This window comes from Antarctobacter sp. (assembly GCF_048262615.1).
Classification (GTDB): Bacteria; Pseudomonadota; Alphaproteobacteria; order Rhodobacterales; family Rhodobacteraceae; genus Antarctobacter.
In genome coordinates this window covers 219,778-275,807 of sequence record NZ_JBLXFB010000003.1, presented here as the reverse complement: position 1 = coordinate 275,807, position 56,030 = coordinate 219,778, and the positions used below count along the sequence as shown (strand labels likewise).

Annotated in this window: 54 protein-coding genes (2 of these 54 only partly in view); 33 read left to right on the top strand and 21 right to left on the bottom strand. The window is 63.7% G+C overall.

Going from position 1 to position 56,030, the window contains the following annotated elements; all coding sequences use genetic code 11:
• The 3 genes from ACN0S5_RS05095 to ACN0S5_RS05085 form a co-directional block, all read right to left on the bottom strand.
• Positions 1-721 carry the 5' portion of a pilus assembly protein TadG-related protein gene (locus ACN0S5_RS05095; RefSeq protein ID WP_417206566.1) on the bottom strand. The gene continues 1,193 nt to the left of window position 1, outside the view, so only the first 721 of its 1,914 coding nucleotides appear in the window; its start codon is at positions 719-721; its stop codon lies off the left edge, out of view.
• Between the two features lie 168 nt (positions 722-889).
• A complete protein-coding gene (locus ACN0S5_RS05090) occupies positions 890-2,797 on the bottom strand; it encodes a pilus assembly protein TadG-related protein (RefSeq protein ID WP_417206564.1) in 1,908 nt (635 codons plus the stop codon).
• A 205-nt stretch (positions 2,798-3,002) separates the two neighbouring features.
• Positions 3,003-4,457: a Glu/Leu/Phe/Val family dehydrogenase gene (locus ACN0S5_RS05085; protein ID WP_417206562.1), complete on the bottom strand. Its 1,455-nt coding sequence runs from the start codon at positions 4,455-4,457 to the stop codon at positions 3,003-3,005.
• Between the two features lie 467 nt (positions 4,458-4,924).
• On the opposite strand from ACN0S5_RS05085, the gene ACN0S5_RS05080 reads away from it, so the two are divergent.
• The 3 genes from ACN0S5_RS05080 to ACN0S5_RS05070 are packed head-to-tail and all read left to right on the top strand — an operon-like array spanning position 4,925 to position 7,566.
• Positions 4,925-6,472: a pilus assembly protein TadG-related protein gene (locus tag ACN0S5_RS05080; RefSeq protein ID WP_417206560.1), complete on the top strand. Its 1,548-nt coding sequence runs from the start codon at positions 4,925-4,927 to the stop codon at positions 6,470-6,472.
• Positions 6,469-7,002 (top strand): TadE/TadG family type IV pilus assembly protein, encoded by a 534-nt coding sequence (locus ACN0S5_RS05075; protein ID WP_417206558.1) that lies wholly within the window; start codon positions 6,469-6,471, stop codon positions 7,000-7,002. The genes ACN0S5_RS05080 and ACN0S5_RS05075 overlap by 4 nt, the downstream gene beginning before the upstream one ends.
• A gap of 12 nt (positions 7,003-7,014) precedes the next feature.
• Positions 7,015-7,566: a TadE/TadG family type IV pilus assembly protein gene (locus ACN0S5_RS05070; RefSeq protein ID WP_417206556.1), complete on the top strand. Its 552-nt coding sequence runs from the start codon at positions 7,015-7,017 to the stop codon at positions 7,564-7,566.
• 93 nt (positions 7,567-7,659) lie between these two features.
• Here ACN0S5_RS05070 and ACN0S5_RS05065 read toward each other — a convergent pair whose 3' ends face one another.
• The gene (locus tag ACN0S5_RS05065) at positions 7,660-8,139 is read right to left on the bottom strand and encodes a hypothetical protein (RefSeq protein ID WP_417206554.1); all 480 of its coding nucleotides are present in this window, start codon (positions 8,137-8,139) and stop codon (positions 7,660-7,662) included.
• A gap of 94 nt (positions 8,140-8,233) precedes the next feature.
• A complete protein-coding gene (locus ACN0S5_RS05060) occupies positions 8,234-9,187 on the bottom strand; it encodes an NAD(P)-dependent oxidoreductase (RefSeq protein WP_417206552.1) in 954 nt (317 codons plus the stop codon).
• Between the two features lie 105 nt (positions 9,188-9,292).
• Between ACN0S5_RS05060 and ACN0S5_RS05055 the strand changes: the two genes are divergently transcribed.
• Both ACN0S5_RS05055 and ACN0S5_RS05050 read left to right on the top strand, forming a co-directional pair.
• On the top strand, positions 9,293-10,459 hold the full coding sequence (locus tag ACN0S5_RS05055; protein WP_417206550.1) for a 4Fe-4S double cluster binding domain-containing protein: 1,167 nt from the start codon (positions 9,293-9,295) through the stop codon (positions 10,457-10,459).
• Positions 10,459-10,914 (top strand): methylated-DNA--[protein]-cysteine S-methyltransferase, encoded by a 456-nt coding sequence (locus ACN0S5_RS05050; RefSeq protein ID WP_417206549.1) that lies wholly within the window; start codon positions 10,459-10,461, stop codon positions 10,912-10,914. The genes ACN0S5_RS05055 and ACN0S5_RS05050 overlap by 1 nt, the downstream gene beginning before the upstream one ends.
• A 133-nt stretch (positions 10,915-11,047) precedes the next feature.
• Here ACN0S5_RS05050 and ACN0S5_RS05045 read toward each other — a convergent pair whose 3' ends face one another.
• Complete coding sequence (locus ACN0S5_RS05045; protein ID WP_417206547.1) at positions 11,048-11,881, bottom strand: prephenate dehydratase; 834 nt, start codon at positions 11,879-11,881, stop codon at positions 11,048-11,050.
• Positions 11,882-12,005: 124 nt separating this feature from the next.
• Here ACN0S5_RS05045 and ACN0S5_RS05040 point away from each other — a divergent pair, with 124 nt between their 5' ends.
• The 5 genes from ACN0S5_RS05040 to ACN0S5_RS05020 all read left to right on the top strand — a co-directional run bounded on the left by ACN0S5_RS05040 (position 12,006) and on the right by ACN0S5_RS05020 (position 18,552).
• Entirely contained in the window at positions 12,006-12,518 is a 513-nt protein-coding gene (locus ACN0S5_RS05040) for a c-type cytochrome (protein WP_417206546.1), read from the top strand.
• 223 nt (positions 12,519-12,741) lie between these two features.
• Positions 12,742-14,685 carry an extracellular solute-binding protein gene (locus ACN0S5_RS05035; protein WP_417206544.1) on the top strand — a complete coding sequence of 648 codons (1,944 nt, stop codon included), beginning with the start codon at positions 12,742-12,744 and terminating at the stop codon, positions 14,683-14,685.
• Between the two features lies 1 nt (position 14,686).
• On the top strand, positions 14,687-15,775 hold the full coding sequence (locus ACN0S5_RS05030) for a microcin C ABC transporter permease YejB (RefSeq protein WP_323770444.1): 1,089 nt from the start codon (positions 14,687-14,689) through the stop codon (positions 15,773-15,775).
• Positions 15,776-15,778: 3 nt separating this feature from the next.
• Entirely contained in the window at positions 15,779-16,966 is a 1,188-nt protein-coding gene (locus ACN0S5_RS05025) for an ABC transporter permease (protein ID WP_417206541.1), read from the top strand.
• On the top strand, positions 16,963-18,552 hold the full coding sequence (locus tag ACN0S5_RS05020) for an ABC transporter ATP-binding protein (RefSeq protein ID WP_417206540.1): 1,590 nt from the start codon (positions 16,963-16,965) through the stop codon (positions 18,550-18,552). Before ACN0S5_RS05025 ends, ACN0S5_RS05020 begins: the two co-directional genes overlap by 4 nt.
• A gap of 13 nt (positions 18,553-18,565) precedes the next feature.
• On the opposite strand, the gene hemN is transcribed toward ACN0S5_RS05020, so the two are convergent.
• Positions 18,566-19,921 (bottom strand): oxygen-independent coproporphyrinogen III oxidase, encoded by a 1,356-nt coding sequence (hemN, locus tag ACN0S5_RS05015; protein WP_417206538.1) that lies wholly within the window; start codon positions 19,919-19,921, stop codon positions 18,566-18,568.
• A gap of 63 nt (positions 19,922-19,984) precedes the next feature.
• Here hemN and fnrL point away from each other — a divergent pair, with 63 nt between their 5' ends.
• Positions 19,985-20,734 carry a transcriptional regulator FnrL gene (gene fnrL, locus ACN0S5_RS05010; RefSeq protein ID WP_417206536.1) on the top strand — a complete coding sequence of 250 codons (750 nt, stop codon included), beginning with the start codon at positions 19,985-19,987 and terminating at the stop codon, positions 20,732-20,734.
• Positions 20,718-21,641 carry a PhzF family phenazine biosynthesis protein gene (locus tag ACN0S5_RS05005; protein ID WP_417206534.1) on the top strand — a complete coding sequence of 308 codons (924 nt, stop codon included), beginning with the start codon at positions 20,718-20,720 and terminating at the stop codon, positions 21,639-21,641. The genes fnrL and ACN0S5_RS05005 overlap by 17 nt, the downstream gene beginning before the upstream one ends.
• 80 nt (positions 21,642-21,721) lie before the next feature.
• On the opposite strand, the gene ACN0S5_RS05000 is transcribed toward ACN0S5_RS05005, so the two are convergent.
• A complete protein-coding gene (locus ACN0S5_RS05000) occupies positions 21,722-22,561 on the bottom strand; it encodes a universal stress protein (RefSeq protein ID WP_417206532.1) in 840 nt (279 codons plus the stop codon).
• Between the two features lie 192 nt (positions 22,562-22,753).
• Here ACN0S5_RS05000 and ccoN point away from each other — a divergent pair, with 192 nt between their 5' ends.
• From ccoN to ccoP, 4 genes are read left to right on the top strand one after another with little or no spacing between them, the layout of a single operon-like run.
• A complete protein-coding gene (gene ccoN, locus ACN0S5_RS04995; protein ID WP_417206530.1) occupies positions 22,754-24,364 on the top strand; it encodes a cytochrome-c oxidase, cbb3-type subunit I in 1,611 nt (536 codons plus the stop codon).
• A 12-nt stretch (positions 24,365-24,376) separates the two neighbouring features.
• A complete protein-coding gene (ccoO, locus tag ACN0S5_RS04990; protein ID WP_417206529.1) occupies positions 24,377-25,105 on the top strand; it encodes a cytochrome-c oxidase, cbb3-type subunit II in 729 nt (242 codons plus the stop codon).
• An 11-nt stretch (positions 25,106-25,116) separates the two neighbouring features.
• Complete coding sequence (locus tag ACN0S5_RS04985; protein ID WP_417206527.1) at positions 25,117-25,419, top strand: cbb3-type cytochrome c oxidase subunit 3; 303 nt, start codon at positions 25,117-25,119, stop codon at positions 25,417-25,419.
• Positions 25,420-25,431: 12 nt separating this feature from the next.
• Complete coding sequence (ccoP, locus tag ACN0S5_RS04980; RefSeq protein ID WP_417206525.1) at positions 25,432-26,319, top strand: cytochrome-c oxidase, cbb3-type subunit III; 888 nt, start codon at positions 25,432-25,434, stop codon at positions 26,317-26,319.
• Positions 26,320-26,746: 427 nt separating this feature from the next.
• Here the strand turns inward: ccoP and ACN0S5_RS04975 are convergent, their stop codons facing one another.
• Positions 26,747-26,902, bottom strand: coding sequence for a hypothetical protein (locus tag ACN0S5_RS04975; protein WP_417206523.1), 156 nt, complete (start codon positions 26,900-26,902; stop codon positions 26,747-26,749).
• Between the two features lie 99 nt (positions 26,903-27,001).
• On the opposite strand from ACN0S5_RS04975, the gene ACN0S5_RS04970 reads away from it, so the two are divergent.
• The 5 genes from ACN0S5_RS04970 to ccoS all read left to right on the top strand — a co-directional run bounded on the left by ACN0S5_RS04970 (position 27,002) and on the right by ccoS (position 32,236).
• Positions 27,002-27,877, top strand: a complete 876-nt coding sequence (locus ACN0S5_RS04970; RefSeq protein ID WP_417206521.1) for a LysR substrate-binding domain-containing protein — start codon at positions 27,002-27,004, stop codon at positions 27,875-27,877.
• A gap of 93 nt (positions 27,878-27,970) precedes the next feature.
• Positions 27,971-29,404: a cytochrome c oxidase accessory protein CcoG gene (ccoG, locus tag ACN0S5_RS04965; protein WP_417206519.1), complete on the top strand. Its 1,434-nt coding sequence runs from the start codon at positions 27,971-27,973 to the stop codon at positions 29,402-29,404.
• Positions 29,404-29,868 carry a FixH family protein gene (locus tag ACN0S5_RS04960; RefSeq protein WP_417206517.1) on the top strand — a complete coding sequence of 155 codons (465 nt, stop codon included), beginning with the start codon at positions 29,404-29,406 and terminating at the stop codon, positions 29,866-29,868. Before ccoG ends, ACN0S5_RS04960 begins: the two co-directional genes overlap by 1 nt.
• Before the next feature lies 1 nt (position 29,869).
• Positions 29,870-32,059, top strand: a complete 2,190-nt coding sequence (locus ACN0S5_RS04955; protein WP_417206515.1) for a heavy metal translocating P-type ATPase — start codon at positions 29,870-29,872, stop codon at positions 32,057-32,059.
• A 15-nt stretch (positions 32,060-32,074) separates the two neighbouring features.
• Positions 32,075-32,236, top strand: a complete 162-nt coding sequence (gene ccoS / locus ACN0S5_RS04950; protein WP_417206513.1) for a cbb3-type cytochrome oxidase assembly protein CcoS — start codon at positions 32,075-32,077, stop codon at positions 32,234-32,236.
• Between the two features lie 108 nt (positions 32,237-32,344).
• Here ccoS and ACN0S5_RS04945 read toward each other — a convergent pair whose 3' ends face one another.
• The gene (locus ACN0S5_RS04945; protein ID WP_417206511.1) at positions 32,345-32,803 is read right to left on the bottom strand and encodes an Lrp/AsnC family transcriptional regulator; all 459 of its coding nucleotides are present in this window, start codon (positions 32,801-32,803) and stop codon (positions 32,345-32,347) included.
• Between the two features lie 136 nt (positions 32,804-32,939).
• Between ACN0S5_RS04945 and ald the strand changes: the two genes are divergently transcribed.
• On the top strand, positions 32,940-34,058 hold the full coding sequence (gene ald, locus ACN0S5_RS04940; protein WP_417206509.1) for an alanine dehydrogenase: 1,119 nt from the start codon (positions 32,940-32,942) through the stop codon (positions 34,056-34,058).
• 100 nt (positions 34,059-34,158) lie between these two features.
• On the opposite strand, the gene mscL is transcribed toward ald, so the two are convergent.
• Positions 34,159-34,587: a large conductance mechanosensitive channel protein MscL gene (gene mscL / locus ACN0S5_RS04935; RefSeq protein WP_417206507.1), complete on the bottom strand. Its 429-nt coding sequence runs from the start codon at positions 34,585-34,587 to the stop codon at positions 34,159-34,161.
• A 150-nt stretch (positions 34,588-34,737) separates the two neighbouring features.
• On the opposite strand from mscL, the gene ACN0S5_RS04930 reads away from it, so the two are divergent.
• Positions 34,738-35,439 carry a glutathione S-transferase family protein gene (locus ACN0S5_RS04930; RefSeq protein WP_417206505.1) on the top strand — a complete coding sequence of 234 codons (702 nt, stop codon included), beginning with the start codon at positions 34,738-34,740 and terminating at the stop codon, positions 35,437-35,439.
• Positions 35,440-35,515: 76 nt separating this feature from the next.
• On the opposite strand, the gene ACN0S5_RS04925 is transcribed toward ACN0S5_RS04930, so the two are convergent.
• The 3 genes from ACN0S5_RS04925 to ACN0S5_RS04915 all read right to left on the bottom strand — a co-directional run bounded on the left by ACN0S5_RS04925 (position 35,516) and on the right by ACN0S5_RS04915 (position 39,184).
• The gene (locus ACN0S5_RS04925; protein WP_417206503.1) at positions 35,516-35,965 is read right to left on the bottom strand and encodes a YtoQ family protein; all 450 of its coding nucleotides are present in this window, start codon (positions 35,963-35,965) and stop codon (positions 35,516-35,518) included.
• A 113-nt stretch (positions 35,966-36,078) separates the two neighbouring features.
• The gene (locus tag ACN0S5_RS04920; protein WP_417206501.1) at positions 36,079-38,580 is read right to left on the bottom strand and encodes a GcvT family protein; all 2,502 of its coding nucleotides are present in this window, start codon (positions 38,578-38,580) and stop codon (positions 36,079-36,081) included.
• 199 nt (positions 38,581-38,779) lie between these two features.
• Positions 38,780-39,184: a hypothetical protein gene (locus ACN0S5_RS04915; RefSeq protein ID WP_323770468.1), complete on the bottom strand. Its 405-nt coding sequence runs from the start codon at positions 39,182-39,184 to the stop codon at positions 38,780-38,782.
• A gap of 182 nt (positions 39,185-39,366) precedes the next feature.
• Here ACN0S5_RS04915 and ACN0S5_RS04910 point away from each other — a divergent pair, with 182 nt between their 5' ends.
• The 9 genes from ACN0S5_RS04910 to ACN0S5_RS04870 all read left to right on the top strand — a co-directional run bounded on the left by ACN0S5_RS04910 (position 39,367) and on the right by ACN0S5_RS04870 (position 48,487).
• On the top strand, positions 39,367-40,203 hold the full coding sequence (locus ACN0S5_RS04910; protein WP_417206499.1) for a hypothetical protein: 837 nt from the start codon (positions 39,367-39,369) through the stop codon (positions 40,201-40,203).
• Between the two features lie 147 nt (positions 40,204-40,350).
• Positions 40,351-41,397 (top strand): rod shape-determining protein, encoded by a 1,047-nt coding sequence (locus ACN0S5_RS04905; protein WP_089277421.1) that lies wholly within the window; start codon positions 40,351-40,353, stop codon positions 41,395-41,397.
• 113 nt (positions 41,398-41,510) lie between these two features.
• A complete protein-coding gene (gene mreC, locus ACN0S5_RS04900) occupies positions 41,511-42,443 on the top strand; it encodes a rod shape-determining protein MreC (protein WP_417206497.1) in 933 nt (310 codons plus the stop codon).
• Positions 42,436-42,975, top strand: a complete 540-nt coding sequence (locus ACN0S5_RS04895) for a rod shape-determining protein MreD (protein ID WP_417206495.1) — start codon at positions 42,436-42,438, stop codon at positions 42,973-42,975. The genes mreC and ACN0S5_RS04895 overlap by 8 nt, the downstream gene beginning before the upstream one ends.
• Entirely contained in the window at positions 42,972-44,915 is a 1,944-nt protein-coding gene (gene mrdA, locus ACN0S5_RS04890; protein WP_417206493.1) for a penicillin-binding protein 2, read from the top strand. The genes ACN0S5_RS04895 and mrdA overlap by 4 nt, the downstream gene beginning before the upstream one ends.
• On the top strand, positions 44,912-46,057 hold the full coding sequence (rodA, locus tag ACN0S5_RS04885; protein WP_417206492.1) for a rod shape-determining protein RodA: 1,146 nt from the start codon (positions 44,912-44,914) through the stop codon (positions 46,055-46,057). Before mrdA ends, rodA begins: the two co-directional genes overlap by 4 nt.
• Positions 46,058-46,120: 63 nt before the next feature.
• Positions 46,121-47,053, top strand: coding sequence for a 2-hydroxyacid dehydrogenase (locus tag ACN0S5_RS04880; protein ID WP_417206491.1), 933 nt, complete (start codon positions 46,121-46,123; stop codon positions 47,051-47,053).
• 103 nt (positions 47,054-47,156) lie between these two features.
• Positions 47,157-47,846 carry a ribulose-phosphate 3-epimerase gene (gene rpe / locus ACN0S5_RS04875; RefSeq protein WP_417206489.1) on the top strand — a complete coding sequence of 230 codons (690 nt, stop codon included), beginning with the start codon at positions 47,157-47,159 and terminating at the stop codon, positions 47,844-47,846.
• Positions 47,843-48,487, top strand: a complete 645-nt coding sequence (locus ACN0S5_RS04870; RefSeq protein ID WP_417206487.1) for an HAD-IA family hydrolase — start codon at positions 47,843-47,845, stop codon at positions 48,485-48,487. The genes rpe and ACN0S5_RS04870 overlap by 4 nt, the downstream gene beginning before the upstream one ends.
• 141 nt (positions 48,488-48,628) lie before the next feature.
• Here ACN0S5_RS04870 and ACN0S5_RS04865 read toward each other — a convergent pair whose 3' ends face one another.
• From ACN0S5_RS04865 to ACN0S5_RS04845, 5 genes are all read right to left on the bottom strand, one after another.
• On the bottom strand, positions 48,629-49,030 hold the full coding sequence (locus ACN0S5_RS04865; RefSeq protein WP_417206485.1) for a PaaI family thioesterase: 402 nt from the start codon (positions 49,028-49,030) through the stop codon (positions 48,629-48,631).
• Positions 49,023-50,045, bottom strand: coding sequence for a phosphotransferase family protein (locus ACN0S5_RS04860; protein WP_417206483.1), 1,023 nt, complete (start codon positions 50,043-50,045; stop codon positions 49,023-49,025). Before ACN0S5_RS04860 ends, ACN0S5_RS04865 begins: the two co-directional genes overlap by 8 nt.
• A 53-nt stretch (positions 50,046-50,098) precedes the next feature.
• A complete protein-coding gene (locus ACN0S5_RS04855; protein ID WP_417206481.1) occupies positions 50,099-51,334 on the bottom strand; it encodes an acyl-CoA dehydrogenase family protein in 1,236 nt (411 codons plus the stop codon).
• Positions 51,335-51,429: 95 nt separating this feature from the next.
• A complete protein-coding gene (locus tag ACN0S5_RS04850) occupies positions 51,430-51,867 on the bottom strand; it encodes a MaoC family dehydratase (protein WP_417206479.1) in 438 nt (145 codons plus the stop codon).
• On the bottom strand, positions 51,857-53,491 hold the full coding sequence (locus ACN0S5_RS04845; protein ID WP_417206477.1) for a long-chain fatty acid--CoA ligase: 1,635 nt from the start codon (positions 53,489-53,491) through the stop codon (positions 51,857-51,859). The genes ACN0S5_RS04850 and ACN0S5_RS04845 overlap by 11 nt, the downstream gene beginning before the upstream one ends.
• A gap of 98 nt (positions 53,492-53,589) precedes the next feature.
• Between ACN0S5_RS04845 and ACN0S5_RS04840 the strand changes: the two genes are divergently transcribed.
• On the top strand, positions 53,590-54,612 hold the full coding sequence (locus ACN0S5_RS04840; protein ID WP_417206475.1) for an NADP-dependent oxidoreductase: 1,023 nt from the start codon (positions 53,590-53,592) through the stop codon (positions 54,610-54,612).
• An 11-nt stretch (positions 54,613-54,623) separates the two neighbouring features.
• On the opposite strand, the gene ACN0S5_RS04835 is transcribed toward ACN0S5_RS04840, so the two are convergent.
• A complete protein-coding gene (locus tag ACN0S5_RS04835) occupies positions 54,624-55,442 on the bottom strand; it encodes an aspartate dehydrogenase (protein WP_417206473.1) in 819 nt (272 codons plus the stop codon).
• A gap of 32 nt (positions 55,443-55,474) precedes the next feature.
• Positions 55,475-56,030: the final stretch of an ATP-dependent DNA helicase gene (locus ACN0S5_RS04830; protein ID WP_417206471.1), read on the bottom strand. The gene runs 986 nt beyond the window's last position; the window shows 556 of its 1,542 coding nt (coding positions 987-1,542); its start codon lies beyond the right edge, outside the window — the gene reads right to left on this strand; its stop codon occupies positions 55,475-55,477.

Below are 56,030 nucleotides of genomic sequence, written 5' to 3'. Positions count from 1 at the left end.
CTGCCGTCCCCTCTTCGTAGTTTTCCGCATGGTTGTTGCACAGCGACCCGCCCGGCGCGTCCTGATCGCCGTTGCCCCAGCCGTTGTTCTGCTTTTGCTTCGGGCGTTCGCCACGGAAGTAGTCAAACAGAATGTCACCGGGGTTCACCTGCCCCGCGAAGGGGACAAGGTTCAGGGTGGTCACGCCTTCGGTCTGGTCGGTCATGACCTTGCTGACAAAGGCCTGCGCCGCCGGCTTCAGCTTTGTCATCCGGTCGTTGTACCGCATCGAGCCCGAAATATCGAGCACGAGGCTGATTTCAACGTTCGAGATCTTTTCCTCGGCGACGCTGATGGCCGGTGGACTCAATTCGTCGTAGCCGCTCATCTTCAGGAAAAAGGTCGGGATCGTCGTTTCGCCCCATGCCTTCACCGTCCTGTGGTTGAAACCATAGGTGACTTCGGACCCGGTCAGGACGTGATCCATCCCGGCCTTGTGCATGTAATCTGCGATCACCGCATCCGATGTCTGCACCTGATCAAGGTCCGCCGCCGCCAGAACGGCGCGGTCCATGTTGGTTTGTAGGACGGCCCGCGTGGCTTCAAACCGCATGATGTCCACCGCTGCCCCGGATATCACCAGGATCAATAGGGCCATCATGACCGAGAAGATGGTGATATTGCCGTCTTCTCTTGTCCGAAAGCGCACCAGCTTCGATCGTAGCATCTTGCGGCTGTTCATGTTCGCACTCCCATAGAAAAAGCCCATTCTGGCGGGAGTAAGGTATGGTTAAGAAATGAGCCGGATTTGCGGCGAATTCAGGCAAAACTCGGGACTTATTCAAGATTTGAGATGGATTAACATACTCAAAAGAGTAGTTAACGCAGGGTAAACCGAGGTTTTCGCGGATCATTGGATCAGCCTCAGATTATTGATCTGACGGGCGACACTGTCGAAGGCATCGACGATTTCCGCACCATGCACATGGAAGAAATGGCTGTCCGAAGAGGCGCAAAGCCGCATCTCCTCGGCCGCAAGCTCTGTTGTTTCAAAGGCGATGGTAAAGACGGTCACACCCTGCGCGCGGGCAAGTTCGCACTGCTGGTACAGATGTTCGAGGTTGGCAGCCCGCGCGGTGCGGACATTATAGTGGTCCGCGCCTTGGGACAGCAGTTCGACCTCACCGTTGATCGGCGCGTCGGGATCGTTGGGGCGGAACTGATCTGTCACCTGCCCGTCCGTCATCAGAACGATGTATTTCTCGGTCTCCGGGTCATGCCAGTCGATCGGACGCCCTTCGAACCGGCTTTCGATCAGGCCCGCGTCGATCAGGTGGCTGACCGCGTCGCGGGTCGTCGGGTCCAGCAGCGCCAGCGCGTATTTCATGCCGAATTGCGCGCCGGTGCCGTCATGCATCCGGATGTCGTCGATGTACTGCATCAGGCTTGGAGCGTCGGCAGAATAATACTGGATGGCCATTTGCTCACCCGGACACCAGCCCCAGTCCATGACTTGGGGATCAACTTCCCAGTGGTGGAAGATCGGTACATATTCATCTGACAGCGGCAGACTTGAATTGGCGAACTCGAAACTGTCGATCTCGATACAAGAGCCGGGCATATTGACGTTGACCTCTGGCCCGGTCGCTTCCGCTTCGGGACCGGCATAGGCCGCTTCCCACATGGCATAGTCGATCTGCGTGTAGGAATAGGTGTTGCCGGGGATCTTGCCCGTGTTCTTGGTCGGCCCAAGATCAGAGGTGGCCCCGTTCAGATTGCCCTTGACCTGAAAATAGCGGTTTTTTTCATTGCCGCCCTTGATCGAGATACCAAGGAACTGCGCCGGATCGGTCAGATCGCTGTCCTGCGCCATCATATAGGCCACGGCCCCCTTAAAGAAGTCATCCGCATCGCGCGGCGCGTCTTCGGGTAAATCCTCGATCTTGTGCGCGACATCATAGATGTCGTCGCCATTGGTGTCGAAGTAGACCACGATATTCGAAATCGCCTGCGGCCAGGGCGAAAAGAATCCGCCCGTCACCGGTCCGGCGGTGCCATCGGCGCAGGATGGATCGGCCAGCCCGGCTTCGTAGTTTTCGGCATTGTTGTTGCACAGCGACCCGCCCGGCGCGTCCTGATCGCCGTTGCCCCAGCCGTTGTTGCCCTTGATCTTGGGCCGCTTGCCAAGGAAATAGTCGAACATGATGTCGCCCGGATTCACCTGTCCCGCAAAGGGGATCAGGTTCAGGGTGGTCACGCTTTCGGTGCCGTCGGACATGACCTTTTCGACAAAGGCCTTGGCCGCCGGTTTGAGGTTGTCCATCCGTCCGTCGAACCGCATCGACCCCGAAATATCCAGCACAAGGCTAATTTCTACGTTGGCGATCCGTTCCTCGGCGGTGGCCAATGCGTTGGCGGGCAACATGTCTCGCCCCGACAACCGCAGAAAGATCGTCGACAGGCTAGAGGCGGCATCGGCGCTGACCGTGCGCTCATTCAGGCCCAGCGTGACGTCGACCCCGGTGACGTAGCTGTCCAGCCCGGCCTTGGCCACGTAGTCGCTGACCACCTCGTTCGGGGCCTGAAACTGATCCAGATCGGCCGCGGCCAGCACCGCGCGGTCCAGCGTGGTCTGCAACCGGGCGCGCGACGCCTCTTGCCGCATCAGATCGACCGACGCGCCCATGATGGTGAGCGTGAGAAGCACGATATAGACAGAGTAAATCGTGATGTTTCCAGAGTCCGCCCGGCAAAAACGCCCGATCGCGCTGGAGGCGCGCAGCAGGGCCGGCCGGGGGGAGAATGCAAATCGTGCCATCTTGGGTCTCCGTTGACGCCGCTGGGATCGGTGTGGCGGTACAGAACCCGTTTTCGGGTAAGATTCGGTCAAGCCTCTGGTCAGGAATGCGGCGCAATTGCGGCGAAAGCGGACGATTTTTTACAAACTTGTGGACCGTCAGCCCCGCGCAAATCAAAAAAGGGCGGCCCCCCGGACCGCCCTTTTCGACACAATGTCAGACCCGTCACAGCCCCTTGGCGCGATAGCTCGCCGCGACCCGTCCGATCGCCACGATAAAGGCGGCGGTGCGCAGGTCGGTCACGTCGGGCCGACTGTGCCAGACTTCACGCATCGACTGGTAGGCGATGCGCATGGTGTCATCCAGACCCGAGCGCACAAGCTCCAGTTCACCCGCGCCGCGCAGGTACTTGGTCTTGAAGTCCGGCGACATGGACCAGGCATCGCCCAGGTAACGGTCCAGCCGCTCCAGCTCGCGCACGATCAGCTCATGCCGGGATTCCTCCTGCCGGCGCTGCATCCGGCCGAACCGGATGTGGCTGAGGTTCTTGACCCATTCGAAATAGGACACCGTCACCCCGCCCGCGTTGGCATACATGTCCGGCACAATCACCGTGCCCTTCTCGCGCAGGATGTCGTCGGCCCCCGCCGTGATCGGCCCGTTGGCCGCCTCGATGATCATCGAGGCCTTGATCCGATGGGCGTTGCCAAGGTTGATCACGCCTTCCAAGGCGGCGGGAATGAGAATGTCGCACTCTTGCTCAAGCAGCGCCGCCCCTTCGGCGCTGTGGGTGGCGTCGGGATAACCGGTCACGCCGCCGTGCTTCAGGATCCATTGATGCACCGCCTCAACGTTCAGCCCCGCCGGATTGAACAGCCCGCCGTCGCGCTCAATGATACCGATGATCTGCGCGCCGTCTTCTTCCTGTAGGAACTTTGCCGCGTGATAGCCCACGTTGCCCAGACCCTGAACAATCACCCGCTTGCCGTCCAGCGTGCCGTCCAGACCCGCCTTGGCCATGTCCTCGGGATGGCGAAAGAACTCTTTCAGCGCGTATTGCACGCCGCGTCCCGTCGCCTCTGTCCGGCCCTGAATGCCGCCCGCATTGGTCGGCTTGCCGGTCACGCAGGCATTGCCGTTGATGTCGGTGGTGTTCATGCGCCGGTACTGGTCGGCGATCCACGCCATCTCGCGTTCGCTGGTGCCCATGTCGGGCGCGGGCACGTTCTGCGAGGGGTTGATCAGGTCGCGCTTGATCAGCTCATAGGCAAAGCGGCGGGTGATCTGCTCCATCTCGTGTTCGTCATACTGGCGCGGGTCAACGCACAGCCCGCCCTTCGAGCCACCGAACGGCGCCTCCACCAGCGCGCATTTATAGGTCATCAGCGCCGCCAGCGCCTCGACCTCATCCTGGTTCACCGAGGTGGCAAAGCGGATGCCGCCCTTGACCGGCTCCATATGTTCGGAATGGACAGAGCGATAGCCGGTAAAGGTCTGGATCTTGCCGCGCAGCCGGACACCGAAACGCACCGTATAGGTGGCGTTGCAGACGCGGATCTTTTCCTCAAGCCCCGGCGGCAGGTCCATCAGCGCCACGGCGCGGTTATACATGAGGTCAACGGACTGACGAAACGTCGGCTCGTTCGATGGAACGACGGGCCGGGATGTTGCGATGGACATGGGTTTCCTTCCTTTCCATTGCTCGCGCAGGACGCGCGCCCTGCGCGCGTGGTTCCTCTTGACGGGACCCCGCGGGGCGAGCCTAGCCCGGTGCCTGCCACATCCCAACCCTGCTTTTGCCCGAATCGACGCCTCGCCGACGCGCGCAACGGCGCAAAGGACCATTTTCGGTGACCGATCCCGACATTCGTTCCAAAGCCTGAAACAAAACCCGCGAAAATCGCAGGACTGTGCCGGGAACGGCTGCGGAACCATGGCAAAATCGGGCCCGGCTGCCCAAGTTTGGCCATTTTAAAATGGCATAAAATTGTCATCAAACTGAACCGGTCACGGCATGGGGGTGCCAGGCGAGCCGGTTGAAAGGTGCCAAAATGTTGAAATCGACAACAAGTCTGACGGGCTTCATTAAAAGCCGCAAAGCGATTGCATCGCGGGCGCGGTCCTTCGCCGAAGACACGTCCGGAACCATGTCCTATCTGGCGATTGTGGGATCGCTGGTCATGATGGTTTTCGGTGGCGTGGGCATCGACATGATGCATGCCGAACTCAAGCGCATCAAAGTCCAGAACACCCTCGACCGCGCGGTGCTTGCCGCCGCCAACATCGAAAACACGATGGCGCCGCAACTGGTGGTCGAGGAATACTTTGCCGCCATGGGTCTAGGCGACGCGCTGACCTCGATCGACGTCGAGCAGAGCATGACCGCCAAACGAGTGACGGCCAATGGGCAGTCCGCCATTTCCTCCGACTTCATGTCGCTGATCGGGGTGGACAAGCTGAATGCCTACGGTCTGGCCACCGCCGAACATGCCACCGCCAACATCGAGATTTCGATGGTGCTCGACGTGTCCGGTTCGATGGGCTGGAACAGCAAGATCATCAACATGCGCAACGCCGCGCGCAACTTTGTCGACATCATGATGCCAGCAGACGGTCAGGCGCTGACCACGATTTCGATCGTGCCCTACAATGCCACCGTGAACCTTGGCACCACAACAGCCAGCTATTTCACGCTGGACGATCTGCACGATTATTCGAACTGCGTGATCTTCGACCAGTCCGACTTTGATCAGGCGGCGGTCTCGCCCAGCGTGGAACTCACCCGGCTGGCGCATTTCGACCTGAATTCGTCCAATGTCAATTCGACGGCGATTTCGAATCCCTGGTGCCGCACCGGCAACACCAGCGCGGTCATGGCGCACAGCTCTGACCCCGCCACGCTCAAGTCCCACATCGACTCGCTGAACGCGGGTGGCAACACCGCCATCGACCTCGGGATGAAATGGGGCGCAGCCCTGCTTGACCCGGCCGCGCGGCCTGCAATCACCGCAATGTCCAACGACGGGCTGGTCGATCCCAATTTCGCGGCACGTCCGGCGTCCTATGCGGACCCGGAAACCTCGAAATACGTGGTCGTCATGACCGATGGCGAGAATACCACCCAGTACGATCTGAAACCGCACCACAAATTCGGGCTGTCAGAGGTCTGGATCGACGAACGCGGCAACACCGATCCCTCCGACGACCGCTTTTCGCTGCGGGTCCGCAACTATTCCGGCACCAGCAACGACCTGTATTACCTGCAACGCTACGACGGCTATTCGCAAAGCTATCGCTACCGCAATGCTCCGGACGGCGGCACCTCGGCCCGGCAGATGACCAATGCGGAACTCTTTGCCCGCTTCGGCACCCGCGCCGTCGCCAGCAAGATGTACCAGCGCCCCTATTACGACGGCTATGTGTCCTACAGTGATTACAACGACGTCTACTATGCCTATCAGGCCACCGTCGGCCCCGACCCGGCAGACAACCGGCTCGAAAGCATCTGTGACGCGGCCAAGGCGCAGGGTGTCGTTGTCTTCGCCATCGGCTTTGAGGCACCGCAACGGGGGCTGGACGCCATGCGCAACTGCGCCTCGTCACCGGCCCACTTCTTCGACGTCAACGGAGCCGACCTCGAAGAGACCTTTGCCTCTATCGCCAACACCATCACCCAACTGAGGTTGACCCAATGACCCGCGCCTTCCTTTCCCCCCTGCGCCGCTTCTGGGCCGAAGAGGCCGGCAACGCGGTGGTGCCCTACGCGCTCTGGTTGCCGCTGTTCATCGCCATGATCGTCTCGACGGTCGAGATCGGCACCATCACCGTCCGCCACACCCAGCTGGAACGCGCGCTGGACCAGACCGTGCGCGAGGTCAAGATCGGCGTGACCGCCCCCACCCATGACGCGCTCAAGGCGGCGATCTGCGAAAAGACCACCGTGCTGCAAAACTGCACCGGCACGCTGCACCTTGAGATGATCCCGCTGAACATGCGCAACTACACCGCGCCGCCCGTTACCGCCGATTGCGTGGACGTCAGCCAGGAGGCAACGCCGCAGCGCAATTTCAGCCACGGCGGCGGCGGCCAGCTGATGTTCCTGCGCGCCTGCTACAAGTTCCGCCCCGCCACCCCGGCGGCCACGCTGAACGCCAGCCTGCCCAAGGATGCCCTCGGCTACACCGCCATCGTGTCGACATCCGCCTTTGTCTACGAACCCAGCTGAGGAGATCCAGCCATGCGCCTTCCTTCGTTCCTCACGCGTTTCGCCTCTGACACCCGCGGTTTCGTCAACGTCGAGGCGGTCATCGTCTTCCCCGCGCTGCTGTTTCTCTTCGGTGTCGGCTGGACCTATTTCGACGCCTTCCGCCAGCAGGCGGTCAACCAAAAGGCCAACTACGTGATCGGCGACATGATCTCGCGCGAGACGACGGCCATCACGCCGGACTACCTCACCAATGCGCAGGGCCTGCTGCGGCACCTGACCAAGACCACCGGCACCGACAGCGACCTGCGGGTCACCGTGGTGCAGTACAGCACGCTCCATGGCGGCTGGAGCGTGGTCTGGTCCGACGAGCGCGGCGACCAGCCGGTGCTCACAACCGGCGATCTGGCGCTTTACGCGGACAAGCTGCCCTCGGGCACCAATGGCGACCAGCTGATTCTGGTCGAGACATGGGATGCCTACAACCCGGTGCTGAGCGTGGGACTGGATTCCTTTGAAATCCGCACCTACAGCTTCACCCGCCCGCGCTACGCGCCGCAAGTGGTCTATCAGCCCTCCGCCTGACCCGCCCCCACCACCAGACAAAAAAGGCTGCGGCATCGCCCGCAGCCTTTTGCCGTTTGCCCGGCCCCATGACGGGCCAAAGCCGCCTCTGGCCTAGTCGTTGTCCCGTTCATGCAGCAGATGGGTCATGATGTCGGCCACCGGGCGGGTCTGCGACCCTGCGGTCACGCCCCCCACGGCGACCCGCCGCCCCCATCGCCACCACAGACCCGGCCGCCATGCGCGCGGCCCCGGCTCCTTGAGGATCACCAGAAACCCGTTCGACGGCTTCATCGCGAACATGCCCCGGTCCACCTTGGCCACATCCTCCAGCCGCGCCACCACCGTGCCGTCGCTGTCGGTCAGCGCCTCTTCGGTCAGGATCAGCGCGTGACCGGTCGACTGCCACATCAACTGCGCCAGAACCAGCCCGACGATCCCCAGCACAACCAACACGGCCTTCCAGCCCAGCGCCATTTCGGGCGTGCTGAGCGCCACGTAGACCACCAGCGCCCCCAGCCCCATCATAGAGCCCACGCCAATCACCCGCCGCGAGGCGGACGCCGTGATCCGTGCCAGTTCTTCCTGTGCCATGTCTCTTCCCCGCTCTTGCGCCCACCTCTCCTACTGGGCGCATCGCACAGGGGAAAGCCCCGGAAAGCCCCGCTGCCCCGGTTTCTTCGCCGCGCTACCCCTCTGCGCGGCGCACAACCACCTCGGCCCCGCGCGCGGGCGGTTCAGTATCAACCAACTCCTGCGGGAACCCCGGCGCGCGCACGCTAAGGCCGGTGGCCTCTTCCAGCCGCTCGATCATCCGGTCGGACTGCGCCTGCGCGCCGAACCGCGCCTGCCCGTCGCGGATCATCGAAATCACCAGCGGCGACAGTTCCAGCGGCACGCCATGCGCCTCGGCCAGCGCCTGAAACAGACCCACATCCTTCATCACCAGATCCAGCGCAAAATCCACGTCGCGACTGCCCGACAGGATCAACTGGCTTTCGGTCTCATGCACAAACGACGTGCCAGAGGAAATCCGGATCGCCTCATAGGTCGTGGCCATGTCCAGCCCGGCGGCCTGCATGGTCGTCAGCGCCTCACACAGCGTCAGCAGGTTGGCGGTGGCCAGATAGTTGGTCATCACCTTCAGCTTGGACGCGGTGCCGACCTCTCCGGTATGCAGGACCTGCCGACCAAGGATCGTCAGCAGCGGCAAGACCGCCTCAAACGTCGCGCGCGGCGCGCCGCAAAAGACAGAAATATTGCCCGTCGCCGCCCGGTGACAGCCGCCCGACACCGGGGCCTCGACCGCAATCGCCCCCGTCGCCGCCACCCGCGCCGCCTGTTCCGCGATCACCGCCGGGTCGGTGGTCGACATCTCGACCCATGTCTTGCCCGGCCCCATCTGCGGCAACATCTGCGCCAGCACCGCCTCCGACGCCGCCGGGCTGGGCAGCGAGGTGATGACCACATCGCAAGAGGCCATCACATCCGCCGCCGAGGTGCCCGCCTCGGCCCCGTCCTCGATGAATCCCGCCATCTTGGCCGCATCCAGATCATAGACCCGCAGCGCCACCCCGTTGCGGTGCAGGTTGCCCGCCAGCTTGGCGCCGACCGCGCCCAATCCGATAAATCCCGTGGCCATACCGCCCTCCTGTTTGCGCCCACCCTTCGGCGCGCAGGCCCGCCGGTCCACCCCGTTTGCGACATGTTCCTTGTGCGCAGCGCCGCCCGCTCATAGCCTCGCCCAATGACATGGCCCGCCAACAGCGCAACACGGACCGACGACGCCGCCGCCGGGATCGAGGTGGACGAAACCTTTGAGCCGTTCACCCAACGCGACGACATCTTCAGCCGCGCCATGTGGGACGAGTCCGTCCGCTCCCCGCGCACCGACGCGTTTTTCGCCTCGTACAGGATCGAGGCCGCCCCCCGGCGCGGAGACGGCTTTACCCAACGCGATTTTGCCCTGCGCAACGCCGCTTGGCTGATTTCCGACATCATGACCGACCGCCACGCTGCCCAAGGTCGGCGTGAGGGGTTTCAGGCGGCGCTCAGCGCCGACACCCCCGTCTCCCCCGATCGCGTGCCCGTGGATGATCCGGCCCGCATGGCGGCAGAGGTCAAACGCACCGCGCGATTCTTTGGCGCGCAGCTTTGCGGCATCACCGATTTCGACCGTCGCTGGCTTTACTCCGCCCGCGTCGACACCCGCGACATGTCAGAGGCCCCGCATGACCTGCCCGAGGGGCTGACCAGCGTCATTGTACTGGGGCACGAAATGGACGCCGATCTGGTCGCCACTTACCCCTCGGCCTTGGCCGGGGCGGCGACCGGCAAAGCCTACAGCCATGAGGCGGCCGTGGCGCTGCAACTGGCCGCCTACATTCGTAACCTTGGCTATCAGGCGGTGGCCTCGATGAATGACACCGCGCTGGTCATTCCCTATGCGGTCAAGGCGGGTCTGGGCGAATACGCCCGCAATCAGTTGGTCATCACGCCGCAACTTGGCCCGCGCCTGCGGTTCTCCAAGATTTTCACCGACCTGCCTCTGACGCATGACACCCCGCGCCCGCTGGGGGTGGCCGCCTTTTGCGACATCTGCACCAAATGCGCCGATGCCTGCCCGGTGGCGGCCCTGCCCTTTGGGCCGCCCTCTGCCGACCGCCCCAACCGCTCGGCCATCAAAGGCGTGCGCAAGTGGACCTCGGATGCTGAAAAATGTTTCGGCTTCTGGGCCAAGCTCGCCTCGGACTGCGCCATCTGTCTGCGCGTCTGCCCGTTCAATCGCGACTACACCCGCTGGACGGCGCGGCTTTGGCGGCGGCTGGCCCTGTCGCGGTTTCGCCGTGTCGCGCTCTGGCTGGCGAGAGACCACGGCGCACGGGTCAAACCGCAAAACTGGTGGGCAGGCTGATGCCCCGGCTTTGCGTGGATACCCCCACCGGCCCGTTTGAGATCACCGAAACCGATGGCCAGATCACCCGCGCCACATGGACCCCCAGCGAGGCCGCCGACGACACGCCGCTGCTGCGCCGCGCCGCCGAACAGGTGACCGCCTATTTCAACGGCACGCTGACCGCCTTCGACCTGCCGCTGACGGTTGCGGCGAGTGAATTTCAACAACAGGTCTGCGCCCGGATCGCCGCCATCCCCTTTGGCGAAACCACCACCTACGGCGAGATCGCCAAAGCCCTCGGTGCCCCTGCTCAGGCCGTGGGGCGCGGCTGCGGCGGCAACCCCATCCCGCTGCTCATCCCCTGCCACCGGGTGCTGGGCTCTAACGGGCTGGGTGGTTTTTCCGGCGGCACAGGGGTGGAAACAAAGGTCTGGCTTTTGCGGCACGAAGGCGCGGGTGGGCTACTAATTTAGTGCGCGCAGCCTCGCCCCTGACGATTCTCGCAGCGACCCAACAGGTTAAGCGGACGTAAAATCACCTCTGTAACCCATTGATTTTTCTAGGCCGAAGATCTGTCCACGCGTGGACACCCTCATTTCCTGTCCATCAATCCCGACGCGGATCGCGCGGATAAACGCCCAGAATCTCCAGCATATCGGTGAAATAATCCAGCTCTTCCAGCGCCCGCCGGACGCCCGGATCTTCGGGGTGCCCCTCAATGTCCGCATAGAACTGAGTCGCCGTGAAAGACCCGCCCACCATGTAGCTTTCCAGTTTGGTCATGTTGACCCCATTGGTGGCAAAGCCCCCCATCGCCTTATACAAAGCCGCCGGAATGTTGCGGACCTGAAAGACAAAGGTCGTGATCATCCGCTCGCTGCCCCGCCGCGATGTGTCAGGCTCAGGCGACATCAACAGGAATCGCGTGGTGTTGTGGGCATGGTCCTCGATGTGGCGGGCCAGAATGTGCAGGCCATAGATCTCGGCCGCCAGATCCGATGCCAACACGCCTTCGTCACGCGCTTCGGTCCGCGCCAGTTCCGCCGCTGCCCCGGCGCTGTCCGGCGCGGCCACGCCCTGAATGTCGTATTTTGTCAGGAAACTCTGCGCCTGCGGCAGCAAAACAGGATGCGCCCGCACCCGCGCCAGCTCCTCGACCGGCACGCCGGGCAGCGCCATGAGGCTGATATGAACGCGCACAAACGCCTCGCCCACGATCCGCAAGCCACTTTCGGGCAGCAGACGGTGAATGTCGGCCACCCGGCCATAGGTCGAGTTTTCGACCGGCAGCATCGCCAGATCGGCCCGCCCGCCGCGCACCGCCGCGATCACGTCCTCAAACGACCGGCAGGGCAGCACCTCGGCCCCCGGTCGCGCCTCTGTGCAGGCCTGATGAGAATAGGCGCCCAGCTCTCCCTGGAAGGCAATCCGCTGTGACATTTCCGGCCCCTCGTCGCAAGACCCGCACAAACGGGCGATTGGTCGCGCCTTCTACCGCTTGCCCAGAGGGATGGAAAGCAATAGATACGCGCCCGACACCGACATAAAACAAGCAGGGCTTCCCATGTTCGATACCATGACCTTTACCAAGATCGTCGGCGGCGTCTGCGGCGCCTTGCTGATCTTCCTGATGGGCAAATGGGCCGCCGAGGGCCTGTATCACACGGGCGGCGGCCACGGTGACGAAGAGCACGCCGCTGGCTTTGTGATCCACGTCGATGACGCGGAACCCGTTGAAGAGGAAGAGGTGGACTTTGCCGCGCTCATGGCCGCAGCCGACGCAGACAAGGGCGAAAAAGTCTTTGGCAAATGCAAAGCCTGCCACAAGCTGGACGGCAGCAACGCAACCGGCCCGCACCTCGACGGCGTCGTGGCGCGTGCCGTGGGCGCGGTCGACGGCTTCAACTACTCGGGCAAGCTGAGCGAGGTTGCAGACGTCTGGAGCCCGGAACACCTCTTTGCCTTCCTCGAAAACCCCAAGGGGTATGCGCCCGGAACAACCATGGGCTTTGCCGGTCTGAAAAAGGCCGAGGATCGCGTGAACCTGATCGCCTATCTTGAGACCACCGGCGGCTGATCGCGTCGCGCGCCGGTCCGCAATGGGCCAGTTTCAGGGGCCGTCCGGTTCGGGCGGCCCTTTTTCGTGCCCGCAGGAGAGGCCCCCTGTGATCAGCGCCTTCACGCCGTTGACGTTTCCGTAATCTCGACTTGAATGTGGTCTCTGGGAAAACTTAGCTTAGAACTAAACAGGATGACCGACAAAATACCGGGTCGATCCGCCGGGTGACAGGGAGATGACGATGACGATTCAGGCCAAACGTCCTCAGGACCGCAGCGCCGTGCGCACACGGCCCGCCTTGGACATGCGTCTCATGGCGACCGGAACGCTGGCCGTCGGGCTGGCCCTTTGGGGCGTGGTGGCCCTTGCCCAAGACAGCGATGACAAGGTCACGACCTCGCATGGCTATTCCTACTTCGGCAATCTGGACTACCCGTCAGACTACAGCCATTTCGATTTCGTCAACCCGGACGCGCCCAAGGGCGGCAAACTGGTGCTTGGCGCGACCGGCACCTTTGACAGCCTCAACCCCTATTCGCGCAAGGGGCGCCCCGGTGCCCTGACAACCGTGCAGTACGACCAGTTGATTGAATCGACAGAGGATTCCATCGGGCAATACTACTGCATCCTGTGCGAAAGCATCGAGTACCCCGAAAGCCGCGACTGGGTTATCTTTCACATGCGCGAGGACGCAGTCTTTTGGGACGGCACCCCGGTGACCGCAGAGGACGTGGTCTATTCCCATAAGCTGTTCGTCACGCAGGGTCTGCCGTCTTACGCGCAGGCCGTCGGGCGCATGGTCACCAGCGCCGAGGCGCTGGACACCTACACGGTCAAGTTCACTTTCGATCCCGAGTTGACGAAACGATCCCGAATCGAAACCGTCGGCTCTACCCCGGTTTTCTCCAAGGCCTGGTTTGAGGCGGATACCGAAAACCGCCGTCTGGATGAGCCGCGTCTTGAGGTGGCGATGGGATCGGGTCCGTACAAGCTGGACAGCTTCGACGTGAACCGCCGGATCGTCTACAAACGCAACCCCGATTACTGGGGCAAGGACCTGCCGTACAACACGGGCCGCTATAACTACGACACCATTCAGGTCGAATACTTCGCCGACCAAACCGCCAGTTTTGAGGCGTTCAAGGCCGGGGCCTATACCTTCAAGGTGGAAAGCGACCCCAAGCAATGGGCGACGGCCTATGACTTCCCAAAGGCCAAGCAGGGCATCGTCAAGCTGGAAGAGATCCCGGACGGCAGCCCGCCGAACCCCACCGGCTTTGTCTTCAACCTCGCCAAGCCGCAGTTCGCCGACAAGCGTGTGCGCGAGGCAATTGCGCTGGCCTTCAACTTTGAATGGTCCAACGAGTCGTTGCTGCACGGGCTTTACACAACGCGCAGCTCTTTCGTCGAAGGCACCCATGTCGAGGCCAAGGGCAAACCGGCAGGCGCGGAACTGGAATTCCTCAAGGCGCTTGGCGATGTCGTCCCCGAAGAGGTACTGACCGAAGACGTATGGACGATGCATGTCTCTGATCCCTCTGACAGTCTTCCGTCGCGGCGCACGCGTCGGCAGGCGATGGGACTGCTGCAAGAGGCGGGCTGGACCGTGGGTCAGGACGGGCTGGCGCGCAATGACAAGGGTGAGACGCTCAAGGTCAACATGCTGATTCCGTCGAACATCGAATCCTCGGTCGAGGGGATGCACGATATCTTTGTGCAGAACCTGCGCCAGATCGGCGTCGATGCCAGTTTTGAAAAGGTCGATCCGTCGCAGTACACGTTGCGCCGCAGCGAACGTGACTATGACATGCTCTACTCCACCCGCTACGGCAGCTTTTTGTCGACGGGTGGCGGTCTGACGCAGATGTATGGCTCTGCCGAGGCCGAATTCAGCCTGTTCAACCCCGCCGGGCTGGCCAGCCCGCTGGTGGATGCGATCATCGACGCCAGCTTTGTCGCGGATAGTCAGGATGACACCGACGTGGCGCTGATGGCGCTGGACCGGGCCCTGCGGTACGAATTCTTTGTGATCCCCACGGGCTATATCGCGGACAGCTGGGTGGCCTATTTCGACATGTACGAACACCCGGAGACGATCCCGCCCTACGATCTGGGATATCTGAGCTTCTGGTGGGTCAACCCCGAGAAGGCAGCCGCGCTCAAGGCGGAAGGTCATCTGGACTGACATGGGAGCCTATATCCTCCGACGCCTCCTGCTCATCATCCCCACCCTGCTGGGGATCATGATCATCAACTTTGTGCTGGTGCAGTTTGTGCCCGGCGGTCCGATTGAACAGATCATCGCCCAGATCGAGGGTCAGGGCGATGTCTTTGGCGGCTTTGCCGGCGGATCGGACACGCCAGAGGCCGGCAACATGGGTGTCGGCAACGAAACCTATGCCGGGGCCCGTGGCCTGCCGCCCGAATTCATCGCTGACCTTGAACGCCAGTTCGGTTTCGACAAACCGCCGCTGGAACGGTTCCTGAACATGATGTGGAACTACATGCGGCTGGATTTCGGCGAGAGCTACTTTCGCTCTATCGGCGTGATCGATCTGGTTCTGGAAAAGATGCCGGTGTCGATCTCGCTGGGTCTGTGGTCGACGCTGATCGCCTATCTGGTGTCGATCCCGCTGGGCATCCGCAAGGCGGTCAAGGACGGCACCAGCTTTGACACATGGACCAGCGGCGTGATCATCGTCGCCTACGCCATCCCCGGCTTTCTCTTTGCCATCCTGCTGCTGGTGCTCTTTGCCGGCGGCTCTTACTGGCAGATTTTCCCGATCCGCGGCCTGACCTCGGACAACTGGTCAGAAATGAACATCTTCATGAAGGTGGCCGACTACTTCTGGCACATTGCGCTGCCGATCTTTGCCTCGACCATTTCGGCCTTTGCCACGCTGACCCTGCTGACCAAGAACAGCTTTCTGGACGAGATCAAGAAACAGTACGTCATGACCGCCCGCGCCAAGGGCCTGTCGGAAAAGGGCGTGCTGTATGGCCACATTTTCCGGAACGCGATGCTGATCGTCATCGCGGGCCTGCCGGGTGTCTTTATCGGCGTCTTCTTTGGCGGCTCCATCATCATCGAAACGATTTTCAGCCTCGACGGGCTGGGGCGGCTGGGGTTTGAGGCGGCGGTGGCGCGCGACTACCCGGTGATCTTTGGCACGCTGTTCATCACCTCGATGATCGGCCTTGTCGTCGGGCTGCTCTCGGACCTGATGTATGTCGTTGTCGATCCGCGCATCGACTTTGAAAAGCGGGAGGGGTGAGAGATGGTCGCAAATCCTCAGCCTGACACCTTGCCAGAACCGTCGGAGACGGTCGCTGTGCCGCCGCCGCCAAAGAAGGGGCTGTTTGTCCTTTCGCCGCTGAACAAGCGCCGCTGGAACAACTTCAAGCGCAACCGCCGCGCCCTGTGGTCGTTGTGGATCTTCGCGTTTCTCTTTGGCCTGTCATTGTTTGCCGAGTTCCTCGCCAACGACAAACCCATCCTCATCAACTACCGCGGCCAGTACTACACGCCGATCTTCAACTTTTACCCCGAGACAGAGTTCGGCGGCGATTTCCGGACAGAGGCGGCCTACCGCGACCCCGAGGTGCGCTGTCTGATCATCACCGGCGGGCTGGAGGGCTGTTTCGACGATCCCGACGCCATGATTGCCGACGCCGAGGCCGGGGCCGTCACCGATGACGGTTTCCAAAAGGGCTGGCTGCTCTGGCCGCCAATCCCCTACAGCTATGACACCCCCGTGGACCGCCCCGGCGCCGCGCCCCTGCCCCCCAGTGACCAGAACTGGCTGGGCACCGATGATACCAAGCGCGACGTGGTGGCGCGAGTGATCTACGGCTTCCGCCTGTCGATCATCTTTACCCTGATCGTGACGGTCTGCGCCTCTCTGATCGGCATCACCGCAGGCGCGTTGCAAGGCTTTTTCGGAGGTTGGCTGGACCTGATCTTTCAGCGGGTGATCGAGGTCTGGGGCGCGACGCCGTCGCTGTATATCATCATCATCCTCTTCGCGATTCTGGGGCGAAGTTTCTGGCTGCTGGTCTTTCTGACGATCTTGTTTGGCTGGACCGCGCTGGTGGGCGTGGTGCGGGCGGAATTCCTGCGCGCGCGCAATCTGGAATACGTCCGTGCGGCCAAGGCGCTGGGGGTGTCGAACTGGACAATCATGTTCCGTCACATGTTGCCGAACGCGATGGTGGCCACCGTGACCTTCCTGCCCTTCATCGTGACCGGCACCATCAGCACGCTGGCGGGGCTCGACTTCCTCGGATTTGGCCTGCCGTCGTCCTCGCCCTCCTTGGGGGAAATGACGCTTCAGGCGAAACAAAACCTGCAGGCACCTTGGCTGGCCTTCACCTCCTTCGCGGTCTTCGCGATCATGCTGTCGCTGCTGGTCTTCATCTTCGAAGGGGTGCGCGACGCCTTTGACCCCAGAAAGACCTTCTCATGAGCGCTTTGCTACAGGTCCGCGACCTCAAGGTCGGCTTTCGTCAGGACGGGTTAACCATCCCGGCCGTCAAAGGCGTCAGTTTCGAGATCGAAAAAGGCGAAACCGTCGCGCTGGTGGGCGAATCCGGGTCGGGCAAGTCCGTTACAGCGCTGTCGACCGTGTCGTTGCTGGGCGACTCCGCCCGTGTCGAAGGATCGGTGCTGTACAACGGGGCCGAGATGATCGGCGCTGGGGACAAACGCCTGCGCGACGTGCGCGGCAATGACATCAGCTTTATCTTCCAAGAGCCGATGACCTCGCTCAACCCGCTGCACACGCTGGAAAAGCAGATCCGCGAGAGCCTTGAACTGCATCAGGGGTTAAGGGGCGATGCCGCCCGCACCCGCATCATCGAACTGCTGACCAAGGTCGGAATCCGCGACGCGGAAACGCGGCTGGGAGCCTACCCGCACCAACTGTCCGGCGGCCAGCGGCAACGCGTGATGATCGCCATGGCGCTGGCCAACGGGCCGGAACTGCTGATCGCGGACGAACCGACAACCGCGCTGGACGTGACCATTCAGGCGCAGATCCTCGATCTGCTGGCGGGCCTCAAAGAGGCCGAGGATATGAGCCTGCTGTTCATCACCCATGATCTGGGGATCGTGCGCAAGATCGCCGACCGCGTCTGCGTGATGAAGAATGGAGAGATCGTCGAACAGGGCAAGACCTCCGAGATTTTTGCCAACCCGCAACACCCCTACACGCAGATGCTATTGTCCGCCGAAAGCACCGGCACGCCGGACCCGGTGGACGAGGGCGCGGAACTGATCGCCAGCACCGACAACCTCAAGATCTGGTTCCCGATCCAGCGCGGGCTGCTGAAACGCACCGTGGGTTACGTCAAGGCGGTCAACGATGCCTCCATCGCCGTGCGCGCTGGCGAGACGGTGGGAATTGTCGGCGAAAGCGGCTCTGGCAAGACGACGCTGGCGCTGGCCATCATGCGGCTGATCGGCTCTGAGGGGCAGATCACCTACCGGGGTCAGGACGTGAACGCCTGGTCGACCAAGCGGCTGCGCAAGCTGCGCTCTGAAATGCAGATCGTCTTTCAGGACCCTTACGGGTCGCTCAGTCCGCGCATGACCTGCGAACAGATCATCGCCGAGGGGCTGGAGGTGCATGGCGCGCCGGACGGCCGCCCGCACCGCGAACTGGTGGCCGAAGTCATGGTCGAGGTTGGCCTTGATCCAATGGCCATGCATCGCTACCCGCACGAGTTCTCCGGCGGTCAGCGCCAGCGTATCGCCATCGCCCGCGCCATGGTCCTGCGCCCGCGCCTGCTGGTGCTGGATGAACCGACCTCGGCGCTGGACATGACGGTGCAGGTGCAGATCGTAAACCTGTTGCGGGCGCTGCAACGTAGGTACGACCTCGCCTACCTGTTCATTTCCCACGACCTCAAGGTGGTGCGCGCGATGAGCCACAAGGTCATCGTGATGAAACAGGGCGACGTGGTGGAACACGGCAGCGCGCAGGACATCTTTGAGGCGCCGCAGACCGACTACACCCGCACCCTTTTGGCGGCGGCGCTCAACATCGCGTAAGGCGCGCGGGTTCTCAGATCGCGCTGGAGTGCCCCGCCCGGCTCAGTTCATAGCCGTCGAAGGCCCGTGCCACCAACCGCGTCATCGGGCGCGCCGTCTCGGGGATGAAAAGCCCGTCTTCGGTGATGTCCAGAATGTCCTCGAAGGCGGCGTTGGCCGTGCGGAACATCCCGAACAGCGCCTCACGCGAAATTTTGAAATCGCGCATAATCTCATCCGCGTTGATCCGGAAATCGCACATCAGCGCCTCGATCAAACGCGCGCGCAACCGGTCCTCCCCCTTCAGCCTGTGCCCTCGGGCGGTCGAAAACTGCCCGTCGCGGATTGCGGCCACATGTTTGGAGGTGGCGGATGCATTCTGCGCAAACCCTTGCGGAAACTTCGAAATCGAAGAGGCCCCCACCCCGATCAGATAGCCCGACGTATCGTCGGTATAGCCCTGAAAGTTCCGCCGCAGCCGCCCTTCGCGATTTGCCACCGACAGCCCGTCTTCCCTGGTTGCAAAGTGATCGATTCCGATTTCATCGTAGCCGTCCCAGACAAACAGCCGCCGCGCGGTTTCGAACAGCTCCAGCCGCTCTTGCGGCGTCGGCAAGGCCTCGGAGGGCAGCAATTGCTGGCGTTTCGCCATCCACGGCACATGCGCATAGCCATACAGCGCCACCCGGTCCGGTGCGAAACTCAACAGTTTCTGGACGGTTTCGGTGATCCGCGAATTGGTCTGATAGGGCAATCCGAACAGAATGTCGGCGTTCAGGCTGTGGACCCCGCGCGACCGGATCATGTCGACCGCGTCGCGGGTCAGTTCATATCCCTGCTCGCGCCCGATCGCCGCCTGAATCTGCGGATCGAAATCCTGCACCCCGATAGAGGCCCGGTTCATCCCGCTTGCGGCAAGGACGTCCAGCCGCGCCTCGTCGATCTCATTCGGGTCGATCTCGACCGAGAATTCATAGCCTTCGGCAAAATCGGCAACCTCGCGAATCGAGGCCACCAGCCGTTTCATCAGATCGGGTGACAACAGCGTCGGCGTGCCCCCGCCCCAATGCAGCCGCGACAGTCGCACGCCCTGCGGCAAAACGGTGCGCAACAGCGCAAGCTCCCGTTGCAGATCGCCGACATAGGCCTCGACCGGGCCGAGGGTCGCCGTTCCCTGCGTCCGACAGGCACAGAACCAGCAGAGTCTGCGGCAAAATGGAACATGCAAATAGAGGGATATGTTACCATCTTCAGGAATGGAGCGGATCCAGTCCTGATATAGTGCGGGTCCGACATCCCCATCAAAGTGGGGCGCTGTAGGATATGATGTGTACCGCGGCACTTTGGCGTCGAAGAGGCCCAGCCGCGCGAGTTGTGTTCGCTTCGTCATGAAATTACGGTTAGGCTGCAACAAAACGCTGGGCCTTGACGCAGATCAAAAAAGGCAACTCTGATGCTGAATGAACGTAGTTTTTCCACAGCGCCCGATTGCGGTGACTGCCCGATCCGACACAGAGCGGTCTGCGCGCGATGTGAAAACGACGAGCTCGAGAAGCTTGAACAGATCAAATATTATCGCAAGTTCGAAGCCGGGCAATCGATCATCTGGGCAGGGGACCGGATGGATTTCGTGGGCTCCGTCGTATCCGGTATCGCGACGCTGAGTCAGGCGATGGAGGACGGGCGCACGCAGATGGTCGGCCTTTTGCTGCCCAGCGATTTTGTCGGTCGACCGGGGCGCAATGTGGCCGCCTACGATGTGGTTGCGACGACCGACGTGGTGATGTGCTGTTTCCGTCGCGCGCCCTTTGAGGACATGATGCAGCGCACGCCGCATATCGCCCAGCGCCTGCTGGAAATGACGCTGGACGAACTGGATGCCGCACGCGAATGGATGTTGGTTCTGGGCCGCAAGACCGCGCGGGAAAAGATCGCCTCGTTGCTGTCGATCATCGCGCGTCGCGACGCCACGCTGAACAAGCGTGGCCCGGAAACGGGCGCCGTTGTGTTTGACCTTCCGCTGACGCGTGAGGCCATGGCCGATTATCTGGGCCTGACGCTGGAAACCGTGAGCCGCCAGATTTCGGCATTGCGCAAGGACGGGGTGATCGCACTGGAAGGCAAGCGGCACGTCACCGTGCCGGACATGTCGCGGCTGATGGAAGAGGCGGGGGACGACGCGGACGGTGGTCTGCTTGTCTGACAGCCTGCCCTTCGCCACCTGCGATGTCTTCACGAACAGCGCGTTCGCTGGCAATCCGCTGGCGATTGTCGAGGACGCCGACGGGCTGAGCGACACGGCGATGCAAACCATCGCCCGTGAGTTCAATCTGTCCGAGACGATCTTTGTGCGGCGTCCCTTGGACCCGGCACATACCGCCAGCGTGCGGATCTTCTTTCCGACGGCGGAAATTCCCTTTGCCGGTCATCCGACCATCGGCTGCGCCATTCATCTGGCGCTGAAGTCCGCGCCCGCGGGCGATTTTGCAGCCGATATCACGCTGGAAGAGGTCGCCGGTCTTGTCCCGGTGCGGGTCTGGCGGCAAGACGGCCGGATCGCGGCAGAGTTTCGCGCCCCCGTGCTGCCCCACCCGGCGGATACCGGGCGCGTGCCAGAGAATGCGGCGATTGCCGCCGCGCTTGGCCTGACGGTGGCGCAGATCGGATTTGACGGTCATCGCCCCGGTCTCTGGCAAGGCGGCCCGACGTTCGCCTATGCGCCTTTGCGTGACAGCGCCGCCTTGTCGGCAGCGCGCCCAAACGGGGCCGCATGGGAGGCGCTGTGCGCAGCCACCGGGGTGAACGCGCTCTATATCTATACCGGGGGAGACGGCGTCGATTTTTCCGCCCGCCTGTTCGCGCCCGGCGATGGCGTTCCCGAAGACCCAGCAACGGGATCGGCCTCTGCCATTCTTGCGGCCCAGCTCTTGACCTCCGGGGCGCTGACCGAGGGTGAAACCACGCTGACCCTGCTTCAGGGCGCGGATATGGGCCGACCCAGCGAGATCGGCCTGCGCATTGTGACGCAAGGGGCGGCCTTGCAGGCGGTATACGTCAGCGGCTCTGCCGTGCCGGTAAGCCAAGGCCGGATCACCCCACCGACCGGCTGACCGCCGGGCGGAAACCGCACGCGGAGAGAAACGGCGCCCTTTCAGAGCGCCGCATGCAGGGTTCAGGCTGGCATCAAGGCTCAGTGCGCCATGAAGACCGGCACATTCGCCTGTTCCAACATGTTGCGCGTTGCGCCGCCAAGGATGGCTTCGCGGAAACGCGAATGGCCGTAGGCCCCCATAACAACCATGTCGGCGTCCAGATCCGACACATGGCGCAACATCACGTCAGACACACGCGGCAGCGTCTTGGCCAGAACATCGACCTCGGTCTTGACCCCGTGCCGTGCAAGGAACTCTGACACCATCCCGCCGGGATCGGACCTGTTGGGACCGTGCTTCGGCGGGTCGATCACCACAACATGGACAGTCTCGGCTGTGATCAGCAGCGGCAGGGCGCAACGCAGGGCGCGCAGCGCCTCGTTGCCCTCATTCCAGCCAACGACCACCCGTTTGGGACGCGCCTTGGGGTCGACGTTGTCGGGCACGACCATAACCGGCACCTGCCCGTCAAACAGCGCCCCCTCCAGCACCGGCTCCAGTTCGACGCCTTTGCCTTCACCATAGGGCTGCGGGAGCACGACCAGATCGGAGAACCGGGCCCGCGACGCCACATGACGCCCGATGTCGGCCAGTTGCGCGACCCCGTGATCGACGCTCCACAACGCGCTGGTTCGATCCATGGCCTGTCGCGCGGCGGCTGCCAGCGACTCGGCCTCGCCGGTGGCGCGGGAAAGGGTTTCCTGCAAAACCATCGCGTTGGCCCCGGCATAGTAATAGCCGGACTGGGTCCGGTCGACACCGAAACACAAGGCGGTCAGATGGGCCTCATAGGCTTCTGCCAGAGTTGCCGCGTGCGATATCGTGGATGGCAGCAAGTTGCTGTCCGTAACCACGGTCAGGATGGACTTGAAAGTCATGTGCGTCTCCATCGGCTTCATAGCATCAGAGTATCGCCGCGCCTTTCGTCGCACTTTGACCGGGGTCAACATATGCAACCTGTTCCATTGATGCAGATCAAAGATGCCTTTGCCCATACATCGCTATCAGGTGCGCAGTCAAAAAACGCCTATGCGGTGACGAATCGTGCGGGTAAGACGAAGGGACGAAAAATGTTGAATTATCTCAAGCTCATAGTGCTGGGATTGATTGCGATCTTTTCGATGGTCGCCGTCAACTATGCACGAGATGAGGCTTACATGATTCACGCGATCATTATTCTGGCGGTCTCCGCCGGTCTGTTCGTGTGGGTCCTGCGCAACACCGATGAGCCGGTCACCCCGGCTCCGCAAGACGAATACATGGATGGCGTGATCCGCTATGGCGTGATCGCCACCGCGTTTTGGGGTGTGATCGGTTTCATCGCCGGCACGTTCATCGCCTCGCAACTGGCCTTTCCGGGGCTGAACTACGACTGGGCGCAAGGCTATATGAACTTTGGCCGCCTGCGTCCGCTGCACACCTCGGCGGTGATTTTCGCCTTTGGCGGCAACGCGCTGATTGCGACCTCGTTTTATGTGGTGCAGCGCACCTCGGCGGCGCGTCTTTGGGGCGGCAATCTGGCGTGGTTCGTGTTCTGGGGCTATCAGCTGTTCATCGTCCTTGCGGCGACGGGCTATGTGTTGGGCGGAACCCAGTCCAAGGAATACGCCGAACCGGAATGGTACGTGGACATCTGGCTGACCGTGGTCTGGGTCGCCTATCTGGCGGTGTTTGTCGGCACTCTGGTCAAGCGCAAGGAACCCCACATCTACGTGGCCAACTGGTTCTACCTGTCCTTTATCCTGACCGTTGCCATGCTGCACATCGTCAACAACCTGTCGATCCCGGTGTCGATCTGGGGGTCCAAGTCGGTGCAGGTCTTCTCGGGCGTGCAGGACGCCATGACCCAGTGGTGGTACGGCCACAACGCCGTGGGCTTTTTCCTGACGGCAGGTTTCCTTGGCATGATGTACTATTTCATCCCCAAGCAGGCCGAGCGTCCGGTGTTCAGCTACAAGCTGTCGATCATCCACTTCTGGGCGCTGATCTTCCTGTATATCTGGGCCGGTCCGCACCACCTGCATTATACCGCGCTGCCTGACTGGGCCTCGACCCTTGGCATGGTGTTCTCGGTCGTGCTTTGGATGCCGTCCTGGGGCGGCATGATCAACGGCCTGATGACCCTTTCGGGGGCATGGGACAAGCTGCGCACCGACCCGGTGATCCGCATGATGGTGATCTCTGTCGGCTTTTACGGCATGTCCACCTTCGAAGGTCCGATGATGTCGATCCGCGCGGTGAACTCGCTGTCGCATTACACCGACTGGACCATCGGGCACGTACACTCCGGCGCGCTGGGCTGGAACGGCATGATCACCTTCGGCGCGCTGTACTATCTGGTGCCCAAACTGTGGAACCGTGAGCGGCTGTATTCGCTCAGCATGGTCTCCTGGCACTTCTGGCTCGCGACCATCGGCATCGTGCTCTACGCCGCGTCCATGTGGGTGACCGGCATCATGGAGGGCCTGATGTGGCGCGAAGTGGATGCCAACGGCTTCCTCGTGAACTCTTTCGCCGACACCGTGGGCGCGAAGTTCCCGATGTACGTCGTGCGTGCGCTGGGTGGGCTGCTCTACGTCGCGGGCGGGCTGATCATGTGCTACAACCTGTGGATGACTGCCAAACGTTCGCCGGCCATCGAGGCCAGCGCGGCGGCGGCCCATGCCACTCCGGCCGAATAAGGAGACCGGGACATGAGCATTCTCAACAAACACGCCATCCTCGAAAAGAACGTCACGCTGCTGGCCATCTTTGCCTTTCTCGTGGTGACCATCGGCGGGCTGGTGCAGATCGTGCCACTGTTCTACCTCGAAAACACCATCGAGGACGTGGAAGGCATGCGGCCCTATACGCCGCTGGAGCTGACCGGGCGCGACATCTATGTGCGCGAGGGCTGTTACGTCTGCCATAGCCAGATGATCCGGCCCATGCGGGACGAGGTCGAACGCTACGGCCACTACAGCCTTGCCGCCGAAAGCAAGTACGACCACCCGTTCCAGTGGGGCTCCAAGCGGACCGGGCCTGACCTTGCCCGTGTCGGCGGGCGCTATTCGGACGAATGGCACGTCGATCACCTGCGCGATCCGCAGTCGGTGGTGCCGGAATCGGTCATGCCGAAATACGGCTTCCTCGAAGCCAAGCTGATCGAAGGCACCTATGTGGCTGATCTGTTGCGCACCAACCGGTTTGTCGGCGTCCCCTATACAGACGACATGATCGAGGCCGCGCAGGCCGACTTCAGGGCGCAGGCGGACCCGGACAGCGACTATGACGGCCTGCTGGAACGCTATGGCGACAAGGTCAGCGTCCGGAACTTCGACGGTGCCCCCGGCATCTCCGAAGCGGATGCGCTGATCGCTTATCTGCAAATGTTGGGCACGCTGGTCGATTTCTCGACCTTCACCCCCGACGCAAGCCGGTGATGGGGGACGATATGGAAACCTATTCCTTTCTTCGCCAACTGGCCGATAGCTGGGCGTTGCTTGCGATGTTCGCCTTCTTTGTGGGGATTGTGATCTGGGCCTTTCGGCCCGGATCCAACAAGGTCCACAAGGATACCGCCAACATTCCGTTTCGCCACGATGACCGACCGGCGCCCGATCTGGGCAACACCCGCGATACGCCCCTCCGGGACAGCCATCACGATGCGCCCCTCCGGGACAGCCATCACGATGCGCCCCTCCGGGGCAGCCATCACGATGCGCCCCTCCGGGGCGACAAACCCGCCGAAACCTGAGGAGGCCGGGAAATGAGTGATCACAAGAAGAACGACGATCTCGACTATGAGACAACCGGCCACGAATGGGACGGCATCAAGGAGTACAACAAGCCGCTGCCGAAATGGTGGCTCTATACCTTCTATGCCTGCATCGTCTGGGCCATCGGCTATTCCATCGCCTACCCCGCATGGCCGGGGATCAAGGCCGCCACGCCGGGCCTGCTGGGCTATTCCACCCGTGGCAATGTCGCCAAGGCGATCGAGGCGCATGAGGCAGAGCTTGGACCGATCAACGCCAAACTGGCCGCGGCGGATCTGGGGGCGATTGCCGACGATCAGGAACTGCTGACCTACGCCAACAACGCGGGTGCTGCGATTTTCCTGACCTGGTGCGCCCAGTGTCACGGGTCGGGGGCGGCGGGGGCCAAAGGCTATCCCAACCTGCTGGACGACGACTGGCTTTGGGGCGGCTCGATCGAGGCCATCCACGAGACGGTCAGCCACGGCATCCGCAACGAGGTGGACGACATGGCGCGCTGGTCCGAAATGCCCGCCTTTGGCCGGGACGAACTGCTGGCCAAGGACGAGGTCGTGCAGGTCGTCAACTACGTGATGCAGCTTTCCGGGCAGACCCCGAAAGATGCCGCCGCCGCAGAGGCGGGTGCCGAAGTCTTTGAGATCAACTGCTCCGGCTGCCACATGGAAGACGGCACCGGCGACCGCTTTCAGGGCGCGCCCAACCTGACGGACGCGATCTGGCTGTATGGCGGCGACTACGATGCGCTGTACCAGACGGTTTATTACTCGCGTTTTGGCGTGATGCCGCCCATGGGCGGGGCCGAGTTGAGCGAGGCCGAGATCCGCGCCGTGGCGACTTTTGTCCATGGTCTTGGCGGCGGCGAAGCCTCCGAAGACTGACCGGTCACTTTGCAAAACCGGCAAACCCCCGCCTTTGGCGGGGGTTTTCTTTTGGCCGGGGGGCACGTTGTCGGGCCTGTTCGGCGTGCTGCCCGCAAGCAAGACAGCTTGCCGCATGCGTCGCAAAAAACCGCGTCAAACCGCTACTGATTGACCCAAGTCAAGGCAGCCGATTCCCTGCCCTGTAGGATGTAGCCAACGTCGTCGGGAACCAAACCCCGACGCACGGTTCCCCGTCCTCATGGGACGGGGTATGGCGCTGGTGTCCTGTCCTGTTCGCGCGTTTCCTGGGACACCAGCGTCCCTTTACATCCACATGGTGACCCCACGGCTAGCCCGGCGCGCAGCGGATGCGGATCGGAACCGACGCGACATGCGTTGCCTCCGATCCGATGCGCGCCAGAGGTCAGGCAAATAGACAGCCGGATCAATCATCGCGCCCGCTCCGTGTGCCCGCATGGTTGCGAAACGGCAGGTCCTCGTCGATCCAGCTCAGCCTGGGCAGCGCCTCTGGCGGACAATGGCGCGCCTCCGGTGCGGTGCGGGTCGCGGTGAGAAAACTTCTGGCAAGTATTCCGAACATCAAAGCCTCCATGGCGGGTACAACTGTGCTGCCAACTTGACCCAGGCGCGGCGTCCATGCGACTCAGGAATAAATCAGACATGTAATCCAGGCTTACAAATGAACTGGTCCACGCTTCCGCCCCTTTCCTCTCTTCGCGCCTTTTCAGCCTATGCACAGACGCGATCCGTCAGTTCCGCCGGCGTCGCCCTGAATGTTAGCCACGCTGCCATCAGCCAGCAGATGCGCGCACTGGAAACCCACCTTGGCGTTGCCCTTCTGGACCGCGCGGGGCGCAAGCTGGCCCTGACCCCGGAGGGAGAGACACTTGCCCGCAGCCTGACCGAAGCCTTTGGCGACATTGCACAAACGATAGAGGCGCTGACCGGTGCCGACGCCTCGCGTCCGCTCCAGATATCCGTCACGCCCACATTCGCGGCCGCATGGCTGATGCCACGCCTGACCGCGTTCCGCGAGGCGCACCCGGACATCAACCTGATGATCGACCCCACCGCCAAGGTGCAGACGCTGGAACCGGGCGGCATCGACATGGCCTTGCGCTATGGTGACGGGTCATGGCCCGGATTGCTGGCCGAACCGCTGATCCGTTCGCCCATCGTTGTCGTTGCCGCACCGGATCTGGTGGGCGACCGCCCGATAACCTCGCCGTCGGACCTGCGCGACTATCACTGGCTGCAAGAGCTGGGCACCAATGAGGCAACCGACTGGTTCGCCCAGAACGGTGTCGACCGCGACGCGGGCCGTGGCTTTACCGCGATGCCGGGGAACATGATGCTGGAGGCGGCCCGCGCCGGGCAAGGCATCGCCATCGTAGCCGGCGTGTTTGTCGAGCCGGACATCCGCGCCGGTCGCCTTCGGAAACTGTTCGAAGACAACAAGGAAAAAGGCTATCACATCGTCACACGGCCCGGCATCCCACGACCGCCGCTCAAGGCGTTCCTGTCGTGGCTGCGACGCGAGGCGCGCAAAAGCTGAGTTTCAAACTCAAAATTGATGCAGGTCAAAGCTGCGCAGGCCACGCTCTGTGACAACCGGCCCGAATGATGATCCCAACGGAGCGATTCCGCCGTGTCCGACAGCAACTCCCCGCCACCTGCGCTTTACGCATCGCGCGAACCGATTTTCCCCAAGCGGGTCAACGGCGCCTTTCGCAATCTCAAGTGGATCATCATGATCGTGACGCTGGGGATCTACTACGTCACCCCCTGGCTGCGCTGGGACCGGGGACCGCAACTGCCGGATCAGGCGGTGCTGATCGACCTTGCCAATCGCCGCTTCTTTTTCTTCTGGATCGAGATCTGGCCGCATGAGTTCTATTTCGTCGCCGGTCTGCTGATCATGGCGGGCCTTGGCCTGTTCCTGTTCACGTCGGCGCTGGGGCGGGTCTGGTGCGGCTATGCCTGCCCGCAAACCGTCTGGACCGACCTTTTCATTCTGGTGGAGCGCTGGATCGAGGGCGACCGCAATGCGCGCTTGCGCCTGCACCGCCAGAAAAAGATGGATTTCCGCAAGGCCCGGCTGCGGATGACCAAATGGGTGGCGTGGTTCCTGATCGGGCTGGCCACCGGCGGCGCATGGGTGTTCTATTTTGCCGACGCGCCGACGCTGCTGGTCGACCTTGTCACCGGGCAGGCCCACCCGGCCGCCTATACCACCATGCTGATCCTGACGCTGACGACCTTTTTCTTCGGCGGTTTCGCGCGTGAACAAATCTGCATCTACGCCTGCCCCTGGCCACGGATTCAGGCCGCGATGATGGATGAGGAAACCTTGACCGTTGGCTATCGCGAATGGCGCGGCGAGCCTCGCGGCAAGCACCGCAAGGCCGAAGGCGCAGAGACCCTTGGCGACTGCATCGACTGCATGGCCTGCGTCAACGTCTGCCCCATGGGCATCGACATCCGCGACGGGCAGCAGATGGAATGCATCACCTGCGCGCTGTGTATCGACGCCTGCGACGACGTGATGGCCCGGATCGGCAAGCCGCGCGGGTTGATCGACTACCTTGCCCTGTCGGACGAACCGCAAGAGCGCGCGGGCGCCGCGCCGCGCCCGATCTGGCAGCACGTCTTTCGGTTCAGGACCATGATGTATACAGCCCTGTGGGGCCTTGTGGGGCTGGGCCTTGTCTTTGCGCTGTTCATCCGTCCCGAGATCGAGATGACCGTGGCCCCGGTCCGCAACCCGACCTTTGTCACCCTCTCCGATGGCTCGATACGCAACACCTACGACGTGCGCCTGCTGAACAAACACGGCGAGAACCGCCCCTTCCGCATCACGCTCACCGGCGATCCGACGCTCCGGGTTCAGCTTGAGGGCACGCCTTACGAAACCGTGGAGGTGCCCGCAAATGCGACCTACCTGCAAAAGGTATACGTGATTGCGCCCCCCGCGTCCGGTCCGGCAGAGTCAGAGCGCACAGAATTCCGGTTCTGGGTCGAAGACCTGACAAGCGGCGACCGCGCCCATAACGACACCGTCTTCAACGGAAAGGCGAACTGATGGCCGACAAGGAATTCACCCTCAAGGGCTGGCATGTGCTTGGCATATTTGTCGGCGCGTTCGCGGTGATCATCGGCGTGAACATCGCGCTGGCGGTGAATGCCGTGAAAACCTTTCCGGGGCTGGAAGTCGCCAACTCCTACGTCGCCAGCCAGACCTTTGACAAGCGCCGCGCCGCGCAGGAGTCGCTGGGGTGGACTGTCGAGGCCCGGCTGGAAGAGGACATGCTGATCCTGTCCATCAGCGATGCGGACGGCCGTCCCGTCCAGGCCGCCAGGCTACACGCCAAGGTCGGTCGCCCGACCAATGTCGGCGACGACCGCGAGCCGGAGTTCACGTTCAATGGCCACGCCTACGTGGCCTACGAAGACCTGCGACCGGGCAACTGGGATGTCTGGCTGACGGCCACGGCGCTCAACGGCACCGAATTCCAGCAGCGTCTTGAAATGACTGTGAGCAACTGAGATGACCGTCACGCTGCACCCTCCGGCCTCTGCCTGCCCCGCCTGCGCCGCCGCCCCGGCGGCAGAGGCGGTGGCCGCGTCCCATGTCCCGGCCAAGGCCCATATCGTCCTCTCGCTGCCCGCCATCCACTGCGCCGCCTGCATGTCCAAGGTAGAGCGCGCGCTGAACGCGAACCCCGCTGTTCGGTCGGCACGGGTGAACCTGACGCTCAAGCGGGTCAGCATCGAGGCAGAGGCGGCTGTCACCGCCGCCGATGTGATCCCGCTGGTCGAGGGCGCGGGCTACGAGGCGCATGAACTGGACAGCACCGCCCTGTCGGCGACAACCACGGACAAGGCCGGGCGCGACCTGCTGATGCGGCTCGCCGTGGCGGGTTTCGCGGCGATGAACGTGATGCTTCTTTCCGTCGCGGTCTGGTCCGGGGCCGAGGGGCAGACCCGCGATCTGTTCCACTGGATTTCCGCCGCCATCGTGCTGCCGGCGGTGGCGTTTTCGGGGATGCCGTTCTTTCGCAACGCATGGACCGCTTTGGCGGCGCGCTGCCTGAACATGGACGTGCCGATTTCGCTGGCCATCCTGCTGGCCGTCGGGACATCGCTCTGGGAGACCTCCCTGTCGGGCGAACATGCCTATTTCGACGCCGCCATAACGCTGACCTTTTTCCTGCTGACCGGGCGGTATCTGGATCACCGCACAAGGTCGGTCGCCCGCTCCGCCGCCGAAGAACTCGCCGCGCTGGAGGTGCCGCGTGCATGGCGGCTGACGGCGGATGGCGAAGAACAGGTCACGGCCAGCGCACTGGCCGTCGGAGATCTGATCCGCGTGCGCCCCGGCGGGCGGATGCCGGTGGACGGCGAGATCACACAGGGCTGCTCGGAACTGGATCGCTCGCTGCTGACCGGGGAAACCCTGCCGGTCTTCGCCGAGCCGGGCCGCAGCGTCAGCGCCGGTGAGGTCAACCTGACCGGCCCGCTGGTGGTGCGCGCCAGCGCCGTGGGCCGCGACACCTCCCTGCACCGCATGGCCGATCTGGTGGCCGTGGCGGAATCCGGTTGCTCGCGCTATACCTCGCTGGCGGACCGCGCCGCCAAGCTTTATGCGCCGGGCGTGCATATCCTCTCGGCCCTGGCCTTCCTTGGCTGGCTGGCGTTCACCGGCGACCTGCGCGTGGCCCTGAACATCGCCGCCGCCGTGCTGATCATCACCTGCCCCTGCGCACTGGGCCTTGCGGTCCCCGCCGTGACCACCGCCGCCTCCGGTCGGCTGTTCAAACGCGGACTCCTGATCAAGGACGCCACCGCGCTTGAACGTCTGGCACAGGTGGACACCGTGGTCTTTGACAAGACCGGAACGCTGACCGCCGGGACACCGGAGCTGACCAATCTTGGCGCGTTCCCCCGCCGCGATCTGGAAATCGCTTTGGCCCTGGCCGAAGGCTCCAGCCATCCGCTCGCACTCTCCCTGACCGCCGCCGCGCGAGAGGCCGGGGTCACCCCGGCCCCGGTCGCCAACGTGACAGAGATCCCCGGCCACGGCACGCAGGGTCTCTGGCGCGGGCAGGGGGTGCGGCTGGGCCGCGCCGCCTGGGTCGGCGGGGGCGGGCAAAGCCCACAAACCGCCACCTGGCTGCGCATCGGCGATGGCCCCGCGCAGGCGTTCCTGTTCACCGACCGGCTGCGGGATGGCGCCGAAGAGGCTGTTCTTACGCTCAAGGAGGCCGGGCTGAAGGTGATCCTGTTATCCGGCGACACCGCCCCGGCGGTCGAGGCGCTGGCCCGGCGTCTGGGCATCGCGCAATGGATGGCCGAGGCGCTGCCACAGGACAAGGTACAGCGGATCGCCGCCATGACGGACGAAGGCGCCCATGTGCTGATGGTCGGCGACGGGCTGAACGACACGGCGGCACTGACCGCCGCCCATGCCTCGATTTCACCCGCCTCCGCGCTGGATGCCGCCCGCGTGGCCTCGGACATCGTGCTGCTGGGCGGGTCACTCGCCCCGATCCCCGAGGCGGTGCAGACCGCCCGCAAGGCAACCCGCCGCATCCGCGAAAACTTCACATTGGCCACATGGTACAACGTGGTGGCGGTGCCGCTGGCCGTGGCCGGTCTCTGCTCGCCGCTGATTGCCGCATTGGCCATGTCGGCCAGTTCGATTACCGTTTCGCTCAACGCCCTTCGGCTTCGGTGACAGAGGAGAGCCGGAATGAATGTGCTGACCTACCTGATCCCGATATCGCTGGTCCTTGGCGGCGCGGGACTGGGCTTTTTCGTATTCACCCTGCGGTCGAACCAGTATGACGACCCCGAGGGCGACGCGCAGCGGATCCTGTCCGGCGAATACGACGACCACCCGAAACAGGACTGACCCCCGGCTTCTTCTCTGGTCAAAATACCCCCCGAAGAGACGACCGAAGGGAGACGGGGGTCATGCTGGAGACAGTCCTCCGCGATAATGCGCCCTGCCTGCCCGACCTCACACCGGCAAGGCCGTGGTCCGAAAAACCGTCCGCAGCGCAAAAGAGCTTTGCATCTGCGCCACGCCGGGCAGCCGGGTCAGGTACTGGCGGTGGATGCGGGCGAAATCCTCGGTGTCCTCGGCCACAACCTTTAGAATGTAATCCGCGGTCCCGGCCATCAGGTGACACTCCAGCACCGCAGGCACCCGCGCCACCGCCTTTTCAAACGCGTCCAGCACTTCGTCCGCCTGCGCGGTCAGCTTGATCTCGACAAAGACCGTCGCCGGAAAACCCATTCTTCGGGCGTCCAGCAGCGCCACGTAGTCGCGCACATAGCCGTCGGCCTCCAGCCGCTGCACCCGACGGTGACAGGCCGATGGCGACAGATGCACCGCCTCGGACAGGTCGGCGTTTGAAATCCGCCCCTTGCGCTGGATCACCCGTAAAATGCGCCGGTCCGTCTCATCGAGTGCCATATACGCAAGAACCTCCGTCAGAATCGATTTTTCGGCGAAAAATCGTGCACCGCTGGCCTCCAGTGAAAGCAAGGTAGCGACCCGTTTGCAAGCCTCGGCTGCCATACTCCGGCACATAACCCGAGGAGGAGTCGTCATGAAAATCGGTTGCCCGACAGAGATCAAACCCCAGGAATTCCGTGTCGGCCTGACACCGAACGCCGCCCGAGAAGCCGTGGACCACGGCCACGCGGTGATCGTGCAGACCGGGGCCGGCTTGGGCGCCGGTTTCACCGACGCCGATTACACCGAGGCCGGTGCGCGCATGGCGGACACGGCAGAAGCGATCTTTGCCGAGGCGGACATGATCGTAAAGGTCAAGGAACCGCAGGCCGCCGAGCGCGCCATGCTCCGCGAGGGGCAACTGCTGTTCACCTACCTGCACCTCGCCCCCGATCCGGAACAGACGCAAGAGTTGCTGGCCTCCGGCGCGACCTGCATCGCCTATGAGACGGTGACAGACGCCCGTGGCGGCCTGCCCCTGCTGGCGCCCATGTCCGAGGTTGCGGGCCGCTTGGCCCCGCAAGTCGGTGCCTGGACCCTGCAAAAGGCCAATGGCGGGCGCGGCGTGCTGATGGGCGGCGTCCCCGGCGTCGGCCCGGCGCGGGTTGTGGTGATTGGCGGCGGCGTTGTCGGCACCCACGCGGCGCGCATCGCTGCCGGCATGGGCGCGGATGTGACCGTGCTGGACCGCTCGCTGCCCCGGCTGCGCTATCTGGATGATGTCTTTGGCGGCCTCTTCCGCACCGGCTATTCCAGCGCCGGTCTGCTGGCCGAACATCTGACACTGGCGGACATGATCATCGGCGCGGTGCTGGTCCCCGGTGCCGCTGCGCCGAAACTGGTCAAACGTGCGGATTTTCCGACCATGAAACCGGGTGCGGTTCTGGTCGATGTGGCCATTGATCAGGGCGGCTGTTTCGAGACCTCAAAGGCCACCACCCACGCCGATCCGATCTACGACGTGGACGGGATCATGCACTACTGCGTGGCCAACATGCCGGGTGCCGTGGCGCGCACCTCGACCATCGCACTGGGCAACGCGACGATGCCGTTCATGCTGGCGCTGGCGGACAAAGGCTGGAAACAGGCCTGCGCCGATGACCCGCATCTGCTGAACGGGCTGAACGTCCACGCGGGCAAACTGACCTATGCCGCCGTCGGCGAGGCACAGGGCCTGGACGTCACGTCGCCGCACCTGCTGCTCAAAGACTGAAACCGACGACTGGGCCCCGGCGACACGCTGTCCGCCGGGGCAATGTCACGTCCAAAGCAGCGGGCGGGGGGGCCGGGTCGCCGCCCGCGACCGGGCAGCCTCAGCCGCGCGCCTTCAGCGAATCGCGGATCTCGATCAGCAGGTCGACCTCGCTCGGTCCCTTGGGTGCCGCTTCGACCGCCTCTTCGGGTTTCGCGGCGGCGTCCTTGATCCGGTTGACCGTTTTGACCAGCATAAAGACCACAAAGGCGATGATCAGGAAGTTGATGATCGCCATGACAAAGCGGCCAATGGCAAAGATCGACGCGCCGGCCTCTTCCGCCGCTGCAATCGAGGCGTATTCCTTGCCGTCCAGCGCATAGAACCAGCCCGAGAAATCGATGCCGCCGGTGAACAGCGCGATGATCGGGTTGATGATATCCCCCACCAGCGAGGCGACGATGGCGGTAAAGGCCGCACCGATGATGATCCCGACGGCCATGTCCATGACATTGCCTTTGGCAATGAAGTCCCTGAATTCCTGTAGCATTCCGTTGTTCCCTTGTTCCGGCGCCGTCGGTTTTCCACCGGACGTGCGCTCCCCTTGCGTAGCAGGCCTGCGCAATCGCACATCCGGCGGCCTGTGAAACAGGGAAAAAGATGCCTAGGTTTCCCCCGAAACGCAGAAAAGGCCCCGCCCATGTTTGATCTCGTCACCCATCCCGTCACAACCCGTTGGCCGGCAAAACACCCCGACCGCATCCAGCTGTACTCTTTTCCCACGCCAAACGGCGTGAAGGTTTCGATCATGCTGGAAGAGACCGGCCTGCCCTACGAGGCACATCTCGTCACCCTGTCGGACAAGGATGTGAAAAGCCCGGAGTTCCTCAGCCTCAACCCCAACAACAAGATCCCCGCGATCATCGACCCGAACGGGCCGGACGGCGCGCCCCTTGCCCTGTTCGAAAGCGGTGCGATCCTGCTGTATCTGGCCGAGAAATCCGGCAAACTGATCGGCGAGACGGCAGCAGACCGCCACACCATCACCCAATGGCTGATGTTCCAGATGGGCGGTCTGGGTCCGATGTTTGGCCAACTGGGGTATTTCGCCAAATTCGCCGGGGCAGAGATCGAGGATCCGCGCCCACGCGACCGCTATATCAACGAGGCCAAGCGCCTGTTGAACGTCGTCGAAACGCAGCTTGAGGGGCGCGACTGGATAGCCGGAGACTATTCCATCGCCGATATCGCCATAGCCCCGTGGCTGCGCGCGCTGGAGTTTTATGGCACCCGTGACGTGGTTGGCTGGGAGGACCACCCCAACGCGGTTGCCTATCTGGACCGGTTCCTTGCGCGCCCGGCGGTGCAGACGGGTTTGAACATGCCGCCGCGCGCGGGCTGATCCCGACCGGAGCAAAGACCGCCCGCCCGCTTTTGTGCCGGACAAACCGGACAAATGCGGGCGGCGCGGGCCTCCGTCACTCCGGCAGCGTCCCGGTCAGCACATAGCGCAGGATCTGCACCACCTGCTCTGGCGTGCGGGCCACGGCCAATGCGGCGGCGTCCACCTCTTTCAGGGCGTGGTCATGTTCCGGCGGTTGCAGGATGATCAGCGACTTGCCCAGCGCACTGGCACAGCCCGCGTCAAAGGCCGCGTTCCACTGTTTGTACTTGTCACCAAATCGCACGACGACCACATCGGCATCGGCAATCCCCTTGCGGGTGCGGATCGCGTTGACCATCGCCCCCTTGTGGTCATGCCAGTACTTGTTCGGTTCCTGCCCGAGGATCGCAACGCCGCAATCGTCACTGGCCGCATGGTCCGTCACCGGCGCGTTAAAGGTGATATCCAGCCCCTGCGCGCCTTCGATGATCTGTTCACGCCAGTCGGTGTGGATTTCCCCCGAAAGATAGACGTTCAGCCCCATGTCCGCTCCTTTCCATGAAAAAGGGCGCGGAGTGCGCCCTGTTTCCTGTCAACATATCCGGCCCTGCGCCTGTGACAAGGCGGTCAGAGGTTTGCCGTCACGCGGACCGCGCCTTAGCCATCCTTGCGGATCACCTCGTTCTTGGGGTCATAGGGGCTGTCATGGGTCACGGTGGCGTCCCAAAGCTGGTCCAGCATCTTGACCTTCAGCGCCGTGCCTTCGACCGCGTGTTCCGGTTTGACATAGCCCATGCCGATGCTCTTGCCGAAGTGGACGGAATACCCGCCCGAGGTCAGCCGCCCGACGCGGGTGCCGTCAGCGGCATACAGCGCCTCACGGCCCCACGGATCGGCATCGGCCGGGCCGTCGATCAGCAGGGTCACGCATTTGGAGCGGATACCGGTTTCCTCCAGCTTGGCCTTGCCATGGAACGCCTTGGACAGATCGACAAAGCGCGGCAGATCCGCCTCCAGCGGGGTGGCATCGCGGCCCAGTTCGTTGCCGAAGGCGCGGTAGGATTTTTCCTGCCGCAGCCAGTTCTGCGCCCGCGCGCCGACCAGCTTCATCCCGTGCTTGTCGCCAGCGCCGACCAACTGGTCCCACAGGTTGTTCTGCATCTCGATGGGGTGATGCAGCTCCCAGCCCAGCTCACCGGTATAGGCCACGCGGATCGCCATGACCGGCACCATGCCCAGTTCGATGTTGCGCATGGTCAGCCACGGGAACCGTTTGTTGCTCAGCACGGTGTCCGGGTCGGCATCCTTGACGATCTCCTTGAGGACATCGCGCGATTTCGGCCCGGCAATGGCAAAGACACCCCATTGCGTCGTGACGTCATGGCAGGAGATCCAGCCAAATTCGGCCCGCTTGTCCGCAATCGCCTTTTGCAGGAAATCGCTGTCGTAGGCCGTCCAAGCCCCGGCGGAGACAAGGTAATACCTGTCCTCAGCCAGCCGCACGATGGTGTATTCGGTGCGGGTGGTGCCATGTCCGGTCAGCGCATAGGTCAGGTTGATGCGACCGACCTTTGGCAGCTTGTTGCAGGTGAACCAGTCCAGAAAGGCGGTGGCCCCCGGCCCTTCGACGATATGTTTGGTAAAGGCGGTGGCATCGATCAGGCCCACGCCCTCCCGCACGGCCTTGGCCTCGTCCACCGCATGTTGCCACCAGCCGCCACGGCGGAACGACCGCGCATCGTGGTCGAAGCTGTCCGGCGCATCCAGCGGGCCATAGTAGTTGGGCCGCTCCCAGCCGTTCACACAGCCAAACTGCGCGCCCAGCGCCTTTTGCCGATCATAGGCGGGTGCCGTGCGCAGCGGACGGCAGGCGGGGCGCTCTTCATCCGGGTGGTGCAGGATGTAGACGTGCTCGTAGGCTTCTTCGTTCTTGCGGCTGGCGTATTCGGTGGTCATCCACCCGCCGAACCGCTTGGGGTCGAGGCTGGCCATGTCGATCTCGGCCTCTCCCTGAACCATCAGTTGCGCAAGGTAATGCCCGGTGCCACCGGCGGCGGTGATCCCGAAAGAGAACCCTTCGGCCAGCCACATGTTGCGCAGCCCCGGCGCGGGACCCAGCAGCGGGTTGCCGTCGGGCGTGTAGCAGATCGGACCGTTGAAATCGTCCTTGAGCCCGCAGGTCTCACAGGACGGCACCCGGTGGATCATCGCCATATACTGCGCTTCGATCCGCTCCAGATCGAGCTGGAACAGATCGGCGCGGAAACTGTCCGGCACACCATAGGCAAAGCGCGCGGGCGCGTTTTTCTCATAGACGCCCAGAATCCAGCCGCCGCGCTCTTCGCGCACATAGGATTGCGCGTCGGCGTCGCGGATCACCGGGTGCTCCGGGTTGGTCTTGCGGAACTCCACCAGCGCCGGGTCCTGTTCCATCACGATGAACTGATGTTCCACCGGAATCGCCGGGATCTTGATCCCCAGCAACTGCGCCGTGCGCTGCGCGTGGTTGCCCGTGGCGGTGACCACGTGCTCAGCCGTGATCACCTTCTGCTCGTCACTGGGGACAAGGTTGCCGCCCTTTTCGACCATCTTGGTGATGGTGACCTGCCACTCGGACCCGGTCCACGCATAGCCATCGACCTGCCACTTGCGTTCAATCATCACGCCGCGCTGGCGCGCGCCCTTGGCCATCGCCATCGTGACATCGGCGGGGTTAATGTAGCCATCGGTCGGGTGGTAAAGCGCGCCTTTCAGATCCTCTGTGTTGATCAGCGGCCACCGCTCCTTGATCTGCGCGGGCGTCATCCACTCATAGGGCACCCCGCAGGTCTCGGCAGTCGAGGCATAAAGCATGTATTCGTCCATGCGCTCTTGCGTCTGGGCCATGCGCAGGTTGCCAACCACGGAAAAGCCCGCGTTCAGCCCGGTCTCTTCCTCCAGCGTCTTGTAGAACCGGATCGAGTAGTCGTGGATATGCGTGGTGGCGAAGGACATGTTGAAATAGGGCAGCAGACCGGCGGCATGCCATGTGCTGCCGGACGTCAGTTCATCGCGTTCCAGCAGCATCACATCGTCCCAGCCCGCCTTGGCCAGATGATAGGCAATCGAGGTACCGACGGCACCGCCGCCGACAACCAAAGCTTTGACATGGGTCTTCATGGCACGACTCTCCCGTTCTTTGAAAATCTGCATAGCGCGCCGCGCAAAACCGCGCCGCGCGCGCCCGACATCTCAGGTGGGGAAAACGACGCCGCCCCGGCCAAGGCACGGGGCGACGGGCGAAAAATGACCGGGCATCGGGGGCGTACCGCTGTTTCGCGGCGATCCGGGCCCCGCAGGCGGGGCCGATCTGATGCGCTCAGCAGTCGTAGAGATAGGTAAAGACCAGCGTGTCGGTCTTCCACTGGCCGGTGGGCTGGCAGTTTTGAAAGACCTGACGGTTGCCGCTGACCTGAACGCGCAACTGGTTGGGCGCGACCGGCCCTTCGACGTGGTATTCACTTGGGCTGCCGGGGCAGGCGCTGGAAAACACCCGCGCGGTGCCTGAGTACCAGTTGCCGTTCTTGACGCCGTTGAACAACAACGTGCCGGGGCGCACGCCTGCGGGCCACTGCCAGCTGTGCGGCGTGGTCTCATAGCTGAGCCATCGGTTGTTGCCCTGCGCCTGCAAACGCATGACTGAACCGTTGTGGTCCCAGCAGGAATCGGCCACCGCCTGGCTGGCAATCAGGCTGGCAAGGATCATTGTCAAAAATCGTTTCATGGAGAGTCCTCTCGCTTTTTGTCGAAATACCTGACCTCACCTTCCGCCCGCCATCTGTGACCTGTCAAACGTTTTTGAAGGGCGGTGCGGGTCGATGGTTTCGCGAATTTGTCGCCTCTCTGCCCAAGTCCTGCCGCTAACCAGCGTCAGGACCGCAGGCATAGGTTGTACAGGAGTTCTTGATGTCTTTCGCAAAGACAATCCGCCTGCTCGCGCTGGCCGGTTTCGGCGTCTTTCTTGCCGACTATGCCAGCCAGTGGGCGCGGACAGGTGCCGGTTTTGGCGCGCCGCACTATGTCCAGACCCTGATGGCGCGGGTTACCGACACCGCTGGACGTGTTGGGCTGGTGCCGCGCGGGCGCTCTGATGTGGCGGCGGCGATGCCCCCGGCCCCGGCCGGCTGGACCGCAGAACCCCGGCGCGCAGCCCACAAAGACTTTCTGTACAGTCGCGAACAGTCCCTTGCCTTTGACCGCGACCGCCTGCGGGCGACCGGACCCCTGCCCCACCCTTCCGGAGGCGACCGGACCGACAAGGCACTGGGGGCGGCGTTTCCGGCCAATACTTCGATGGTCTACATCAATGATCACGGCATGATCGGACTGGAGGTCGATGACCCGGCCAGCCGCATCGTGCAACCCGCCCGGCCCCCGGTCGCGGAGGCGGTGAAGCGCCCTGCTGACCTTGCCGACCCGCGCAACAAACACGCAACCTATCAGGGAGTCCGCTGGGTCGAGCTGCGCGACCCCATCGTGATGGCCGACAACGGCCACAGGCCGCATCGTCTGCGCGTCTTCGTGGCACGGCTTGGGGCGTTTGACCTGAAAGTCACGGCCCGCGCGCCGGATCATCATATCGAACGCTTCTTTCAAACTGTCGATCTGAGGGGCATTCGCGGCCTCTCGGCCCCACCGGAAGGCGAAATGCCCCGCGCGCTGCCCGCCAAGATGGCGCTGGCCTTGCCCAAAGCAGGGCCGGTGACGCCGGTGTCAGTCTGGGTAAATCGCGCTCTGGATTGACTTTGTTCTGTTGCAGCGGCGGCATGTGGCAATTCCCCGCTGATTTGCCGCCCCGCCCCCCTTCCGCATCAACCCCCTCAGGCCTATAAGAGCGCTGGCCCGGACTGGAAGAGTCGCGGGCCAATGAGGCAATGGGGCAATAACAAAATGTTTGGCATGGATAAACTCCTTGGCCTGTTCTCTTCGGACATGGCCATCGACCTTGGGACTGCGAACACGCTGGTCTACGTCAAGGGAAAAGGGATTGTTCTGTCCGAGCCCTCCGTCGTTGCCTACCACATCAAGGATGGCGTCAAGAAAGTCCTCGCCGTCGGTGAAGACGCCAAACTGATGCTGGGACGCACACCGGGCAGCATCGAGGCAATCCGCCCGATGCGCGAGGGCGTGATCGCGGATTTCGACACCGCCGAGGCGATGATCAAGGAATTCATCCGCAAGGTTCACCGCCGATCCACGTTCTCCAAGCCCAAGATCATTGTCTGCGTGCCGCATGGCGCCACCCCGGTGGAAAAACGCGCCATCCGCCAGTCGGTGCTCAGCGCGGGGGCGCGCAAGGCGGGCCTGATCGCGGAACCCATCGCGGCGGCCATCGGCGCGGGCATGCCGATCACCGATCCCACCGGCAACATGGTCGTCGACATCGGCGGCGGCACAACCGAGGTCGCGGTGCTGTCGCTGGGCGACATCGTCTATGCGCGCTCCGTCCGCGTCGGGGGGGATCGCATGGACGAGGCGATCATCAACTACCTGCGCCGCCAGCAAAACCTGCTGGTCGGTGAATCCACCGCCGAGCGGATCAAGACCTCGATCGGCACCGCGCGGATGCCCGACGACGGGCGTGGCTCATCCATGCAGATCCGTGGCCGCGACCTGCTGAACGGTGTGCCCAAGGAAACAGAGATCAGTCAGGCCCAGGTGGCCGAGGCGTTGAGCGAACCGGTGCAGGCGATCTGCGAAGCGGTGATGACCGCGCTGGAGGCCACCCCGCCGGATCTTGCCGCCGACATCGTCGACCGCGGCGTGATGCTGACCGGGGGCGGCGCGCTGCTGGGCGATCTGGATCTGGCGCTGCGCGAACAGACCGGACTGGCGGTCTCCATCGCCGACGAGTCGCTGAACTGCGTGGCGCTGGGCACCGGCAAGGCACTGGAATACGAAAAGCAACTGCGCCACGCCATCGATTACGACAGCTGAGAACAGCCTGCGGGTGAGGCGATTTTTCGGCGAAAAATCGTTTCCCGCCATCCCCCCGCTGTATCTGATCCAAGGCATCCTGTATTATCCGCCAAACCCGATGCGAGGGACCCTTGGCCAGCGACCGCAATGCACAGGACGATTTCACCGGCCCGCTCAGGCGGTTGCTTCTGGTTGTGCTTGCCCTTGTCCTGACCGGCGTGTTCCTGCTGTGGCGGATCGACAGCCCGCGCGTCGAACGGTTTCGCGCGCAGGTGGTGGATGCGGTGGTGCCGCGCATGGACTGGGCGATGGCCCCGGTCACCGCCTCTGTCCGGCTGGTGCGCGATTTCCAGAGCTATCAGCGGCTCTACGAACAGAACGAGGAACTGCGCCGCGAGCTGCGCAAGATGACCGCCTGGAAAGAGGCGGCGCTGCAACTGGAGCAGGAAAACGCCCGCCTGCGCGATCTCAACAACGTCCGGCTGGACCCGCGCCTGACCTTTATCACCGCCGTTGTTCTGGCCGACAGCGGCTCGCCGTTTCGGCAATCGGTGCTGATCAACGTGGGCTCACGCGACGGGATCGTCGACGGCTGGGCCACGATGGACGGCATCGGCCTTGTCGGGCGCGTGTCCGGTGTCGGCGCGAACACCAGCCGCGTGATCCTGCTGACCGACGCCACCAGCCGCATTCCGGCGGAAATCCAACCGTCGGGCCAGCGTGCGCTGATCGCCGGCGACAACACCTCTGCCCCGCCCATCGACTTTCTGGAAAACCCCGATCTGGTCCGCCCCGGCGACCGGATCGTGACCACCGGCGACGGTGAGGTATTTCCCCCCGGCCTGCTGATCGGGCAGGTGGCCGAGGATCCGGGCGGCCGCCTGCGCGTCCGGCTGGCGGCCGATTACGAACGGTTGGAATTCCTGCGCGTGTTGCGCGACCACGGCACCCGCCGGGTCGAGTCGCCCTCCTCGCTGATCCTGCCCGAGAACCTGCCCGATGCCGGTGGTCCGCCGGTGTCGTCCGCCCCGGACGCGGCCCCGGAGGGCGCCGGGGATGGCTGACAACAGCCCCGCACGGCTCTGGACCATGCGGGCGACCTACTTCGGTCTCGCGCTGGTGATCTTCTTCTTTCACCTGCTGCCCTTGCAGATCATGCCCTCGCGCATTGCCGGACCGGATGTGCTGACCGCGCTCACCTTTGCCTGGGCGCTGCGCCGCCCCGACTATGTGCCCATGCTGTCGGTGGCCGGGGTGATGCTGCTGGCGGATTTCCTGTTCCACCGGCCGCCCGGACTCTGGGCGCTGCTGGTGCTGCTGGCCTCCGAATGGCTCAAGGTGCGCGGACGGCAGGTGCGCGAAAACACCTTTGCGGCGGAGTGGATCACCGCCGCCACCGGGCTGTTTGTCATCACCGTGATCTACCGCGTCATTCTGGCGGTCTTGATCGTGACGCCGGGAATGCTTTCTCTATGGGTGATGCAATATGGTATGACGGTGGCGATCTACCCGCTGATCGCCGCGGTCAGCTATCTGGCTCTGGGCGTGCGCCGCAGCGCGCCCGGAGAATATGACCACACGGGACGCCCGCTATGAGACGCACGCCACGCGAAACCCAGGAAAGCGCCCGCCGGATCACCCGGCGCGGGCTGATCCTTGGCGGCAGCCAGATGGTCTTTGCCGGTGTTCTGGCGCTGCGGATGCGCCACATGCAGGTGGATCAGGCCGATGAATTCCGCCTGCTCGCGGAAGAGAACCGCATCAACATCCGGCTGATTCCGCCCGGCCGCGGCCGGATCTTTGACCGTGAAGGCCGGGTCATCGCCGAAAACGAACAGACCTACCGCATCACCCTGACGCGGGAGGACGCGGGCGACGTGGCCACGGTCATCCGCCGTCTGGGCCAACTGGTCGAACTGGACGAGGACGACCTCAACCGCGCCCTGGCAGAGATGGAGCGCACGCCGCCCTTCTTTCCCGTCACCGTGGCCGACCGCGTCACATGGGAGGACATCAGCCGCGTCGCCGTCAACGCACCTGCGCTGCCCGGCGTCACAACCGAGGTCGGCCTCAGCCGGTTTTATCCCAGCCGCGATCTTTACGCCCATGTGGCGGGCTACGTCGGTCCGGTCTCGGAACGTGATCTGGGCCGCTACGAGGACCCGCCGCCGGTGCTGCGCATCCCGCGCTTTCAGATCGGCAAGGTCGGGGTCGAGGCGAAGTATGAAGAAAAGCTGCGCGGCAGCGCCGGGGCCAAGCGGGTGGAGGTCAACGCCGTGGGCCGCGTCATGCGCGAGCTTGACCGCCGCGAAGGCGTGGCCGGGGCCGATCTGCAACTGACCGTCGACACCGCCTTGCAGGACTACGTGCAGGCGCGGCTGGGGCCGGACAGCGCCTCAGTTGTCGTGATGGATCTGGAACACGGCGATCTGCTGGCCATCGCCTCGGCGCCGTCTTACGATCCCAATAAATTCGTGCGGGGCATTTCCGTCAAGGATTACGGTGAGTTGCGCGACAACGACCACCGCCCGCTGGCCTCCAAGACGGTGCAGGACGCCTATCCGCCCGGCTCCACCTTCAAGATGGTCACGGCGCTTGCGGCGATGGACGCGGGCCTGATGACACCGGACGACACGGTCTGGTGCCCCGGCCATCTGGAGGTCGGCGGACGCAAGTTCCACTGCTGGAAACGCGTCGGCCACGGCCACATGACCCTTGAACAGAGCCTGCGCGAAAGCTGTGACGTCTACTACTATGAACTGGCGCTGAAGGTCGGCATCGAACGCATTGCCGCCATGGCGCGCAAGCTGGGCATGGGCGAGGCGCATGACATCCCGATGTCGGCCGTGACCAGCGGGCTGGTCCCCGACAAGGCGTGGAAACTGCGCGAACGCGGCGCGGACTGGGTGATCGGCGATTCCGTCAACGCCGCCATCGGTCAGGGCTTTGTGCTCGCCTCTCCCTTGCAGCTTGCGGTCATGTCCGCCCGCATCGCCACCGGGCGCGCGATCACGCCGCGCCTTGTCAAAAGCTTGGGCGGGATTGAAACCCCGCGCCGCACCGCGCCGGACCTTGGCCTGAACCCCAACCACCTGTTGCAGGTGCGGCGCGCCATGTTTGCCGTGTCGAACCACCGCCACGGCACTGCCTACCGCTCGCGGATCGTGGCCGAGGGGCTGCGCATGGCGGGCAAGACCGGCACCAGTCAGGTCCGCAACATCACCGCCGCAGAACGCGCGCGCGGTGTGACCTCGAACGACGATCTGCCCTGGGACCGCCGCGACCACGCGCTGTTCGTCAACTTCGCGCCGTTCGACAATCCGCGCATCGCGGTGTCGGTGGTGGTCGAACACGGCGGCGGCGGCAGCACCGCCGCCGCCCCCATCGCCCGCGATATCACGCTACAGGCGCTCTATGGCGAGGATCCCCCGCTGGAGGCCTACCCCACCGCTGACCGCCGCCGCGTCAAGGCGCAGCAGGAACGGCTGGCGCGGGAGCGCGCCCAGCGCCGCACCGGCGGGAGCGACAGCGCGTGACCTATCTTGAGTACAACGTAAAGACGGTCCCGACCGGCTGGCGCAAGATTTTGTATCTGAACTGGCCGCTGGTGGTGCTGCTGGGGGCGGTGGCCGGTGTCGGCTTTCTGATGCTGTATTCGGTTGCGGGCGGCTCTTTCAGCCCATGGGCCGAACCGCAGATCAAACGGTTCGGTCTGGGTCTGGCGCTGATGTTCATCGTGGCCATGGTGCCGATCTATTTCTGGCGCAACATGGCGCTGGTGGCCTATATCGGATCGCTGGGCCTGCTGGTCATGGTCGAATTGTTCGGGGCCGTCGGCATGGGGGCACAGCGCTGGATCGACCTTGGCTTTATGCGGCTGCAACCCTCCGAGGTCATGAAAATCGCCATGGTCATGCTGCTGGCCGCCTATTACGACCGCCTGCCGCTCAACCGGACCTCGCGCCCCTTGTGGGTGCTGATCCCGATCGTCATCATCCTGCTGCCCACCGGGCTGGTTCTGACCCAGCCCGACCTTGGCACGGCCATCCTGCTGATGACGGCGGGCGCGTTGATGATGTTCCTCGCCGGTGTGCACTGGCTTTATTTCGCCACCGTTCTGGGCGCGGCGGGCGGCGGCATCTGGGCGGTGTTCCAGTCGCGCGGCACGGATTGGCAGATGCTGGAGGATTACCAGTTCCGCCGCATCGACACTTTCCTTGATCCGTCGTCCGACCCGCTGGGCGCGGGCTATCACATCACGCAGGCCAAGATCGCCATGGGGTCCGGCGGCTGGACCGGGCGCGGCTTTATGCAAGGCACCCAGTCGCGGCTGAACTTCCTGCCGGAAAAGCACACCGACTTTATCTTCAACACGCTGGCCGAGGAATTCGGCTTTGTCGGCGGCGTGTCCCTGCTGGCGCTCTATGTGCTGATCCTGCTGTTCTGCATCGTTGCGGCGGTCCAGAACCGGGACCGGTTCTCATCGCTGTTGATCCTTGGCGTCGGGCTGACCTTTTTCCTGTTCTTCGCCGTGAACATGTCGATGGTCATGGGGCTGGCGCCGGTTGTAGGCGTGCCGCTGCCGATGGTCAGCTATGGCGGCTCGGCGATGCTGGTGCTGATGCTGGCCTTTGGCATGGTGCAAAGCGCGCATATCCATCGGCCAAGACAGGCCTGACCGCGTTCCCTTTCCCGGCATCCTCGTCTAAGCAGGCGGCGACACAGTCAGGGAGTCCGCCGCATGCCCAACATCCTTTTTGCCGCCCGCTCTGAAAGCTGGGACGACTACAAGGCCCCCCTCGGCGCCGCGCTCGACGCCACCGGCCTGCCCTATGCACTGGGCACCGCCTTTGCGCCCGAAGAGGTCGACTATATCGTCTACGCCCCCAACGCGGACGTGCAGGATTTCACCCCCTACACCCGGCTGAAGGCGGTGATGAACCTCTGGGCCGGGGTCGAAGGGGTCGTGAGCAACGCCACCCTGACGGCCCCGCTGACCCGCATGGTCGACGAAGACGGGCTGACGCAGGGCATGGTGGAATGGGTCACCGGCCACACCCTGCGCCATCATCTGGGCATGGATGCGCATATCGTGAACCCGGACCGGACATGGGACGCAACCCCGCCGCCGCTGTCGGCAGACCGCCCCGTCACCCTCCTTGGCCTCGGCGCGCTGGGGCAGGCCTGCGCCCGCGCCCTGACCGCGCTGGGATTTCCCGTCAGCGGGTGGAGCAGATCGCCCAAGACCCTGCCCGGCATCACCACCTTTGCCGGGGAAGAAGGCCTGCGCGCGGCGCTGAGCGATGCGCAGATCGTCATTCTGCTGTTGCCCGACACGCCCGCCACAGCCGATGTGATCAACGCCGAAACGCTGGCTCTGATGGCCCCCGGCGCGATGCTCCTGAACCCCGGACGCGGCCCGCTGATCGACGACGACGCGCTGCTGGCGGCGCTGGACAGCGGACAGATCGGCCACGCCACGCTGGATGTGTTCCGCACCGAACCGCTGCCCGACGATCACGCCTACTGGACCCACCCAAAGGTCACCGTGACCCCGCACATCGCCTCCACCACCCGGCCGGAAACCGCCGCACGGGTCATTGCCGACAACATCCGCCGCAATGAGACCGGCGCCCCGCTGTTACATGTGGTGGACCGCAGCGCCGGATACTGACGTGCCTCCTGTCGCGGGCTTGACCCGGGACCGCGCAGCCGCCACAAGCCAGAGGCCCCGGATCAGGTCCGGGGCGCGTGACCACGAACCCGAGGATGCCCCCATGCCCTTTGACCGCTCCGTGAAAATCGCCCCCTCGATCCTCTCTGCCGATTTCGCCGACTTCGGGCGCGAGATTCAGGCGATCGAGGCGCAGGGCGCCGACTGGATACATGTCGACGTGATGGACGGGCATTTCGTTCCCAACCTCACCTTCGGCCCGCCTGCCGTCAAAGCCTTCCGCAAACACGTCAAGACGGTCATGGACGTGCACCTGATGATCGCACCGGTCGATCCCTACATCGACGCCTACGCCGACGCGGGCACCGATATCCTGACCGCCCATGTCGAGGCCGGACCGCACACCCACCGCACCCTGCAAGCGATCCGCGCCGCCGGGATGAAGGCGGGTGTGGCGCTGAATCCCGGCACCCCGGCGCAGGCCGTCGAACACCTGCTGGATCTGGCCGATCTTGTCTGTGTGATGACCGTGAACCCCGGCTTCGGCGGGCAAAAGTTCATCGACATGACCGACAAGGTGCGCACCCTGCGCGCCATGATCGGCGACCGCCCCATCCATATCGAGATCGACGGCGGCGTGACACCGGACACCGCGCCTCTGGTGGTAGACGCGGGCGCCGACGTGCTGGTCGCCGGCTCTGCGGTGTTCAAGGGTGGCTCGGTCGAGACCCCCGCGCCCTACGGTGACAATATCCGCGCCATCCGCATGGCCGCCACCACGCTTGTCGCATGAGCCTCACCATCGCCTTTGACCTCGACGGCACCCTGATCGACAGCGTCGGGCATATCCATCACGGCGTCTCGCGCGCGCTGGAAGAGATGCACCTGCCCCCCGTCAGCCGCGACGACACTCAGGGCTTTGTCGGGCGCGGCCTGCCGATCCTGCTGGAACAGGTGCTGGACCACATCGGCGCGCCGCAGTCCCATCACCCCGACCTGTCGCGCCGCACCTTGGCGCATTATGTCGGCACGCCCTCCGATCCGGCCTCGGTCTATCCCGGTGCGCGCGAGGCGCTGACCGCTCTCAGGGCGCAGGGGATCCGCCTGACGCTCTGCACCAACAAACCGATAGAGGCCACGCGCGCGGCCCTGCGCGACACCGGGCTGGACGGGTTCTTTGACATCGTGATCGGCGGTGACAGCCTGCCGACCCGCAAACCCGACCCCGAGATGCTGTTTGCCGCGCTCGACGGGGCGGCAACGGCGCTCTATGTCGGCGACAGCGAAACCGATGCAGAAACCGCGCAGCGCGGCAAGGTGCCGTTCCTGCTCTACACCGAAGGCTACCGCAAGACCCCGGTCGAGGCGCTGCCCCACACCGCCCGGTTTTCGGATTTCGCAGACCTGCCAGAGCTGGTGCGGCGGCATCGCTGACCGCCCGCCCCCGGCGCACGCCCCGTTAACCAGCCAAACCAGCGCATCCCTGTGCATGGTTTGTGCATCGGTTGTGCAGGGAATGTGACTCGGAAAAAGGCTTGAATTTCCGGAGATTAACCATGATTCGCCCAAGCCGGGTTACCTTGGCCCCCGATACTTGAAAACACCGGTTCCCTTGGCGATCAACTCACCGGTCTCATCGGCAATCTGCGCCTCGGCGAAAAACGTGCTTTTGCCGCCGCCGGTCTTCCACCCTTCGCCCGTCAGCACCACGCCTTTCGGGCGCGACAGGTATTGCACGTTCAGGGTCAGGGTCAGGCACATCTGCCGCCGCTCGGGATCGCCGGTCCAGCACCCGGCATACCCCATGACGGTGTCCAGCAAAGAGGCATGCACGCCGCCATGCGGGTTGCCATGCCGGTTCATCAAAAAGGCCTCCAGCGGCACATCAAAGGCGGCATATCCCGCGCGCCATTCGGTCATGACCATGCCGATATGGGCAGCAAAGGCATAGGGATCTTCGCGGAACGCCTCATCCATAACGGTGCCGGGCCTCCAGTCCCAATTGCGCAAACCGGGGCACGTAAGCACCCAGTTTCAATGCCTTTTCCGGGTTCGCCGCGTTGCCGTCAAGGGCGCGTTTCTTGACTCCCTGCAAGATCGCCGCCATGCGGAAAAAGGCAAAGGCCACGTAAAAGCCCAGACCTTCGATCCCGTCGATGCCCCGCCTTGCGCAATAGGCGGCAACAAACGCCTCGTCCGAGGGCAGGCCCAGCGCCGCCCGGTCCACACCGGCCAGCCCGCGCCCCTCGCCCCCCGGCGGCAGTTGCCACTGCATCAACACCCCCGCAAGATCCGCATAGGGATGGCCCAACGTCGACAGTTCCCAATCCAGCACCGCAAGGCAGCGCGGCCCGTCGACAGCGAACAGCATATTGTCGATCCGGTAATCGCCATGCACCAGCGTGCGCTGACCGTCGTCTTCGGGCAACGCCCCCCCCAGCCATGTTATGAGCGTTTCCATGTCGCGCAGGTCGTCGGTCTCCGACGCCCGGTACTGCTTCGTCCAGCGCCCCAACTGGCGGGTGTGGTAATTGCCCGGCGCGCCGTAGTCGTCCAATCCGGCGGCCGACAGGTCGACGTCATGGATCGCGGCCAGAACCCGGTTCATCTCATCCATGACCGCTGCCCGCCCGGCGGCGGTCTCGCCGGGCAGCGAGGGATCGACCAGATTGCGACCGTCGATGTGCTCCATGACGTAGAACATCGACCCCAGAACGCCGGTGTCCTCGCACAGCGCCAACATGCGCGGCACCGGCACCGAGGTTGCCGCCAGCGCCCGTTGCACCCGGAACTCCCGGTCCACCGCATGGGCGGATTTCAACAAGGTGCCCGGCGGCTTGCGCCGCAGCACGTAACGGCCAGAGGGGCTGCGCAGCAGGTAGGTGGGGTTGGATTGGCCGACATCGAATTTCTCAGCGCTGACAGGGGGTTGAAACCCATCTACAGCGATCTCCATCCACGCCGCCACACGCGCCAGCTCATCCCCGTCCATACCGCGCCCCTCGTTTCTTCTCTGTAAAAATACCCCGCTTTCGGCGGTTGACCTCAGATCGTCTCATTGGCGTATTTGCGCAGCTCCGCCCGCGCCACCTGCCGCCGGTGGACGGCATCGGGACCGTCGGCAAAGCGCAGCGTGCGGATATGCGTCCACATGGACGCAAGGTCATAGTCCTGACTGATGCCCCCCGCGCCGTGCAACTGCATCGCCTCGTCAACGACCTTTCCAGCCATCAGGGGCGCGACCACCTTGATCTTGGAAATCCACGGCTGCGCCGCGCGCACGCCCGCGGTGTCCATCATCCACGCCGCCTTGAGGCACAGCAGGCGCGCCATCTCGATCTCCATGCGGGCGTTGGCGATGATGTCGTAGTTCGCGCCAAGCTCGGCGATCCGCTTGCCAAAAGCCTCCCGCGACAGCCCGCGCCGGCACATCATCTCCAGCGCCTTTTCCGCCTGCCCGATGGCGCGCATGCAGTGGTGGATGCGCCCCGGCCCCAGCCGCCCCTGCGCCACTTCAAAGCCGCGCGCCTCGCCCAGCACGACATGCGACGCGGGGATGCGCACATCGGTGAACCGCAGGTGCATGTGCCCGTGCGGCGCGTCGTCCTGCCCAAAGACCTGCATCGGGCGCAGCACCTCGATGCCGTGTGTCTCCGCATCCATCACGAACATCGTGTGGCGGGCATGTTTCGCCGCCGCCGGGTCGGTGTTGGCCATCACGATATACAGACCACAGCGCGGATCGCCCGCGCCGCTGATCCACCATTTCTCACCGTTCAGAACATAGGTGTCGCCGTCCTTCTTGGCCTCAAACGCCAGTTGCGCGGCATCGGACGAGGCGACATCCGGCTCCGTCATCACATAGGCCGAGCGGATCTCGCCCTCCAGCAGCCGGGTCAGCCAGCGGTCCTTCATCCAGTCCGCGCCGTAACGCTCCAGAACCTCCATGTTGCCGGTGTCGGGCGCATTGCAGTTGAACACCTCCGCCGCAATGCCGACCTTGCCCATCTCCTCGGCGAGATAGGCATATTCAACGGTCGTCAGGCCATAGCCGCGGTCCGACCCGGTCAACCAGAAGTTCCACAACCCGCGCTCTTTCGCCAAAGCCTTGAGTCCGTTCAGAATCTCCAGCTGTCGTGGCACATGTTTGAACCTGTCACCCGAAGGATGCGTGCCCACAAGCGCGTGAAACTCCGCATCCAGCGGCGCGATCTCTTGCTCGATCATCCGGCGCACCTGCGCCACCAGCGGTTTCACCCGCTCCGTCATTCCAAGATCCATGATCCCTCCTCGATGGTCTCAAGCCGCCCGCGCGGATTTCGGCGCGCGCGGGTGGGCGGGTGGGGCGTCGCGCCGAAATCCGCGCGGGCGGCGCCTCATCCCAAATACACCCGTGTGATCCAGTTCGCCACAAGCGCCGGGCGCGCCGCGCCCTCTATCTCGACCTCTACGTCCCAATGCACGTCCAGCCAGCCATCGCCCTCGTCGACGCTGGCCACCGTAAACCTCCCGCGCACCCGGTGCCCCACCCGGACGGGTGAGACAAAGCGGATGCGGTCAAAGCCATAGTTCACACTGGACAGGATGCCGGGGAAACCTTCCATCACCTGATAGGACATCATCGACAACATCGACAGCGTCAGAAAGCCATGCGCCACGGTGCCGCCAAAGGCGGTTGTCGCGGCCCGTTCCTCATCAAGATGGATGAACTGCCAGTCCTCGGTGGCATCGGCAAATGTCTTGACTCGCGCCGCGTCCAGCGTCACCCAGGCGCTTTCGCGCGGGGCGAGGTCACGCAGATCATCAGCCAGCATCGGGCAACACGTAACCGGCAAACCACTGCCGCAGCGTCAGCTTGGACACCTTGCCCGTGGCCGTCAGCGGCAGGTCCTCGACAAACTCCATGGCATCGGGCAACTGCCATTTCGCCATGTGCTCCAACAGCATTGCGTGGATCTCCTCCAGCGTGGGCGGGTCGCCCGCATCCCGCGGCACCACCACCAGCAAAGGCCGCTCATCCCATTTCGGATGCGGCACCGCAATCACCGCGCAGTTGGCGACCTTGGGATGGGCAATCGCGATGTTTTCCAGATCCAGCGAACTGATCCACTCCCCACCCGATTTGATCAGGTCCTTGGCGCGGTCCTGTATGTACAAGAACCCCTGCGGGTCGATGCTGGCCACATCGCCCGTCCCGAACCAGCCATCGGGATCAAAGGCCGCCTGTGTTGCGTCCTCGTTGTTGAAATAGCCCGAAATCACTGTGTTTCCGCGGACATAAAGCTCTCCCACCGACTTACCGTCCTGCGGCAGGGCGCGACCATTGTCGTCGGAAATCTTCAGCTCTACCCCGAACACCCGACGCCCCTGCTTGGCCTTGGTGGCCATACGCTCTTCGAAAGGCAGATCCAGCATGGACTTGGACAATTGCCCGTGCGTTCCCACCGGGCTCATCTCTGTCATGCCCCAGGCGTGGCAGACATCCACGCCGCGTTTCTCGAAGAACTCGATCATCGGGCGCGGTGCCGCCGATCCGCCGATCACCAGTTGATCGAGAGCAGAGGGCATGGCGTCGCGCGCCTCGATCTCGGCCCTGAGGCCCAGCCAGACCGTCGGCACACCCCAGGCGGCGGTGACGCCCTCGTTCTCCATCAGGTCAAAGATCGACGGCCCGTCCAGCTTGCCGCCGGGCATGATCAGCGACGCTCCGGCCAGCGGTGCCGCATAGGGCAGCCCCCATGAGTTGACATGGAACATCGGCACCACGGGCAGGATATGCGATCCCTCGTGCAATGACCGGGGCACCGAGATCGACAGGAACAGCGCGTGCAGCACCGTCGAGCGATGCGAATACAAAGCGCCCTTGGGATGCCCGGTGGTGCCCGATGTGTAACACAGGCCCGCCGCCGCATCCTCGGACACCTGCGGCCAGTCAAAGGTCTGCGCCTGCCCTGCCAGCATCTCCTCATAGCACAGCCAGTCCAGCGCGCTGTCCGGCATATGCGCCCGGTCGGTGAGCGCCACCAGTTTCAACCCCTTTGGCAGTTGGTCCGCCAACGCCTCGATGATCGGCACAAAGGTGAGGTCGACACACAGCACCTCATCCCCAGCGTGTTCGATAATATACAGCATCTGTTCCGCTGACAGACGGGGGTTGATCGTATGACAGATCGCTCCCATGCCAGAGACAGCATAGTAAAGTTCAAAGTGCCGATAGCCATTCCACGCCAGCGTTGCGACCCTGTCGCCCTGCTTTACGCCCAGCCCCGCAAGCGCATGCGCCAGTTGCGCCGCGCGGGCATAGGCCTGGGCATAGGTTTCGCGGTGAATGTCGCCTTCGGTGCGCACCGAGACGATCTCTGCCCCCGGGTGCGCCTGTGCCGCGTAATCGAGAATCTCGATGATCCTCAGCGGCATGTGCATCATCGTACCTTGCATCCAGCCCTCCCTTGCCGTCAGCGAACGTCCCGCTAGACTGTGCGAGAGCGCGCCCCGCGTGCAACCGTTTTTCCCGAATTGTGACGCAAGGAAGTTCCATGTCCAGCCAGATGCAGCGCATTGCCCTCGCCCGACGGCCTTCGGGCCGCCCGGTTTCCGAGGATTTCGCCCTCAAGGCCGATCCGATGCCCGCACCCGCCGAGGGCGAGGTCTTGATCGAGGTCACCCACCTGTCGCTTGATCCCTACATGCGCGGCCGCATGGATGACGTCAAAAGCTATGCGCCCTCGGTCCGGATCGACGGCACCATGACCGGTCAGGGCGTTGGCCGGGTTGTCGCGGCGCCCGGCACCAAATTCGCCCCCGGCGACAGGGTCACCGGAATGACCGGCTGGGCCAGCCACGCGGTTCTGCCTGCGGCTGAGGTGCGGCGGCTGGACGACGCCCTGCCCCCCTCCACCGCCCTTGGCGTGCTGGGGATGCCGGGCTTTACCGCATGGACGGGCCTGCGCGAATACGGTTGCCCCAAGGCGGGCGAAACACTTGTGGTCGCGGCGGCCACCGGGCCGGTGGGGTCACTGGTGGGGCAACTGGCCAAGGCCGCTGGCCTGCGGACTGTCGCCATCGCGGGCGGGGCCGAAAAATGCCGCCTTGCGGTCGAGACCTTCGGCTTTGACGCCGCCATCGACCACCGCGCCTTTGACGACGCCTCTGCCCTGCGCAAGGCGATTGCCACCGAGGCCCCTGACGGCATTGACATCTATTGGGAAAACGTCGGCGGCAAGGTGCTGGAGGCGGTGCTGCCGCTGATGAACACGCATGGCCGCATCCCGATCTGCGGCGCGATTTCGTGGTACGGCGGAACCGAGGACTGCGCCGACCGCCTGCCGGGAGTCTGGCGGTCGATCCTTGTCAAACGGCTGTCGGTCAATGGCTTTATCATCTTCGACCACTGGGCGAATTTTCCTGCGTTTTTGCAAGAGGTTGCACCCAAGGTTGCGGTCGGCGAACTGGTTTTTCTGGAGGATGTCGCCGAAGGCCTGGAAAACGCACCCGGCGCGTTCATGGCGATGCTGAAGGGCGGCAATACTGGCAAGCAGATCGTCAAAATCGCCGACTGACCGCGAGGCGCTCAGGCCCCGATCACCAACGGGGCCGTCAGCCTCTTTAGCGTCGAGATCACGCTGAGCGGCGTGATCCGGCCCGTCCTCGGGTTGTCGTCGGACGGGATGCCCTCGATTTTCAACGTCATGTTGGCGCTGTCAGAGACGACGGTGATGCTGTGCGTATTGCGGTCCACGTTTGGGTCGGCCCAGACCTCGACCTGCGTGCGGTCGGTGCCGATTCCGGCAAGGCCAAGCGCCACCGCGACGTTGGCATTTGCCGGAAAGCCCTTGATCGCCTCCTGCGCCGACCCGGCAAAACACCGAACCGGCTCGGTCAGGTGGTCAAGGTCCAGCCCCATCCGCGTGATCGCGGGCGCGCCTTTCAGGCTGACAGGCGGCTTGCGAGTCACAATCGTCACGCTGTCAATCCTGCCTTGCGCGGCGGCCTGCACCGCGTCCAGCCCCAGCAGCGCGCCGGACGGTACAAGAATCCGCCCCCCCGTTCGGGCGGCGATGTCCGTCAGATGCGGGTTTGCGAGCAAGCCGCCGACGCTGATCACCACCACGATCTTGCCCGCCTCCAGCGCCGGTCGGGCAACCCGATCCAATAGATGCGCCGGACAGCATTCAACCACCACGTCGGCGGTCAGGGAAAGCGCATCCAGCGGGCACACGTCGTAGCAGTTCAGAAAATGCTCCGCCATATGGGCCCTGGCCTTTGTGATGTCTTGCGCCGAGACTGCGACCAGTTGCAGCCCGTCGATGCCCCGGTCCAACGCCGATGCCACCGCCTTGCCGATCGCGCCAAAGCCGCCGACAGCCACCTTGAGAATGGGTTTGGTCATGTTGTCTTGCCTCACCCCCAATGACACGTCGCTCAAACGGCGGGGCCGTCGACCTCCGCCTCCAGCGCCAGCGGCGCTGGTGCGCCGCTCAGATCGTCCACCCGCAGGGGCCCCGACGGGCGCGCCAGCCGGTTGCGCACCACCCAGAACAGCCGCGACTGCGCCCGAGTGATCGCCACATAGGCCAGCCGCTTCCACAACGGCTGCCCGGCCTCGTTCCGACCGGTCCGAGCGGCGGCAAAAAGGTCCGGCGCAAAGACCTGCACCGCCTCCCACTGGCTGCCCTGCGCCTTGTGGATCGTCACCGCCGCCCCGTGCAGAAAGGTCGCCCCCATCCGCGCCGCATAAGGCAGGAAAGGTTCCTCCTCATCGGGCATCTCGATCTTTACAATAGAGGCGGCAGACACCTGCGGCTCTATTGCGCCAACCACATGAAGACGTGAGAAACCCGGTTTTTTACCGGGGCCAAGGTAGATCACCTGCGCGCCCTTGATCAGGCCGCGCGCCTCAAGATCCAGCCGTTTCTTGCGGTGCTTCAAAGGCAATTCCAGCCCGTCGCAAATCAGTGGCTCACCGGGCAACAGGCTA

Bases quoted from the DNA above. Each gene is read 5' to 3' on its own strand.
- ACN0S5_RS05090 (WP_417206564.1), bottom strand. From the start codon at position 2,797: ATGGCACGATTTGCATTCTCCCCCCGGCCGGCCCTGCTGCGCGCCTCC.
- ACN0S5_RS05085 (WP_417206562.1), bottom strand. From the start codon at position 4,457: ATGTCCATCGCAACATCCCGGCCCGTCGTTCCATCGAACGAGCCGACG.
- ACN0S5_RS05080 (WP_417206560.1), top strand. From the start codon at position 4,925: ATGTCCTATCTGGCGATTGTGGGATCGCTGGTCATGATGGTTTTCGGT.
- ACN0S5_RS05075 (WP_417206558.1), top strand. From the start codon at position 6,469: ATGACCCGCGCCTTCCTTTCCCCCCTGCGCCGCTTCTGGGCCGAAGAG.
- ACN0S5_RS05070 (WP_417206556.1), top strand. From the start codon at position 7,015: ATGCGCCTTCCTTCGTTCCTCACGCGTTTCGCCTCTGACACCCGCGGT.
- ACN0S5_RS05065 (WP_417206554.1), bottom strand. From the start codon at position 8,139: ATGGCACAGGAAGAACTGGCACGGATCACGGCGTCCGCCTCGCGGCGG.
- ACN0S5_RS05060 (WP_417206552.1), bottom strand. From the start codon at position 9,187: ATGGCCACGGGATTTATCGGATTGGGCGCGGTCGGCGCCAAGCTGGCG.
- ACN0S5_RS05055 (WP_417206550.1), top strand. From the start codon at position 9,293: ATGACATGGCCCGCCAACAGCGCAACACGGACCGACGACGCCGCCGCC.
- ACN0S5_RS05050 (WP_417206549.1), top strand. From the start codon at position 10,459: ATGCCCCGGCTTTGCGTGGATACCCCCACCGGCCCGTTTGAGATCACC.
- ACN0S5_RS05045 (WP_417206547.1), bottom strand. From the start codon at position 11,881: ATGTCACAGCGGATTGCCTTCCAGGGAGAGCTGGGCGCCTATTCTCAT.
- ACN0S5_RS05040 (WP_417206546.1), top strand. From the start codon at position 12,006: ATGTTCGATACCATGACCTTTACCAAGATCGTCGGCGGCGTCTGCGGC.
- ACN0S5_RS05035 (WP_417206544.1), top strand. From the start codon at position 12,742: ATGACGATTCAGGCCAAACGTCCTCAGGACCGCAGCGCCGTGCGCACA.
- ACN0S5_RS05030 (WP_323770444.1), top strand. From the start codon at position 14,687: ATGGGAGCCTATATCCTCCGACGCCTCCTGCTCATCATCCCCACCCTG.
- ACN0S5_RS05025 (WP_417206541.1), top strand. From the start codon at position 15,779: ATGGTCGCAAATCCTCAGCCTGACACCTTGCCAGAACCGTCGGAGACG.
- ACN0S5_RS05020 (WP_417206540.1), top strand. From the start codon at position 16,963: ATGAGCGCTTTGCTACAGGTCCGCGACCTCAAGGTCGGCTTTCGTCAG.
- hemN (WP_417206538.1), bottom strand. From the start codon at position 19,921: ATGACGAAGCGAACACAACTCGCGCGGCTGGGCCTCTTCGACGCCAAA.
- fnrL (WP_417206536.1), top strand. From the start codon at position 19,985: ATGCTGAATGAACGTAGTTTTTCCACAGCGCCCGATTGCGGTGACTGC.
- ACN0S5_RS05000 (WP_417206532.1), bottom strand. From the start codon at position 22,561: ATGACTTTCAAGTCCATCCTGACCGTGGTTACGGACAGCAACTTGCTG.
- ccoN (WP_417206530.1), top strand. From the start codon at position 22,754: ATGTTGAATTATCTCAAGCTCATAGTGCTGGGATTGATTGCGATCTTT.
- ccoO (WP_417206529.1), top strand. From the start codon at position 24,377: ATGAGCATTCTCAACAAACACGCCATCCTCGAAAAGAACGTCACGCTG.
- ACN0S5_RS04985 (WP_417206527.1), top strand. From the start codon at position 25,117: ATGGAAACCTATTCCTTTCTTCGCCAACTGGCCGATAGCTGGGCGTTG.
- ccoP (WP_417206525.1), top strand. From the start codon at position 25,432: ATGAGTGATCACAAGAAGAACGACGATCTCGACTATGAGACAACCGGC.
- ACN0S5_RS04975 (WP_417206523.1), bottom strand. From the start codon at position 26,902: ATGTTCGGAATACTTGCCAGAAGTTTTCTCACCGCGACCCGCACCGCA.
- ACN0S5_RS04970 (WP_417206521.1), top strand. From the start codon at position 27,002: ATGAACTGGTCCACGCTTCCGCCCCTTTCCTCTCTTCGCGCCTTTTCA.
- ACN0S5_RS04960 (WP_417206517.1), top strand. From the start codon at position 29,404: ATGGCCGACAAGGAATTCACCCTCAAGGGCTGGCATGTGCTTGGCATA.
- ACN0S5_RS04955 (WP_417206515.1), top strand. From the start codon at position 29,870: ATGACCGTCACGCTGCACCCTCCGGCCTCTGCCTGCCCCGCCTGCGCC.
- ccoS (WP_417206513.1), top strand. From the start codon at position 32,075: ATGAATGTGCTGACCTACCTGATCCCGATATCGCTGGTCCTTGGCGGC.
- ACN0S5_RS04945 (WP_417206511.1), bottom strand. From the start codon at position 32,803: ATGGCACTCGATGAGACGGACCGGCGCATTTTACGGGTGATCCAGCGC.
- ald (WP_417206509.1), top strand. From the start codon at position 32,940: ATGAAAATCGGTTGCCCGACAGAGATCAAACCCCAGGAATTCCGTGTC.
- mscL (WP_417206507.1), bottom strand. From the start codon at position 34,587: ATGCTACAGGAATTCAGGGACTTCATTGCCAAAGGCAATGTCATGGAC.
- ACN0S5_RS04930 (WP_417206505.1), top strand. From the start codon at position 34,738: ATGTTTGATCTCGTCACCCATCCCGTCACAACCCGTTGGCCGGCAAAA.
- ACN0S5_RS04925 (WP_417206503.1), bottom strand. From the start codon at position 35,965: ATGGGGCTGAACGTCTATCTTTCGGGGGAAATCCACACCGACTGGCGT.
- ACN0S5_RS04920 (WP_417206501.1), bottom strand. From the start codon at position 38,580: ATGAAGACCCATGTCAAAGCTTTGGTTGTCGGCGGCGGTGCCGTCGGT.
- ACN0S5_RS04915 (WP_323770468.1), bottom strand. From the start codon at position 39,184: ATGAAACGATTTTTGACAATGATCCTTGCCAGCCTGATTGCCAGCCAG.
- ACN0S5_RS04910 (WP_417206499.1), top strand. From the start codon at position 39,367: ATGTCTTTCGCAAAGACAATCCGCCTGCTCGCGCTGGCCGGTTTCGGC.
- ACN0S5_RS04905 (WP_089277421.1), top strand. From the start codon at position 40,351: ATGTTTGGCATGGATAAACTCCTTGGCCTGTTCTCTTCGGACATGGCC.
- ACN0S5_RS04895 (WP_417206495.1), top strand. From the start codon at position 42,436: ATGGCTGACAACAGCCCCGCACGGCTCTGGACCATGCGGGCGACCTAC.
- mrdA (WP_417206493.1), top strand. From the start codon at position 42,972: ATGAGACGCACGCCACGCGAAACCCAGGAAAGCGCCCGCCGGATCACC.
- ACN0S5_RS04880 (WP_417206491.1), top strand. From the start codon at position 46,121: ATGCCCAACATCCTTTTTGCCGCCCGCTCTGAAAGCTGGGACGACTAC.
- rpe (WP_417206489.1), top strand. From the start codon at position 47,157: ATGCCCTTTGACCGCTCCGTGAAAATCGCCCCCTCGATCCTCTCTGCC.
- ACN0S5_RS04870 (WP_417206487.1), top strand. From the start codon at position 47,843: ATGAGCCTCACCATCGCCTTTGACCTCGACGGCACCCTGATCGACAGC.
- ACN0S5_RS04865 (WP_417206485.1), bottom strand. From the start codon at position 49,030: ATGGATGAGGCGTTCCGCGAAGATCCCTATGCCTTTGCTGCCCATATC.
- ACN0S5_RS04860 (WP_417206483.1), bottom strand. From the start codon at position 50,045: ATGGACGGGGATGAGCTGGCGCGTGTGGCGGCGTGGATGGAGATCGCT.
- ACN0S5_RS04855 (WP_417206481.1), bottom strand. From the start codon at position 51,334: ATGGATCTTGGAATGACGGAGCGGGTGAAACCGCTGGTGGCGCAGGTG.
- ACN0S5_RS04850 (WP_417206479.1), bottom strand. From the start codon at position 51,867: ATGCTGGCTGATGATCTGCGTGACCTCGCCCCGCGCGAAAGCGCCTGG.
- ACN0S5_RS04845 (WP_417206477.1), bottom strand. From the start codon at position 53,491: ATGCAAGGTACGATGATGCACATGCCGCTGAGGATCATCGAGATTCTC.
- ACN0S5_RS04840 (WP_417206475.1), top strand. From the start codon at position 53,590: ATGTCCAGCCAGATGCAGCGCATTGCCCTCGCCCGACGGCCTTCGGGC.
- ACN0S5_RS04835 (WP_417206473.1), bottom strand. From the start codon at position 55,442: ATGACCAAACCCATTCTCAAGGTGGCTGTCGGCGGCTTTGGCGCGATC.